This window comes from Cytobacillus gottheilii (assembly GCF_900166665.1).
Taxonomy (GTDB): Bacteria; Bacillota; Bacilli; order Bacillales; family Cytobacillaceae; genus Cytobacillus; species Cytobacillus gottheilii_A.
Map to the genome: position 1 here is coordinate 399,068 of NZ_LT800494.1, position 57,671 is coordinate 456,738.

The following is a 57,671-nucleotide window of genomic DNA, read 5'->3' on the forward strand; positions in this document are numbered from 1 at the left end:
ACATATACCGATTTGAACTGTGTATGACAGCAACTAGTATAAAAATTGTTATTAGATTATGGATTAGCTTAGTGCTTGACCCTTAGCAATAGCGAATGGGCAAGGCGCTTGCGCTTTTCTAAGTAGGAGGGAAAAAGATGAATAAAGGACGCGTTCTTCAAGTTATGGGTCCAGTTGTTGACGTTAAGTTCGAAAGCGGACAGCTGCCTGAGATCTATAATGCTTTGACTATTTCAAATCAAGCGCGTGAATCTGGAGTTGAAATCAACTTAACCCTAGAAGTTGCCCTTCATTTAGGTGATGATACTGTTCGTACGATTGCGATGTCATCAACTGATGGATTAACAAGAGGAAGTGAAGTTGTTGACTCAGGTGCACCAATTTCTGTTCCTGTTGGTGATATTACTCTAGGCCGCGTATTCAACGTGCTTGGCGAAACTATCGACCTAGACCCAGTGATTACTGGTGATATTCGCCGTGACTCAATCCACAGAGAAGCGCCAAAGTTTGAGCAGCTTTCAACTGAAGTTGAAATTTTAGAAACAGGAATTAAAGTAGTAGACCTTCTTGCTCCATATATTAAAGGTGGTAAGATCGGTCTATTCGGTGGTGCCGGTGTAGGTAAAACCGTTTTAATTCAGGAATTGATTAACAATATCGCACAGGAACACGGCGGGATCTCCGTATTCGCCGGTGTTGGTGAGCGTACACGTGAAGGGAACGACCTTTACCACGAAATGACAGATTCAGGCGTAATTAAGAAAACGGCAATGGTTTTCGGACAAATGAATGAGCCGCCAGGAGCACGTATGCGTGTTGCTTTAACTGGTTTGACAATGTCTGAATACTTCCGTGATGAGCAAGGACAAGACGTTCTATTCTTCATGGATAATATCTTCCGTTTCACGCAAGCAGGTTCTGAGGTTTCTGCCCTATTAGGACGTATGCCTTCAGCCGTTGGTTACCAGCCAACACTTGCAACTGAGATGGGTAAATTGCAAGAGCGTATTACATCTACAAATGTTGGGTCTGTAACATCCATTCAAGCGATTTATGTACCTGCCGATGACTATACGGATCCGGCTCCAGCGACTACATTCGCTCACTTGGATGCAACAACAAACCTTGAGCGTAAGCTTTCTGAGATGGGGATTTACCCAGCAGTAGATCCACTTGCTTCTACTTCCCGTGCATTATCACCGGAAATCGTAGGAGAAGAGCATTATTCTATTGCTCGTCAAGTACAGCAAACTTTACAGCGTTACAGAGAACTTCAAGATATCATTGCGATTCTTGGTATGGACGAGCTTTCTGATGATGATAAACTAGTCGTTGCACGCGCACGTCGCATCCAGTTCTTCTTATCACAAAACTTCCACGTTGCTGAGCAGTTTACTGGCCAGCCAGGTTCATATGTACCTGTAAAAGAAACTGTACAAGGCTTCAAGGCAATTCTTGAAGGCAAATACGATCACTTACCAGAGGATGCTTTCCGTCTTGTTGGAAGAATCGAAGAAGTGATCGAAAGTGCAAAGAAAATGGGCGTAGAGGTCTAAATCTGGACCAGGAGGGTAAAAAATGAAGACAATCAATGTCAATATTGTTACTCCCGACGGCCCGGTGTATGAATCAGACGTAGAAATGGTGAGTACAAAGGCCGCAAGCGGTGAGCTCGGGATCTTGCCTGGCCATATTCCAATGGTAGCGCCGCTGCAAATTGGAGCGGTCCGTTTGAAAAACGGTGGAAAAACCGATCTAGTCGCTGTAAATGGCGGATTCATTGAAGTCAAACCTGAAAAGGTAACGATCTTGGCGCAATCGGCTGAGCAATCTGAAGAAATCGATTTAGAAAGAGCGAAAAGTGCAAAGCTTCGAGCTGAAGAACGCCTTCATCAACAGAAGCGTGAAAATATCGATTTCCGCAGAGCAGAGCTTGCTCTTCAACGCGCGATGAATCGTATCAATGTATCTGAAAGACATTTTTAATCAATAGAGAAAACACCTCGCGGAATTGCTGTGAGGTGTTTTTTTATTACCCTTACAGAAAGCTTTATAACTGACTTTTAAAAAAAACGTGTCAGGCTGCAGAGCATAATCCTTAAGATCTTAATCTTGTTGGGTGAGCAGGCTCTTTTGCTTTTCTTGTACAAATATAAAATTTTTATTAAGAAAGTGTAACCTACTAGCTAGAATATACGTCGAATGATAGGATGGAAATGGAGTGTAAACAAATTGAGGAGGGAAAAATGATGATTACAGGAGACTTTGGTCAGCAGGCGCTTATTAGCATTATGTCACATCTTGTATTTATTGCCCTTGCCTGGTGGGCATTGCAGGCCATTCGCCTAGATCAATTACTTAAGCCTAATCGAGTTGTACAGGCAAGAGTTCTATATATCCTTTTATCAATCATAATTGGCTCAGCTGCAAGTAATTTTTTCCTTGACTATTTATTATGGTCTCAACAGCTTCCTCTTATTTTACAAACCATTTGCTTATCTAAAATATAGGTCTTAGTGCATGTTTTCTTTTGGATCGTTTTTGAGTATGATTCTCTTGTTGTCAAAAATTTGACCTGAGTTTTTGTTCTTCAATCTTTTGTGAAGCATTTTTCAAAGTAAGACAATAGGCATAGCAGATCCTCATTTTTTTTGAGTACATATTAATGATTGTCAAAAAGTGACGAGAGTTTTTAAGTATGCCGTGCTCCTCCTTGGTAACAATGATACTAAGGGGAGGAGATTTAAAAATGAGAGATAAAAAAATATTTTTATTAGCAATTATTACCGTAATTGGTTTTGCAGCTATGACGTTTGGGAATAAGACGATTGTAGCATACGATAAGCTTGACCTATCAAAATTTGCTGCTGTTATGGAAGATGAGAATATAATCATATCTGAGTGGTCTTTACATGCAAGAGAAAAAATGGAAAGTTTTGAAACACTTGAACAAGCTGAAGAATACACAAATGAACTAAAAAAGGCATATGCTGATTGGGAATGGACAGTTAAGTCAGAGGCTGGGCAGTGGGAAGCTACTGGTTACAAGACAGACGCAAACGGGCTGGATGAAACCGTTAAACTTCTGTCTGCTGAGTCTGGCGAGACAGTACAATCTTATTTGACATATGAGGTAAAAGGAAGCATATGGAACAGCGATACAGAGCTTTTGGCTGAAAATAAGCTAGAACGCCGACTTTCCGACTTATTTCGCGGAAATCCCACAATTTTCTCTTGTATGAAAGGCGAATTCAATGATAAGATTAATGGGTCTTTGTCAAATACTGCAAGTCAGCTACTAAGGGTATTTGATGCAGAAGAGATTGAAACGCTGGAAGAAGAACAATTTGTTTCGACAACTGCATTTTCACCGATGTTCCATGAATCGGTTGCAGCGGGCGGACAAAAAATGAACATGCAAATTGGATTAAGAACTGAAGGGATGGGCGCTAATACAACCATAGTTATTGGCACACCCATCATTACGATTGAATATTAATATAGAGATAATGGACGCGGAGGGGAATACACTTTGGAAAAAATCATCGTCCGCGGCGGAAATCGGCTAAGCGGAACTGTAAAAGTTGAAGGAGCAAAAAATGCTGTTTTGCCGGTTATCGCTGCTACACTGTTAGCTAGTGATGGAAAAAGCATAATTCGTGATGTCCCTACTCTCTCCGATGTATTTACAATTAATGAAGTATTACGCTATTTAAACGCCGAAGTGGAGTTTGATCATAATACAGTATACGTGAATGCATCAAGAGAGTTAAAAGAAGAGGCACCTTTTGAATATGTACGTAAAATGCGTGCATCTTCATTAGTAATGGGACCGCTTCTTGCTAGAAATGGCCGTGCACGTGTGGCATTGCCAGGGGGCTGTGCAATCGGCTCTCGCCCAATTGATCAGCATTTAAAGGGCTTTGAAGCAATGGGAGCAACAGTAAAGGTTGGAAATGGATTTGTTGAAGCAGAAGCTGCAGATGGCCGTCTGCGCGGAGCAAAAATATATTTAGATTTCCCAAGCGTAGGCGCAACAGAAAACATTATGATGGCTGCAACTCTAGCTGAAGGTACAACGGTTATTGAAAACGTTGCGAAAGAACCTGAAATTGTCGACCTTGCTAATTTCCTAAATAGCATGGGAGCAAAGGTTAGAGGCGCAGGTACTGGAACGATTCGCATTGAAGGAGTGGAAATGCTTTTCGGAGCAGACCACACGATTATTCCAGACCGTATTGAAGCTGGCACTTTTATGGTTGCTGCTGCGATTACTGGTGGAGATGTACTCATCAAAGGAGCTGTTCCTGAGCATTCGACATCTTTAATTGCTAAAATGGAAGAAATGGGTGTAATCTTTGTTGAGGAAGCAGAAGGTGTGCGTGTATTAGCACCTGAGAAGCTGAAAGCAGTGGATATTAAAACAATGCCACATCCAGGATTCCCAACTGATATGCAAGCACAAATGATGGCCTTATTGCTTCATGCAAATGGCACAAGTGTAATAACAGAAACGGTATTTGAAAATCGTTTTATGCACGTAGAGGAATTCCGCCGCATGAACGCTGAAATTAAAATTGAAGGCCGCTCAGTGATTATGAATGGACCTTCTAATCTGCAGGGAGCAGAAGTAGCTGCAAGTGATTTACGTGCTGCTGCAGCGTTAATTTTAACAGGTCTTGTTGCTGATGGAGTTACACGCGTTACTGAACTAAAGCATCTTGATCGCGGATATGTAAGCTTCCATGAAAAACTGGCTGCGCTTGGTGCAGATATTGAACGTATTACAGAAGTTGAAGAGCCGCAAACTGAAAAGTTTGTTACAGACCTTAACGCATAAATCTTTCTAATATACCGAAAAACCGCAATATCGACTTGTCTGCAAAGGCATATCGGTATGCGGTTTTTTATTTTTGCTTTTATGCTGCCCACTTAAACCATCTGTAAAAAAAGGAACCTTCCATCTAAATAAAATATCTTTTTAAAGACTTGTCATATTAGCTTGTCCTCTCCCATATGAATGGAATGAGACTGAAACTACGGAGGCTTACATATGACAAAAATTAAACCATTCATTCTACTAGCGTCGATTCTCTTTGCCGTCACGATCATCGTTCCGTCTCTTCTAGTCATTCCGTTTTCAAATAATGAAGAGACAGGAAAGCTGGATGAAAAGCTAGAGGAACCTGTTGAGACTGAACCTGCATCCAGTGAACCTGCCATTGAGGTGGCTGTATTTCGAACAGCAACCAAACAGGTTGAAAACCTAACAATGGAAGACTATTTAGTGGGAGTCGTATCGGCTGAAATGCCAGCAGATTTTGAAGAGGAAGCATTGAAGGCACAGGCACTGACCGCAAGAACCTATATTGTTCAGCATTTAATGAAGGATCAAGATCTGAATATACCTGGTGATGCACAAGTATATGATACGGTCGATCATCAAGTATATAAAAATAAAGAAGAGCTTAAGAAGCGCTGGAAAGAGGATTATGACTACAATATCAAAAAGGTAACAGACGCTGTTCGTGCTACAGCAGGTCAAATACTTACTTACGAAGGAAACCCTATACAGGCACAATTCTTTTCAACAAGTAATGGCTATACTGAGAACTCAGAGTCTGTTTGGACAAATGCCATACCATACCTAAAGAGTGTAGAGAGTCCATGGGACCAGGAATCACCAGAGTTTACGGATCAAATGGTCATGACGGTCGCAGATTTTGAAGCAAAGCTAGGTGTTCAGCTGCCAGAAGGTTCAGCTATCGGAAGTGTAACGGAGTTCACAGCCGGAAAAAGAGTCGCCAAGGTGAATATTAATGGCAAGGAAATAAAGGGCGTCGACATCCGTGAAAAATTAGGATTAAGATCAACCGATTTTAGATGGGAAAGAAAAGGAGACAATGTGGTTATACAAACGAAAGGCTATGGACATGGCGTTGGCATGAGTCAATATGGAGCCAATGGCATGGCGGCAGAGGGGAAAACATATAAGGATATCGTTAATCACTATTATAAAGGCGTTGAAATCTCTACATCCGACACGATGCTCGCTAAGGTGACCGCAAAAAAATAAACAGAATTAAGAAAGCCGCCGGAGGCATTCGGCGGCTTTTGTTGCGTCAAATTGGAGTTTGGCGGATATATTGGCATTATTGGCGAATAAATTACGGTAAAGGCGAAAATAATTATTAAACGGCGAATACCTTTATGCTAACAGCGATTATATTTTCAGGACGGCGAATATATTCATGCCGAAATCGAAATCCGCTATATCGTGTTCATTGCTCCAGTTTATAGGAGAGGACCACTAATTTGCTCTAGTACACTTTTTTTTCACACCAAAAACCACAATTACTTCTCTGCAGCCGTCACTCTCCGAATACCTTCTAAGAAACGGCCCACTCTCTTAAACCTCTTCCCAAAAACGGCTTGAGAAATCACCCAATAGGCGACTGCCACACCTGTCACATCCTTCACAACGTCAATAAACGTCGCAGAACGGTATGGAACAAAGGACTGGTGGATTTCATCTAAGACGCCATAGAAGCAGGCCAGGACAGCCAGGAGCAGGTTTATTTTAGATGTAAAGGGTTGTTTGAACGTAAAAGCAGCACCAATAAGAAAAAGGTAGAGTATGCCGAATTCAACCAAATGCATCGATTCTTTAAAGAATCGATCGAAAGAAGAGTCTGGCAATTCTACCACCGCATTGTGCGGGAGACTTGATAAAACCCAAATAAGAATCATATAAGAGATTGGAAGTAGGCGCAGCAGCCATTTTAACATGGTAAAAACTCCTTTGAAAAAAAGTTATAAGAAATATGAATAATTCAAACAGCTTTGTCGAAAAATAACATCTAAAAAAATATTTTTAAAAAGGTATATAATCCTCGCAATCTGTTCAGACTGATTGCTGAGGTGATGATAATGAGAGAGGAAGAAAAGAAACGATCTTCTCAAGATTCAAGTTTTAAGCGTTTTTTAAAGAAGCGTTGGGCATTCCCAGCAATCTACATTGCAAGTGCAGCTATTATTTTATCGGCGGTTCTATGGTATCAAAATAGCAGTGATAGCGCGATAGAGTCAGACGAATTTGACCATGAAGCTACCGATATTACTGGCAAATCAGAAGAACCGGCAATTGAAGTAACAAATCCACTAGAAGACTTCAAGATGCCTGTTGCTGATGAAGATGCTGCTGTCATTCAAACACAGTTCTATGATCATAATGCTGATACGGCAGATCAAGAGGCTGCGATCATTGTTTATAATAACATCTACCACCCTAGCACTGGTATCGATATCACTATGAAAGATGGAGAGGCATTTGATGTCCTTGCATCATTAAGCGGTACAGTGACAAAGGTCGAGGAAGATAGAACGCTTGGAAATGTCATTGAAATCGAGCATACTGAAGGTATTGTAACACAATATCAGTCTGTTACTGAGATGAATGTTGAGGTTGGCGATCAAGTTAAGCAAGGCGATGTATTAGCGAAAGCAGGACAAAGCTTATTTAATGAAGAAGCAGGTGTACATGTCCACTTTGAAATTCGCAAGGATGGACAGGCAGTAAATCCGCATGAGTATTTCAATAAATCTTTAAGTGCACTGCAGGAAGCTGATTTATCTGGAAGCTCAGAAGCAGCTGACAATGAAGATGGATCGGAAGAAAGTACGGCTCCTGAGGGTGATGAGGAAGCAAAACCTGAAGATGGTGAAGAAACAGCGCCTGAAGAAGGTACTGCACCAGAAGAAGGCAATGAAACAGCACCTGGTGAAGACAATACAACAAATCCAAGTGAACAAACTGAAGACGAAGGCGCTTCTGATGAAGAAACTGAAACAGAAGAAGGATCTGGAGAAGAAGGGGACCATACTGGTGACCATTCTGAAGAGGATTCAGCTAACGCATAAGATAAAAACGAAAACCCGCATTTATGCGGGTTTTTATTGTGCATTCAGGTAATAAAATGAGTGGTACAGGAGAGGGTTCGGCACAGCTGCTAAGAACAAAAGCAAAGCCTGCACTTAGGTTCGCCTCTGCAGGCTTGTCCAGTCGGAAGAATTCTCTATCAATTACTTTCTATTTCTGAATATTAACGACAGCCCCATTTTTATGTGTCACAATGACCGTTTTCCCGGCTAAGCGCTGATATTCCTGTGCCGTGCCATAAGGAACTTTCAATGCAAAATGGCGGCTGCCGGATTGAAACTCAATGGTAAAATTGTCAGCAGCTCCGACAATTTTCGCAGATTGAACAGCAATATCCTCCATAATGATCAAACGCTGATGAATGAGAACCATATTACTGGAAAGGTGATTAATTCTCTTTAATTCAGATACAGGCACGCTATAGCGGTCTGCGATGCTCCATAAGGTATCACCTGGGACAACTGTGTAAATGGCTGCGTGCTGCAGAAACGATTCGGTTGTGTGAAACTCTGTTGGAACATCAAGCTCTTGACCTGGGAAAATTTTATCCGATACTAGCTCGTTCATTTCCTTCAGCTGCTGGACGGTTAAATCATAATCTTTAGAAATCCTATAAAGCGTATCGCCTTTTTCCACTACATACTTACCCGCAGAAGCATTTGCTTCTTTCCCTCCTAGTCCGATTGAAGATGCAGTCACAGCGGCTGCTACCGTTACGGTTGCAAGCTGTGCATTTCTTTTCCTCCGTTTTTTCTCGCGTTTTTCTTCAATCCGTGCTTTTCTTGGTCTTAATACAGCTTTTCCCATCATCTATCTCCTTATCTGTTATTTCTATTTATATGGATTAAATTGGGTGTATACCCATATTTATCAACGATTAAGTCAGCATAAGTGTATGTGAATAGACCCAAAGCGACAATAGGCAAGAAATCATAACAATTTTCGTGACTAAGTACATGAAAAAATGAAGTGTGAAATTTTGGGTAGACGATTAGAACTGCAAAACTGGAAAGGAATTATTGAAATGATAGGCAAAAGGATAGAAGTAGGATCGTGATCATGTTTGTTTATAATGCGAATGGTAGAATGAGTGCTGGAATTTAAGAGATATTGTCCTAATTTTATATATGGTGGAGTTAAGGAATATGGTACTTATCACACGGCGATATGGACCTACTGCAGAAGATATAGCGATTTTTATATATAAACACCTTCTCAAAAGGTTGATATCTTCATAATGAGTCTTAAAAATGCACATTTGAATTATCATTGGCGATCACAACATGTAAGACGATACAAGTGGAACGAGTGAACGAATGGGGAGTGGGAACTCACCAGGAATTGCTGAGAAGAGGCACAGCATCAACCAACCCGCCGGAACTCCGAAGAAGAAATCTTTGTACATTAAGTAAAAGCAGCAAAGTTTGCGAGCCTAAAGAAAAGAAGGAAAAAAGCATCAGAATGAGTAAGTTTTCTGAAAAAAAACACCTATGACTTGTCCCGATTCATGAAATTGTGCATATATCTTCATCCAAGCTAATAAAATGTTACAAACCTTACAAAGAGAATGTTTGAGGTGGGTATCGTTTTAATGCTATCAGTGAATGAGCAGTGGGACATGATTATTTACAGCAGGTCAATAGAAGGGGTTCTGCCCTTCTGCCGCAGGATGTTTATGCGGACTATCGTATAGGACAAAGTTAAAAGCGAGTCTCATTTCACACTTCTCACATCCAATTTAGGGAGGGCGAGTGGTGTGCACGATTACATCAAAGAGAGAACTATCAAGATTGGAAAGTATATCGTGGAGACGAAAAAAACAGTTCGCGTAATTGCGAAGGAGTTTGGCGTATCCAAAAGTACAGTCCATAAAGATTTGACAGAAAGACTTCCTGAAATTAATCCCGATCTTGCAAATGAAGTAAAGGAAATTTTAGATTATCATAAATCCATCAGACATCTCCGTGGGGGAGAAGCCACTAAAATGAAGTACAAAAAGGAAGAGCTAGAGGGGGAGCCCATCAATTAATAAGGGAACCGCACAACATCACACATAACACAAACGGTATGCAAAGAATGTCTTCTGAATTCTGCGTATACCGTTTGTGTTTTTTATATTACTGGAGATGTAACCAGGTGCAAAACCATCTTGCGTCAAATGAATCATAAAAAACAAACAAAACCGAATTCAACGAATTCGACAAATTCTTTATTTTGTTCTATATAATTTGACAAAAAGTTACTTTATTATAGATAGATGTGCTAAAATATACAATTAGGATAATAACTTAGTTTAGCTAATAGAAGTAGTCAAAAAGACTGGTTTTCTGTCTTTTGAATTCTACAATTTTTCATAAAGGCATCGATCGCTGAGAATGATTTGCAGGGACTGTAAAGAGTTACTCGGACGGCAATAGAGATTTGAACGGTTTTTAAACGGATTAGGCCACTTTAGGTCAAATGTCTGCATCTTACTGCTTAAGCCGCTTGCGGACAGTGCGGGCCAAATTTTTCAAGGAGGAAAGAAAGAGAATGTTTGCTAGGGATATTGGAATTGATTTAGGGACGGCCAATGTACTCATACATGTAAAGGGTCGCGGTATAGTTTTGAATGAGCCTTCAGTTGTTGCAATTGATAAAAATACGAACAAGGTGCTTGCTGTCGGTGAGGAAGCCCGCCGAATGGTTGGCCGTACACCTGGAAATATTGTTGCGATTCGTCCGTTAAAAGATGGGGTAATCGCTGATTTTGATGTAACAGAAGCAATGTTGAAATATTTCATCAATAAACTTGATGTAAAAGGATTTTTATCGAAACCGCGCATTTTGATCTGCTGTCCGACTAATGTAACAAGCGTTGAGCAAAAAGCTATTAAGGAAGCAGCAGAAAAAAGCGGCGGCAAAAAGGTTTACCTTGAGGAAGAGCCTAAGGTAGCTGCAATTGGCGCAGGTATGGATATTTTCCTGCCGAGCGGAAACATGGTCGTTGATATCGGCGGCGGTACAACCGACGTGGCGGTTCTGTCAATGGGTGACATTGTTACATCATCATCCATTAAAATGGCGGGTGACAAATTTGATAATGAAATTCTTCAATATATCAAAAGAAAGTACAAGCTTTTAATCGGTGAAAGAACAGCGGAGGATATTAAAACAACCATCGCAACCGTATTCCCTGGCTCAAGAAGTGAGCAAATGGATATTCGCGGCCGTGATATGGTTTCAGGCCTTCCAAGAACAATTACTGTGTACTCAGAAGAGATTGAACAAGCGCTGAGAGAATCAGTAGCTGTCATTGTTCAGGCAGCGAAGAGCGTGCTGGAACGGACACCGCCAGAGCTTTCTGCAGACATTATTGACCGTGGTGTTATTTTAACAGGCGGCGGCGCTTTGCTTCATGGGATCGATATGCTTTTAGCTGAAGAGCTGAAGGTGCCTGTGCTTATAGCGGAGAATCCAATGGACTGTGTAGCGATTGGAACAGGCATTATGCTTGATAATATTGACAAGCTGCCAAAGAGGAAATTCAGTTAACTAAAATGCTGCCAGTGAGAATTTCTGGCAGCTTTTTTTCAATTATCCTGTGAGTATAACGAGAAAACACCGAAAATAGCACAATCTTTAAAATGGTAAACATGCATGCTTCGCCAATTTTTTTCAAAATATGACTTTTTCCTTTATTTTTTTAATGTATATTGTTGATTTTTTTTTTATAATAAAAGTAAGACGAAAAAGGCTATTTTGTTTTATTGCATTTTCGATCCGCTGCTTCTGTCTGAAAAAGACGTTCAGCATTTTAAGAGGTGAGAATTTTGTTTAAAGGATTTTATACAGTTGCATCCGGAATGCTTGCACAGCAGCGAAGAACAGAAATGCTTTCAAATAACATGGCGAATGCAAATACACCAGGATTTAAAGCAGATCAATCCGCGATGAGAAGCTTTCCGGAAATGCTGCTTCAGCGTATTGACCAGCAATCTCTTCCCACAGAGAAGGGTTTAAATATACCAGGGAACACAAGAATTGGCAGCATCAGCACAGGTGTGTATGTGCAGGAAGTGATCCCGAATTTTCTTCAAGGTGATATAAAAGAAACAGGTTTAAATACAGATATATCCTTAGTAAATGTGAATGTCCCTGATAACGGCGAGGAAGATGCAGTTGGATCAGTCTTTTTCACGGTGACAGGGCCATCCGGAGAAGAACGTTATACACGTAACGGGAACTTCACGTTAGATGGGGCAGGTTTTTTAACAACGGCGAGCGGTATGTATGTGCTTGACGATGCTGGACAACCCATTCAGCTGACAAGTGAAGATTTCTCTATCAATGAAGAAGGTATTCTGACAGGTGCCAATGGGGAAACGGCGAGGCTTGGAGTTGCTTATACAGACAATGCCAATAACCTGATAAAAGAAGGGGATGGCTTATACCGGACAGAAGATGGCAATGATTTGCCTAATGCTTATCTGGCCGGAGGTGTACAGTTTAACCTTCAGCAAGGGTTTCTTGAGCGCTCAAATGTAGATGTCAGCCGTACAATGACAGATATGATGACAGCTTATCGTGCGTTTGAAGCGAATCAGAAAATTTTGCAGGCGTATGACCGCAGCATGGAAAAGGCTGCAAATGAAATTGGACGCATCGGATAATCATGTCTACACTTTCTAAGGGAGAAGAACAATGAATAGAACGATGATTACGGCAACCAATACATTGGCACAGCTGCAGAAGCAAATGGACATCGTCAGCAACAATGTAGCCAATATTGATACAAATGGATTTAAAAGAAAAGAGGCTAATTTCACTGATTTGCTGTTTCAGCAGTTTAACAACGGTCCGGGTGCTCCAGGAGCAGGAGATGCTGATCGTCTGACACCGAATGGCATTCGGCAGGGAGCAGGGGCAAAGCTGGCTATTTCTAAAATAGTGATGGCACAAGGAAGTTTAAAGACAACGGATCGTCCGCTTGATATGGCGCTAACAGCAGAAGGACAAGTCTTCAGAGTGCTTGAGCAGACTGATAACGGTTCTGCCATTCGTTATACAAGAGACGGTGCCTTTTATTTAACGCCCATCTCTCAAAACGAAACGATGCTTGTCACGGGTAATGGCTATCCTGTGCTGGACGAAAATGATAATCCAATTACCATCAATGCTCAGGCATCTAACTTTGCTCTATCGGAAACAGGCAGACTAACTGTTGATGTGCCTGGCGGTGGAACGGCAAGCTATAATTTAGGCATTTCTTATGTAAATAAGCCACAGTTTTTAGAACAAAAAGGCGGGAACCTATTAGGACTGCCGGAAAATATGGCTGATCTGGGAGTAGAAGCAGAAGAGATTTTAACAGAGCTAAACGGACCTCTCCGTAATCAGATTGGAATCGCTCAAGGAAGATTAGAGCAATCCAATGTAGATTTATCAAAAGAGATGACCGAGCTGATTAATCTTCAGCGTTCCTACCAGTTTCAGTCCAGATCGATTTCGATGGCAGACCAAATGATGGGCCTTGTCAACGGAATTCGCTAAAGGAGCTTAGAACATGTCAGTAAACAGTCACAATCAAGAAGCGGCGAAAACGCGCGAGCAAATAAAAAATGAACGAAAAGTGGATGAAGAAAAACCGCGTTCAAAACGAATTCGGATTCGTCTCATCCCAATCTGGCTTCGAATTATTATTGTTGCTGTCTTGATTGTACTCAGTGCAATTGCTGGTGCTGCTGTCGGATACGGAGTCATGGGAGAAGGCGACGCAAAAGACATTTTTAAAAAATCAACCTGGACTCATATTATTGATCTTGTTGAAAAAGAATAGTAAAGGTAGACCGAGCAGACTCTTTTAAGAGCTGCTCTTTTTATGATTGGCGGAGAGTTGGATGGAGTTTGGCGGATAAATGGGTGTTTACGGCGGATAAATTAAAAATAACGGCGGATAACCACTCTAAATAACTCAAATTACTTTCTCATTTGTAGTTCTCATCACTTCAAAGAATCTATACTATCTATTTTGTACTATACAGCATCAAACATGCTGGCTTTTAAACAGGAATCAGCACTGTTACTGTTTTTTCCCATTTAATTTTGCGGTTCAACGGGTTTTTTAGTACAATAAAAGCAGTAATACCTAATAATAGGAGGAGGTACTAAAAATGCTCGATATTACACAAATTAAAGAAATTATTCCACATCGTTATCCATTTTTACTTATTGATAAAATGTTAGAGGTAGTTGAAGGACAAAAAGCGATTGGCCTTAAGAACGTGACAGCGAATGAAGAGTTTTTTAATGGCCATTTCCCTGATTATCCAGTAATGCCTGGTGTTCTAATCGTGGAGGCGCTCGCTCAAGTTGGTGCAGTTGCCATGCTAAAGAAGGAAGAAAACAGAGGTCGCCTTGCCTTCTTTACAGGCATTGATAACTGCCGTTTTAAACGCCAAGTGAGACCAGGAGATCAGCTTCGACTTGAAGTAGAAATTATTCGTATTAAAGGTCCAATCGGCAAAGGAAAAGGCACAGCGACAGTAGACGGTGAAATCGTATGCGAAGCAGAAATCATGTTTGCTTTAAAATAATAAGATATTTTTAGAAAAACCGCTTAAAACATGAGATAAACAGCAATAAAACCCGAAAAATTAGCAGATAGATATTTAGAATCTGCATAATTATTCGGGCTTTTTGTTGTCTTTTGAATTTTTTTATTTAAAAACGGTGGGAAGGGAAGGGAACGTACGTCAATTATGGCAAAAAATATTAGCCGTTTTTCCAGTGCGTTAAACTGGTGAATATTGGACAACTACCCAGTGTTTATAACGCGGACAAAAGGTGTATGTATGTAATATGCCATGGCAAGAGCAGAAATTGAATCATTTTGAAATATTTAATGCAAGTTGTCAGTTGTTTTGGGAAACATAAAAAAAGACCAATACAGGTCGACTATAAACAGCAAGAAAGGAGCTAACATTATGAATAACAAGCTTTTAAAGATCGTTGGAGGTTCTCTTCTTTCAGCAATGCTTCTTACAGGTTGCGGAAATGACGAGCAAGATCCACCGCCAGAGGATAACAACGTGGAGGATCCAGCTGGTGATGAAGACATGGACATGGATATGGACATGAACGAAGGAAACAACGGTGACACTGATATGGACATGAATGGAGATAACAACGGTGACACTAATGGCGGCGAGGGCACTATGAATGGTGAAGATAACCCTGGCGAAGACATGATTGAAGATGAAATGGAAAACAACGACGAAGAAAATAATCAGTAATGATAGTAAGGACAGGCTATGGAGCCTGTCCTTTTTAATGAGAAATTTAAAAGTCAGTGTTTTAAACAAGGTCCGTCCTTACCTAAATGGATAAGGATTTGTGATCAATAGATATACAGTGAAAATGAATAATATTTTCCATCCTGCACTATTTTGCAGCTAATTTAGGACGACTGCGCATTTTTAGTTTAAATTCGTTTATTAGCTCTTCGCCGCTTAATCCTTGTGTTAATAATTCCTGGAGAAGAATTTCAGCAAAATCATTTCTAGAGCGCTTTAATTGACCTTTAAATAAAATGCTAATATGATTTTCTAATTCGTTAATCGACAGAATGGTGGTGACAAAGGCAGCGGGATCGTTCTCCTTTTTCGAAATGACAACTTGAACCACGAGTTCCTGATCAGATTTCTGCTGAAAAAAGTCCCGATATTGACTGTTTATATAAGCTTCAAGCAGCCATGTGCTCTGCTCGTCTTCTTTATTAATGATTAAACCGTCATCAAGTTCAATGTCCGTAAGCTTATCCTCTTCGACCACCTGCATCGAAACTAACTTAAACGTCTTCATACGCGCTGCCTCCATTCGATTCCTATTTATTAGTAAAAGTATAACATATTGCAGAATGAAAACGAATTTTCCTATATGGATCTGCTTGTCGAATTTTTTTGTCTGATTTTGTAAAATGGATATTTTTGAAAAAAATTGGATGTTTTCTCTTAGAGGAAATATGAATTTTTAAAGAGTGTGGCTGTTTAAAAATTGAATTTTAGCGGTTTTACAAACGTTGCCTACTGCCTTTAAGCTAGAATCATCAAAAGAAAGGAGCTGTAAAGACATTGATTAATCAAGTCACGCTTGTTGGGCGTCTAACGAAAGATCCAGAGCTAAAAAGAACGCAGGATGGAAAGCCAGTCACAAATGTGATTCTAGCTGTTAATCGTCAATTCAAAAATCAGCAAGGAGAAATTGATGCTGATTTTGTCCAATGCACACTTTGGAAAAAAACCGCTGAAAACACAGCCTCATATTGCCAAAAAGGTTCGCTGATTGGCATTACAGGAAGAATTCAGACAAGGCACTATGAAAACAGCGAACAAAAAAGAATATACGTAACAGAAGTTGTCGCAGAATCTGTCCGTTTTCTAGATAAACGAAAAGACCCAATAGAAGTCCCAGCCGGAAGGGAGTTTTAACAAGCATGAATCGAAGTACTGTTCCAGATAATACGGTTGAATGCATGCTTGAAAGTTTGATTAGAATGCTAGGCAAATCAAACCAAAGAGTAGACGAACTGTCAAAAAGGATTGGCCAGCTTGAGCTCATTATCCTTTCACAAGCAAAAAATAAGAATGCTTAATAATTTGTGATCACTAAAATTTTATAAAGAATGTTATCCAAGCTTAAGGGAGTATTCTATACGCATAATACAATGTTCCAACTGCTAAAAGGAATTCCCCATATTCTTCCTCTTTAAAGAAAATCAAAAACCGCCCCTATATCCTCATATTCCGGTGCAGCTGCACTGGATTTTTTTATGTGGCTGGATCAAAATGAGAATTTCTAAAGCAGAAATATTCACTATTCATCTTTTGGTTATTTAAACAAGCCCGTTCCACCTGCCCTGCAGGCGCCAGACAGTTAGTTTATGCTATTTGCTGTTTTAATAAGCAGTCTTAAAAATATTTATTGAAGAAAAGGGGAGGGTTCATCTTCCATCCGCTGAACATCTAGGATCCTGCTGCGAAAATCGTAACACCTTGCTAAACGTAAAAAGTGTAAGAGCAATGAATTTACATTTTTATGCTTGAGAGTACGAGTAAAAACTTAGTCAATTCACAAATTCGACAAAATCTGAGCTGGAAAATGTAATTAATAGGAGGATTTTGGAAAGGGATAGGAGAAAAGTACTGAGGAGAAACACATGGTTTCCCGAAAGGAAACCTAAATAGAGGAGGTGAAATGATGCCAAAAAAATTTCTTTTCTACAAGGGGAAATGCAGTAATGAAATCGACACCATGCATCGCCCGAGTTTCGGTGATGCTGTGCTTCTAAGTAAACTTTCAGAAACTAATTCCTATCAAAAATTCCCATTAAAAGAAAATAAACCACTGACACTTCAATACAAAGAAAAGCGCACAAAGAATGAGGTTCAATATCAACTGCATAAAAATCAGCTAGTGATCTGTTTCCCTGAGCCGGAAGGAAAGGAATTTTTTAATAGTATTTTGATTAAAGAAGGGAAGCGGGTCAGCTATGTGATGAATCCAGCAACAAGAAAAAAACTGCAAACAAAAGGGCGATAAGGAAAATGAAAGCAGGCGAGATGTTTTCCCGCCTGCTTCAAGGGTGATGAGAGATCATCATGTTGTTTAAAAGAATCAGCTCAGATGAACAAGATCATGCAATTCATCATTTGAAAGCTCTGTAATCCAGCTTTCACTTTGGATAATCTGGTCGTTTAAGGACTGTTTCTTCTCAAGCATCACATCAATTTTTTCTTCAAGTGTCCCTGTGCTGATTAGTTTATGAACATGAACAAATCGTTTTTGGCCAATCCGGTAGGCACGGTCAGTTGCCTGGTTTTCAACAGCAGGATTCCACCAGCGGTCAAAGTGAATAACATGGCTGGCGGCAGTTAAGTTTAATCCGGTTCCTCCAGCTTTTAAAGAGAGGAGAAAGACTGGAAACTCCTCATTTTGGAAGCGGGTAATCATGTTATCTCGCTCCTGTTTTGGGACACTGCCGTTTAAAAACGGTACATCCAGCTGGAATTCATTTTTCAGCATCTGCTGAATGATTTTGCCCATTTCAATATACTGGGTAAAAATCAGGCAGCTTTCTCCTTGCTCCCGAACAGCGCTAATAAGTTCATGAAGCTTTTCAAGCTTAGAAGAACGAGTCAGAATGGATTTCGGCTTTTCTTCTTTTAGATACAGTCCTGGATGATTGCATAACTGTTTTAAACGGCCTAACAGCTGAAGGACCATGCCTCGCCGTTCCAATCCAGTCAGCTTTTCGATTTGTGCAAAGGTATCACGTACAAGCTGTTCATATAGGGAAGCTTGCTCGGCTGTCAGCGGACAGTACTCCTTCTGCTCAAGCTTATCCGGTAAATTTAACGCTACTTCTTCATCTCGTTTCGTTCTTCTCAATAGGAAGGGGCGGATATAGGCTTGAAGCTGACGAACCTTGTCTTTATCATCATCCTTTTCGATCGGGAGAACATATTTATTCTGAAACTGTCCAAGGCTTCCGAGATAGCCATGGTTGGTGAAATCAAAGATAGACCATAGCTCTGACAAGCGGTTTTCCATCGGTGTTCCTGTAAGAGCAATATGATGTTTGCCCTTTAATTGGCGGACAGCTCTTGATTGCTTTGTCCCAGCATTTTTAATATTTTGGGCTTCATCAATGGAAATAGAGCTCCATTCCATTGCTTCGAAATCCTCAAGATCTAAATGTGTGAGACCATAAGAGGTAAGGACCACATCAGCACCAGAGCATGTTTCAGCAAAAATTTCGCCTCTTGGCCGATTCGGACCATAATGCAAATAGACCTTCATATCTGGTGCGAAGCGTTCGATCTCCTTCTGCCAATTGCCAAGCACGGAGGTCGGACAAATAATCAGCGCCGGACCTTTTTCTTCTTCTCTTACTTTTAAAAGATAAGAAATAAGCTGGATCGTTTTTCCTAAACCCATATCATCGGCAAGAATGGCGCCAAATCCATAACGGCGCAGAAAGAGAAGCCAGCTCATTCCAAGCTGCTGATACGGGCGAAGCTCGCCATGAAAGTCTTCTGCACTTTCAGCGAGAGGAATTTCTTTCAAGTTTCTCAGCTGCTTCACCATTTGCTTCCATTGCCGATTTAATTCAATTTGGATGCGTGCAAAGCTTTGCGGATTTTCGAGCTCATCATCCCGTCCGCCTTCCTCTGCCAAAAGCTCCTGCTCAATTAAATCCCGTACATGCAAGCCTTCCTTTTCGGCTCTTTTCATCATATCCTGAATATGGCGGATAAATTGCGGATCGAGCTTAATCCAGCGGCCGCGGATATACACAAGCTTTCTCTTTTCCTCAACCATGCCGTGAAATTCTTCCTCAGTCAGATCAATGCCATTCATTGAAATACGCCAATCATAATCCAGCATCGATTGAAGACCAACAAAGGAAGGTCGATGACTTTGCGAGCTCTTTACTTTTGCTTTAACCTTCATGCTCGCATTTTTCATGGCCTGCCACCAGGAAGGAAGTAGAATATCTACACCAAGTGCGAGCAGCGTTTCACTGGCTTCTGTTAAAAATATCCATGCCTCATCTTCGGTCAGAAAGGAGGTAATTCCTCGTTTGCCATTATCAAGCCATGGAAAAAGCTTTAGCCATCTTTGCAGCTCATGCTCTACTTTGTCTTCATGATCATGCCAACTCTTCTGGTAATTGGAGTAATCCTTATAATCAGCAAAAAGTTCAGGGTCATCTTTTCCGCGCAGAAAAAGCGTTACATTCCAGTGAAGTTCATCTTCACTCGGCTCCTCAAGCTTAAGCCCAATGGTAAATGGCGTATCGTCCTCCTTGATCCCCATCCATCGCTGAAAGCTTTCTTCATCAAAATAGGCAGCAAGATGCGCTGCTGATAAATGTTCACTGTTCAACTTCTCCAGCTTTTCGCCAAAGCTCGCTTTCGCTTCACGGTTGCGATTTAAATATTCTCCGAGTGCGTAATGAAACATGTCGTCGAAAAAAGAGAGTACAGGAGTTTCTTCGACGTTCCTCTCCCAAAAAGAAGGATCAAATTCATGGAGGACATTTTTCGGCAGCTCCCAGCGAAACTCATCTTTTTCCCATGCGGAAAAATCAGGGATCCAATCCTTATGAATAATCGATTCATACAATGCAGGTGCGGCGGCCAGGCAAAGCTGTGTATACTCATCCCAATCCCATTCAATCAGCTTATTAAACTGTTCGGCGGAAAAAAGCGAAACAAGTTCCCAAGCATTCAATATGACACCGCTTATTCCATTCCGCTCTTCCTCTGTCAGCATCGTTCCATAAAAACTGCCGGCATGTCGGCCAAAAAGGAGCTGTTTCCAGTGCTGGGGATCATACGGATTACCGTGTTCGTCTACGGCAAATAAAAAATAACGCTCACCAGCGATTCTATTCAATTTAATGTGAAGATATCTTGTTTTAAGCATCAATCAGCTTACCCCTTTTGCACTCTTCCTGAAAGGCGCGAAGGCGCTTGGTTTTAAGTAGAATCTCATCCAGATAAAGCGACCATTCATCCAATCGCTTCAGTTTTTTATAAAGTGTGCGCAATTTCTTCATTTTGCGAACGGCTGCTTTATAATGGTCCCGGTTTTTCATGGCAATGTCACTTTGAATTCCATGATGGTAAAGAGGTAGAAGAACGGTCGGGTCAGCCTTTTCTAATGTTTTAATTCGATCGTTTTGCATCATCCCTAAATCAAAACCAATATATGCCTGCAAGTCGCCCCATTTTTCGAATTCCTGATTCTCAAAAAGAAGGAATTCATACTCGCTATAACTGTATGGAAGTGTTTCCTCAAGCGCACGCTCAAATAAATCCATACGGCCGGTCTCGGTGCAGAATGGTGAAATCACCTTAATCGCCAGTCGTGTAAAATCCCGGCATGAGTAGTAATCAGGCTTAAGCTGTAAGTAAGTCTGCAGCTTACCTATAAAGACATCAAGATAGGATCCTGCCCGCTTCCAATCTTTTTGTGAATTCAGCGCCTCAATCCAATAAAGCATATACGCTGTTAAATCTGGATCAGGCTCGCTAAGTCCTCGTAAGGCATCATCGTCCTGCCGCAGGAGGAAATCAATATGAATCGCAGCAACTTTTAGTGAGAATACTTGTAAATCGCTGCTTTTCTGTAATCTCTCCCGTTCATCCTGGCGCCAATTTTTCTTTGTGAAAAAAGTTGTCCAAAGGATACGGTATAGATGAATACGTTCATACTCTAATGGCGCCTCTCCTTTTAGAATCTCTATGGAATCATCTTTCATTTTCTCAATAAAGTCATCAAAGGCAAAAGGGAAGGACTGTCCTGATAAAGTCCTCATTCGTTCGAATACATCGTCCATGATCGATTGAAATACATGGCCATAATGGCGGTGAATCACAATCTCTTCATATTCCAAACGCTGCGATAAGTCTGCGAGCTTTCGGAATGTATAAATATAGCCAATCAGCTCGTAAAGAAGGCGCCATTCCCGTTCAGTTGGAGCGCCTGCCTTCAAGCGGCGAATATAAATAGAATAAATTTCAGGAATGATGTAGGGTTTAATTATGCCTTTGCTATAAAAAAGCTCCTCAAAGCTAACCTCAAACGTTTCAATCCATTTATCATAAGAAGGCTTCTTCATGCCCGCTGTTTTCAGCAAGTCACGTGCTTTCTTCAGGCCCCAGCCTTTGGCATCCTCTTTTTCCTTCAGGGGCCTGCGCCATTCTTCAGCCCAGTCAGAAACACTGTGTGCTCTCGAAAGCAGCTGAAAAAACACAGCCATCTGATGCCGGCAAAAACCTTCAGCAGGACAGGAGCATTCACTCATGGAAAAAAACTCAAGATTGAGCAATACATTCGCTGGAGTTACATCCTGGACGACAGCGGAAATTAAATCACCTTGCACGCTGAGACTGCCGACAAGCCCTTGCCGATACAGCATTAATCCTTTATGAACAAGCTTTACATCTTCCTCAGCATCTGCATGCAGCATGCCCTTCAATTCTTGAGATGCGAACTGTAACGGCTCCTCTAAATGCTCTGGAATTCCCTTCATCCTGCCAAGCCTCCTTTTTAAATCCACGATCAATATTGAAAATGGAAGTGACTGGCACCTCATTTTCTGCATTTGTTTATTATAACATTTTGAAAAGACTGGTTGAAGGGAAAGAAGAACAGAGGTTGATCAGTGGAAAAATAGTTTATGAACATTGCATAAATTCTGTTTAATAAGTACTTTCTTCATTTTCCAAAAAATACAGTTTGCGGTAGAATAGAGATGTACTAGTAAACTGACAGGAGATATGTTCATGAAAAATATGATTTTCTGCTTAATGAAGCCATATGAGTATGCTATTAGGCTCGAGCATGCTGAATCGCCAAATCCTATTCTAAAGAAAACACTTGTACTTACAGGGATAAGTGCGCTGCTTTTTGGTATTAGTGCGTTATTGGGTTTAAAGTCTGAAATACTGTCACCAGCTATTTTTGACTTATCGAACTCCGAGTATGAGACTCAAAAAATGCTTTTTGCAATTGGTCAAATACTTTGGGGGATTGTCATCACGTTAATTCTATTATTTTTACCTTCTTTATTCTTTTGGACAGTTACAGAAATAGAGTATAAAAAACTTGTACATATACAATTTGCGATCGTATGTATAATTTTAATAGAAAAAGTGCTTCTTATTTTACTAGGCTATCTATATGGTCTGGACTCAAACTCATCGCCATTCTCATTGGGAATAATAGGACAATATGTAACCAGTAATGAAATTCTCCTGAAAATCCTTTCAGTTATTTCCATATTTAAGTTGTGGATTATTTATATTCAATATACTGTTATAAAGGTTTTATCCGATAAAAGTGCAACATTTGTCTTATTGATTTGTTTAGCCTTCAATATTATGTGGTGGATATTTGCTGCTATTTTTAAATACTTAGATTTTGCCAAATTGTTGTAGGGGAGAAATAACATGAGAAAAAGAGGGATCAGTACAGCATTAATCATCATTACACTGCTTTTTCTAGGTGTAAATACTTTTTTAATCGTTAAATCCGACAGCAAAATACAGAGAATCTCTTATGTTGAAGAGTGGACAAGCCCTTTCGAAAGAGATTTACAAAAGAAATTAAGCAGCGAAGGCGTTATTGTTTCCTCCGTTGAAACTCCTGTTTATCATGATCAAAATAAAGGAGTAATCAATGAATTATTAGTTCAGGAGGGAGAGGAGGTTACGATTGGTTCACCTCTCTTTACGTATATAAACGATGATTTGAATTTTGAAAATTCTAAACTGGAAATCGAACTTGAAAAGCTTGAAGAAGAATTAGAGGCGGTAGAAACCAATATAGACCAGTTAGAAGACCTATTGGATGATGCTCAAACAGCAGCTGCTCCAAGCGATGAAAACGTTGAAAACAGGGATAATGAGTTTGAAATTCAAAGAGAGCTGCTTGAAAAAGAAAGACTATTCAGCATCCTGGAAAGTGATATATCTAAACTGGAGAAGCTGCTAGACCAAGAAGCTGACCGAGAAGATCTTTTAACGGCAGAAAGTCCTGCTGATGGGATCATTCAATCCATAAATGTAGACTTAGGGGACCCTTTTATTACAATTATATCTACAGAGCAAAAGGTAGAAACTACATTAACAGAGTCGGAACGCAAGGAAGTAGAGGTAGGCATGCCGGTTTATATAAGAGGACAGAATACCGAAATGTTAGAAGGTTCAGTTGGTGAAGTGTCGCTTATTCCGACAGATAAACCAGAAGTAGGGAAGGAAAGTAACTATCCAGTTGATATTTTTATTACAGATGAAATGGAAGAAACGCCATTCGGTACAAAAGTGAATTTGGAAATTGTTACGGATGAAGTCAATCAAACCCTTGCCATCCCAACGGTTGGGATCAAAAAAGCTGCTTTAAACGCTGTTTATACTTTAACAGCTACAGGCAAGGTTGAAAAAAGAATGATTGAAAGAGGCCTGCATGTAAACGGCTTGCAAGAAATTTCAGATGGACTCCAATCAAATGATTTCATTGTGAAAACAGGAGGAAGGAATATTCAGGACGGCCGGACTTTTATTACTCCGCTTCGTATTGAAAACGTATCGAAGACGCAAATGGAAAACATGGAAAGAAACCAGATCTTGAAAGCGATAGGGAAAGGGTTCCTATCACACTAGTCAACTCTAATATGGCTCCAATGTAAAAAGCTATTCCCAGATACTGGCAGGAATAGCTTTTTATGTACATTCAGAAGCATAATGAGCAGTACTGGAGAATACCAGACTTAGCAGCCAAATTTACAGCAGCAGTAAAAAGGAGCTGCTGCTCAATTAATGTGAATGATAAACGCTGAAATGCCTAGTCGTTCATATTGAAGACTTGCCAGCCCAATTGATTGGCAGATTAGTAGAATCGCTTAAAGCCATCAAAACGGCTTTTGTAGTAAGAGTTATCTAAACTTGTAATCCTTACACCAGAAGAATCAGCATGTATAAATTCATTATTGCCAATATAAATGCCCATATGTGAGATTCCAGCTCTATAGGTGTTTTCAAAAAATACAAGATCCCCTGGCTGTGGCTGGTCAATATAATACGATCTGCTATAATAGCCGTCCGTAGAATATCGTCCCATACTTGATCCTGTTTGTTTCAGTAAATAATATACATATCCGCTGCAATCAAATCCAGCTGGAGTAGTGCCGCCCCAAACATATTTAGTGCCAATATATTTTTTGGCTTCAGTAATCAAGTTCGTCTCTGCTGGGGGTTTAGGTGCCTGTTGAGAACCCTCTTTAGCAATCAAAAGTTTTTGCCCTGCAAAGATCAAATCAGATTTTAAATTGTTTAAGTTCTTTATCTGCTGAATGGTCGTCTGCAAATCACGGGCGATTGCACTTAATGTATCACCTTTTTTAACAATGTATGTTGATTGACCTGTATTCCCAGCAGGTGGCGCAGGTGGTGCAGGTGGTGCAGGTGGAGGTGCTGGCTGTTGTGTGTTCCCGTTTGCAGCTCCTGAATTCGCAGTTGATGACACTTTTAAAACCTGCCCTGGAAAAATAAGATGTGTAGTCAACTTATTCCAATTCATTAAATCCTGTAATCGGATATTATATTGCAGAGCGATTTTAGAAAGTGTATCTCCCGATTTAATTGTGTATGTATGATTAGCAGCTGGTGGTGCAGTTTCGGTCGGAGGCGCAGCCGGTCTGTTTGGTGTTTGGTCAACAGGATCCTTTGAAACTAATAATCTTTGATTAATCTGTAATAAATCTGAACTCAATCCATTTAAAGATTTTAATTCTGGAATGGAAACATTATACTTTTTCGATAACCCCCAGAGTGTATCTCCCTTTTCGACTGTATGAGTATCTGCTGACGCATGTGCTGCATAAGCGGAGGAAAGAATAGCAACTGTGGCTATTGTCACAATTTGTTTTTTCAATTATTCATTTCTCCTTTATATATAGTAGTTTTATATCAGTATTCTATCATTATATCGACAAAAAGATAACGGTTTTTACATCTTTATACAATAAAAAGCACAAAAGTTTCATGTTAATAATGAGTACAAAGAATCTTGAAATTTATCATAATATCGGCTTCACTCCTGCTGCTGCAAAATTAAAGCAATGTTTTTAAGCAGGAAGATATTTGAAGCTTATAGTGGATCTGATGATGAGTGATGAATAGACGCCAAAATACCTGTGTATGAACCCAAGAGAAGAAGTAAATAAATGAATGTAAAAGAAAGATGAGCAGGAAATGAAATGGTAATATTAACATTCAGCACGAAGTACTAAAGGTTTGTGCGGAAATTTGGTATACTATAAAACGTAAGAATTGTGTTTAAAACCTATTGAATACAAATATATCTTGCAAATATACAATTGATAGGTGGAAAAAAGAATGAGTGAAAAGAATTATCGTGTTTTACTGTACTACATGTATGTCCCAATTGAAGAGCCTGAAGAGTTTGCCCAAGAGCATCTTGCTTTTTGCCAAGAGCTTGGCTTAAAAGGAAGAATCCTTATTGCCAATGAAGGCATTAACGGAACGGTTTCAGGTACAATTGAGCAGACAGATCAATATATGGCAGCAATGAAAGCTGATCCTCGCTTTGCTGAAATGATTTTCAAAATAGATGAAGCAGAAGAACACGCCTTCAAAAAAATGAAGGTTCGCCATCGCGAGGAGCTTGTGACACTTCGCCTTGAAGATGATGTGAACCCGAATGAATTGACCGGGCAATATTTAAGCCCGCAAGAGTTCTATGAGCGTTTAAATGATGAAGATACGGTTGTACTTGATGCCCGCAATGATTATGAATATGACCTTGGTCATTTCCGCGGTGCAATTCGTCCAGATATCGTCAATTTCCGTGACCTGCCGCAGTGGGTTCGTGAAAATAAAGATTTACTTGGAGATAAGAAGATTGTTACGTATTGCACAGGAGGAATACGCTGTGAAAAATTCTCTGGCTGGCTGCTGAAAGAAGGCTTTAAAGATGTCGCCCAGCTTCACGGTGGTATTGTCACATACGGACAAGACCCAGAAGTGCAAGGTGAGCTTTGGGACGGGCAGCTGTATGTATTTGATGAGAGAATTGGCGTACCTGTTAATCAGAAAGAGCATGTAGTTGTTGGACGTGATTATTTTACCGGCGAACCTTGTGAGCGCTATGTGAACTGCGCCAACCCTGCCTGCAACAAAAAAATCTTATGCTCTGAAGAAAATGAGCATAAATACATGCGCAGCTGTTCAGATGAATGCCGCACAAACCCTCGCAACCGCTATATCATTCAGCACGAATTGAGCGAGGAAGAAGTACAGAATCGATTGGGTAAAATTGAAGCGTAAAACAGCATCAAAGAAGGGGCATCCAATGTATGGATGCCCCTATTGTTTTTTAAAAAATATAAATAAGCAGCGCAGTAGACGAACGGTTGCGTTTACCTGGCAGACTTGCCAACCTCGAGTTTTAGTTAGAACCTATTTCTATGCTTTTTGATTGGAAAGCTGATGAATAACATTTTCAAGCTTCTCGTCCACAACACTTGCGTCGTCAATATGCTGCTTCAGCAAGGCATTTACTTCATCAAAAATATGTTTTGTTTTATTGATTTCGTCAGCTGCTTCTTGTGATTGATGTGTTTGTTTGCCGATTTGCTGCATGACTTCACCAACTTCGTTTTGAACAGTACTAATGATGCTAGTAATTGAATCAATAGCTTTGGCTGAACCGCTGCTGATTTCCATTCCTTCTTGGATCAAATCCGTGCTTTGCAGTGTTGACTGCAGTGTTGCGCCGATATCCTGCTGAATATTTTTCGTCAAATTGCTAATATTAGCAGTACTTTCTGCTGTGTTTTCCGCCAGCTTTCTAACTTCCTCTGCCACAACAGCAAACCCTTTACCCTGCTCCCCGGCACGTGCAGCTTCAATAGAAGCATTTAAGGCAAGTAAATTGGTTTGGTCAGCGATTTCTTTAATTACCTTAACAATCATTTCAATTTCCTTGGAGCGTTCATTCAGCTGCTCCATTTTACGGGAGTTTTCCTCTAATTGTGCACCAAGCTGCTTCATCAGCTCTTCGGATTTTAAGATAGAAGATCTGCCATCATCTGAACGTGATACCATTTCCCTGGCAGAATGAATCAGAACCTCTCCTTTTTGTGAAAGATCTTTTGAATTCTGAACTGAAGCTTCACTTAAACCTTTTACATGATCAAAATGATCTTTAATATTGCCAACTAAAGAACCAAGTGTACCGTGCTGTCCGTTCACCATTTCATGTTGATGAAGGGTATGTTCCAAGTCATGAAGAAACTTGGAAATGGTGTTTTGCAGTGCAGCTTCTTTATGAGCCATTTCTGCCTCAAGCTCCATTCGAATGGTTTGTTCTAATTCTTCCCGTTCCAACTCTAATCTGTTCGCTTTTTTCTTTCCTATCAGCAGCATCTTATTACCTCAATCCTTATGATTTATGGTCTTCCTACCTATTATATCGGCAATATTTCCTATCTTTTGTGCTTCTTATCAATCTTTTTTGAATATTTCCGGGGAAATGAGTGAATAGTGTCGAAAGTTGTTGAAATAATGAGAATAAAGACTTAAGATAAAAGTAACAGATGTTTAAAGGCAAACTTATTGAAAAATAAGGACGCAAAGCCGCGAATCTAAGGTTTTTTGAAGGGTTTTTAACTTGGCATAATGATGGATGCACAGCCATGCTGCCGGGAATGAAGGCTTTTCTTATTAGAACTATGATGGTCGGGCTGCCAGCGAGAGCGGGGTTAAAAAAGTTGACAAGGAGAGAGGACGATGGAAGCTTTATTCGGAACAGTAGGCTACTTTGAACAAGAAATCCGGCGCCGTGTAATAAGCGAAGAAAAAATTAAAATTGCACAGATTGCTGAAAATTTAGAGGTGGATCTTAAGGTTAACTTTGTATGTCACGAAGACTTAAGAAAAGAATGCCTGAAGAATTTGTATGACGCTTCAGAGAGACTGCTTCAAGCGGCTGATCAGAAGTTAGAGAAGATTCCTTGCTAGGAACAGAGTGATTTTTTACTGCAATAATATTTTGCGATTTTTTATAATAAGACTATATTTTTCACATATATATAATAGCTGAACTTAAACAGACATCTTGATTGTTCTGTGCGGGTTCAGCTTTTTCTTTTTCAAAATATGTTCACTTTCAATGTATGCTGTTTGTGGAAATTTATTGAATGAGAATGATAAAATAGAATACAAGTAGGAGGGGGATTCATGAGAAAAAGATGGTTACTGGCTGCTTCGTTCCTGTTTTTTGTTGTTTTAGCAGGCTGTTCAAATGAACCTACGCCACAAGAACAGTTTTCGCAATATATTAAACATTGGAACAACCAAGAGTTTACCGATATGTATGGCTACTTATCAGCAAATGCAAAGGAGTCCATTTCAGAGGAAGACTTTGTTGAGAGATATAAAAAAGTGTATAAAGACTTAGAAATCTCGGATTTGGAGATTGTGTCGACTGCTGACGAAGAACAGGAGTTCAAAGAAGAAAATGCACAACTTCCTTTTTCAGCGTCTATGAATAGTGCAGCAGGAAAAATAGAATTCACACATGATGCAGCGCTCATTAAGGAAGAGCGTGAGAAAGAGGAAAATTGGTTTATAGAATGGGATACAACATATATTTTTCCTGAGCTCGGTGCAAATGACAAAATTAACTATACATCCATCCCGGCCCAGCGCGGTGATCTGGTCGACCGCACCGGCGATATGCTTGCCTTTAATGGCACCTTATATGAAGTTGGCATCGTTCCCGAGCAGATGGGGGATGATGAGGCAACTACGATTAATGGTTTAGCTAAGGCTTTAGGGGTTTCCGAAGAAAGCATTGAGAGTGCGTTAAATGCAGATTGGGTACAGCCTGGGCATTTTGTACCAATTAAAAGAGTTTCCCCTGATAATGAAGGGCTTCTAAATGAAGTATTCTCTCTGCCTGGTGTTTTAAAGCAGGACGTGAAGGGCAGAGTGTATCCTGCTGGAGAAACAGCAGCACATATGATTGGCTATGTTGGACCAATCACCGCTGAAGAGTTGGAGCAAAATGATGGAAAAGGCTACTCTAGTACAGATCTAATTGGAAAAAGGGGTCTTGAACAAGTTCTGGAAGAACGGCTAAAAGGAACAAATGGAGTTAAAATCAGTATCAGCAAAGAAGACGGTTCAGAAGTGGTTCTGGCTGAAAAACCAGTAGAAAATGGAGAGAAAATTCAGCTTACGATTGACTTGACGGTCCAAGAAGATCTGTATGAAGAGATGAAGGGAAGTGCCGGAACTGCATCTGCCATTGATCCGGTCACAGGTGCAACTCTTGCATTAGTGAGCAGTCCAAGCTTCGATCCAAACGCCGCCTCACTAGGATTGACAGCACAAGAATGGAAAACGCTCGAAGAGAATGAACTTCAGCCGCTTCTCAACCGCTTTAGCCATAACTATGTGCCAGGCTCTGTTATGAAGCCAATCACAGGTGCTATTGGTCTTGAGGCGGGCATCACTACCGCAGATGAAACAAAGGATATCAAAGGATTGCGCTGGCAAAAAGACACATCATGGGGCAGCTACCATGTCACACGTGTTAAGGATCCGGACTCACCAGTTAATTTTGATCAGGCAATGATGTACTCAGACAACATTTACTTTGCTCAAGAAGCACTGCAGCTTGGAAAGGATTCTTTTAGTGAAAAATTAAAAACGTTTGGCTTTGAAGAAGAAATTCCTTATGTATATCCGCTTCAATCATCTCATACGGGGAATATGGACACCGAAATAAAACTGGCGGATTCCGGCTATGGCCAAGGGGAAGTGGAAATGAACATTCTCCATCTTGCAGCCAGCTATACGCCATTCATCAATAACGGTTCACTCATCAAACCAGTGCTGTTAGAAAGTGAAGAGAAGAATCAAGTTTGGAAAGAAAATATCATTAGTGAAGAAACGGTTTCAATTATCAACTCGGCACTGCGAAAAGTTATTCATGAACCAGGCGGAACAGGCCGCGCTGCCCAAATGGACGATTACCCGCTTGCCGGAAAAACCGGAACAGCTGAACTTAAATTAAATGTAGGCATGAAAGGCCAGGAAAATGGAATGTTTGTCGCCTACAATCCCGATTCGCCCAAATTGCTCATCGCCATGATGATCGAAAGTGTTGAAGATGCAGGCGGGTCCGGCATCGTCGTTGAAAAAGTGAAGAATGTTTTTGAGAAGAATATGGGAAGATTCTAATAAGTGGGCCAAGAGGAAATTTCCTCTTGGCTTTTTTTTATGTTTTGAGATAGCGGGAGGATGGAATGTCAGCGTTTGGGCAGCGGGTTTTGAAATGGAAGTTTGCAGATACGAGCTGAGGATTTGAATGGGATAGTACAGATTAAATAGAAGTTTTAAGATTCAATCGGAAAAGTATCGATTTGATAGGAAAATGAAATAAATTGATAGGAAACGGCTTTGATTTGATAGGAAAACGGAATCTTTTGATAGGAAAACTCAAAATTTTGATAGGAAAACCGCAGAATTTGATAGGAACCAGCTTACATACCCCCTTAAAAAGAGTATTCAACTGCTTTTTTAAGAGAAGAATAAGAAAATAAAGCTCAGCACCTTTTGGATTAGCCAAAAATACGGGCAAATGGTTAAAATGAAATGAGAACTGCTGATAAATGATCGGAAATTTTAAATTGATCGAAAAACCTTAACAAAAGATCGAAAAATAAAATCAAATGATCGAAAAATAAAATCAAAAGATCGAAAACCAAATCGAATTGATCGAAACTCTGCTCCAAATGAACGAAAACCAATCCAAAAAATCCAAATCCAAATCCAAAAGATCAAAAAAGTGCCCAATTTAACCGAAAAAAACGCCATAGACGCTGTTTTCTCATTTGTAACCAGAGTCTCAAACAGCAAATTTCCTAAAATAAATCAAGGTGCAAAAGAAAAATGGCATTCATGCTGTATGATTAGTATAAATGGATGTAAGTTTTGACCAGGGGAGGTAGACTCATATATGTACAATCAATATTTCCAAAAAGCTATAGAACGAATCCAGCTGGTGCAGGAAAATGAAAAGGAAAACATCGTAAAGGCTGCTGAAAAGGTAGCGGCTGCTATTCAAAACGGCGGAATCATCCAGCTGTTTGGCTGCGGTCATTCACATATTCTAACAGAAGAGGTCTTTTATCGGGCGGGGGGACTTGTGCCGATTAATCCCCTGTTTATAGAGCCGCTCATGCTGCATGAAGGAGCATTAACATCCTCTTATTTAGAGCGCCAGAATGACTATATTGAACCGATTCTAAAGGAGTATGAAATTCAGCAAGATGACATTGTTTTTGTCATATCAACATCAGGCAGAAACCCAGTACCCGTCGACGTGGCAATGGAAGCCAAGAAGAGAGGAGCTTATGTCATCGCTCTTACATCTCTGGAATATTCTAAAAGCCAGGCTTCAAGACATAAAAGCGGAAAGCACCTATACAACTCTGTCGACTTAGCCATCGACAATTGCTCGGTGAAGGGAGACGCGATTCTTTCATATGATAAAGTAAAGGTGCCATTCTCTCCGACCTCAACCGTAGTGGGGGCAGTCATCCTGAATGCCATCTTTGCTGAAGCCATCAAACTTATGGCAGACAATGGATTCGAACCGCCAGTATTCCTAAGCGGCAACATGGACGGCGCCGACGAACATAACGAAAAACTCATCCAAAGATACCAGTCGAGAATCCCGTTATTGAAATAGGTGCAGAAGCAACGGGAGGAATGTCCGTAAGGTTCAATTAAGACGTGGATCAAGTTGTTCTTTCCACCACCCCATCGTCGCAAGCAAAACAAACAAAAGGCACAACTAGCTCCATGCCAGCTGTGCCTTGATCTGCTTCTTCTCCTCACACACTCCATGAAAACCAGATTACCCTTGCACGCTCACCCTATCCTCTATCTCATACAATTCTACTAATCTTTTGCTAATATGAGTTATATCTTTTTCCATTGCGAGTTTGTAGCCGTTGTTTGTCAGATCTGGTGCAGCTTGGTCCACGATCCGGATAATCTGTTCCTTAAACGATTGAAATTGACTGGCTTTATAGACATGAACATTATCATCAAGCCACTTTTCGTATATAGGAATATCGCGGACGAGAATCGGGATTTTTGCTGCTAATGCTTCCAGGAGGACGATGCCTTCTGTTTCTTCATGTGTTAGAAATAAAAATAAATCGCTGCCGCAATAGGCATCGCGGAGGTCCTCGCGGCTAATAAATCCCGGGAAGTGCAAGTTGGGAACTTCCTGTTTTATGGCTTTTTTAATTTTTGCCGGAATCAGGTTCATGCTTGTGTGGCCAAACCAATAAAACGTATAATCTGGCAGCTGTTTGGCTAATTCAATAAAATCATCAATTCCCTTTCGTTCCATAAAATGGCCGACAGAAATGACGACTTTCTCTTCATCATGAAGGTGATATTTTTGGCGAAATCGGTTTCTTGCTTCAGCGGTTCTTTGAAAGAAGCTTGTATCGATTCCATTCGACAAACTAAAAATAGGACGCTGTAGTCCATAGGTATCTAATATGGATTTCGAATAATCTGTTGGAGTAATAATAATATCTCCTTTGCTATAGCAATACGAAATCCATTTTTTGAATAACGGTGCAATCAGATTTGAGCCAATAAAGGAGTTACGGAAATCCTCCATGGTTGAGTGGGCATAATACACAATCTTCTTGCCTTGTCGTTTTGCTCGCCAGCACATCCATAAGGAATTAGGGAATATGGTGTTTAAATGGACGATGTCAAAATCCTCTTTCACATCATTGGTATGTATGATATTTAAATGTTCTAATGCTTGTTTCTGATGGCGGATCGCCTGCCCAATCCCGCTTTTGTTTACGAGATTCAATGACCCGGCGTACAATAAAACCTTCACGATTAAAACCCCCTTGGATTATCTGTTAAAAAGAGTCACGATATAATGAAAAATCAGCTCTAAACCAAAGCTGTAGATGGCAATAGGCAGGGGTTTTCCGATTAGAATAATCGTCGTAAACTTGGCTAGCGACATTTTCGTTGTTCCTGCTAAATAGCATAAAAAATCGTCCGGGGCGATCGGAAAGAAGATCATAACAGTAAAAAACACTCCGAATCGCCGATCATCTGCCCAGCGGTGATATTTTTCGCGTAATTTTGGTTTGAATAAGTATTGAATAACGGTATTCCCAAACTTTTTCGAAATTAAAAAAGCGGCGATTGATCCTAAACAGATCCCGATGTAATTATAGATAAGCCCCATCACCGGGCCGAAAACTAAAATTCCGCCCAGGCAGCTGATTCCGCCCGGAACAATTGGAATGATTACTTGGACAAATTGAAGGACAACAAACATGACCGGTGCCCAAATACCAAATGGTTTAAGGAAGTTCTCTAACGCTTCCTGTGAATAAAAAAGCCCACTTTTCATTCCGTATATTAGAAAGAGAATACAGCCTATTAAACTTATGGTTGTAACGGTATTCCACAGGAACTTAAATTTCCTCTGTTTCTTTTTCTGTATGTCATTCATTGGTTCCATTCACTATGATTCAAATAAACAAGATCCCTTCTCGGAGGATGATATAAAGAAATGGCGTGATGATATACACTCTCAACATGGTTGGCAAAGGCAGCAGAAGAATAATGATCAAAAGCTTTCTTCTCAGCATTCGCGGAAAGCTTTTTGTATGCACAATCATCACTGAAGATAGCAGTCATATAACGCTCAAACTCACTAAATGTCTCGAATAGCCACCCGTTTACACCGTTTTCCACGACATTCTCTAAACATGGATCCTTCTTGCATAGTGCGGGCAGGCCGCTTGCCAATGCTTCAATATATGTCAATCCCTGTGTTTCACTATTGGATGCGCTAACAAACAGATCAGCCGCCTGATAGTAGGACGGAATATCCTGTGGTGCTACCATTCCGGTAAAGGTGACTTCATTCTCAATATCTAGCTTTCTGGCATATTTCTCAAGCTGCTGCCTATGCGGACCGTCCCCAACTATGAGTAATTTCATATTCTTGCGTTCTATTTGTGAAAAATAGGACAAGACTTCTTCCAGGTTCTTCTCTTTTGCCAGGCGTCCCACAAAAATCAATACATGATCCTGCTCGGAAATCTGAAGTGCTTGACGGATTTCATTTCTGGTTTGTTTGGATTTATTGTGCATATAGGCTGATAAATCGATGCCTGTTGGAATGACATTAATTGGCTGCTTCACTCCATAGCCTTTTAATAAGCTGCTGACCTTTTCAGTCGGTGCGATTACATAGGAAGCATTTTTCAAGACTTTTCTGGAAAAAAGGGCAACCATCGCCTTGCCCCATTTTTGGTTTGGCGAAAAATAATGCGTGTAATCCTCATATACGGTATGGTACGTGTGCACAACGGGTATTCGAAGATATTTTGAGATGTATTTTGCCAGGCGGAAGGTGCTGAACTCACATTGTGTGTGAATGACATCTGGACGCCAGTCAATTATTTGCTGAAGATATTTGTAATTTTTAAAAAAGGTAACCCGTGCGCCAGGATAAATTTTGTCAATTCCTAAAGAGCTAATATAAGTTACATCGTCTTTTATGTGGGATTTAGCTTCATTTGATAAGGTGAGAACTCTGACTTCATGTCCTGATTTTTCTAATTCCTTCTTCAAGTTAACAATCGAAGTCACCACTCCATTAATGACAGGTGAATAACATTCCGTCGTAATTAAAATTTTCATATGTAGGCCTCCAGTTTGAATGCTTCTAAAAACCCATGATTAATCCATAAATAGTATAATCCACTATTTTTAACGTTGTATTAAATAAATATAAAGTTTTCTTAATATTTCGAAACGAATAATAGGTTCTAATGACTACATGTTATGCATATAGGGAGCACGACGCAAAGATGCTGCTGGTTAACTGAATCTATAATAGTCACCAAAGAATGAACAGCCTTTTAAAAACTAAGTGCGCGGCATTAGCAATTTGAAATATTTTTTCAAAGCAATTAAGCTGATAATGAAATAAATATTTAAACCCATGCATACATCATTAATAAGTGGACAGAGCAGGGTGGAAGGTGGAGAGGAAATGAAATATCGTGTTTTAGCAATTGATATGGACGGAACCCTTTTAGACGAGAGCAGAGAGATTAGCAGAGAAAATATAAATGCGATTCAGGAGTACCGGAACTTAGGCGGGCATGTCATTGTGTGCAGCGGGCGTTCACCTCTATCAACACGCTGGCTGGCAGAATATATCGGTTTATCAGAACCCATCATTGCCTACAATGGTGCTGTAATCCAAAATTACGATGGCGAAATCCGCAGCACCCTCCATTTCAAACAAAATGACCTGAAGAGATTAGCAGCCTATTGTGAGGAAAACGGCTTATATTTACAGCTTTACGAAGGTGATCAGCTGATTGTTTCGGAAAGAAATAACCGGAATGAACATTGGATTGAACACAACATCTTAGCATTAGAGCAATCTGGCGCAAGTAAAGAAAGATGTGACTACTACCGGAGCCAATGCGCAGTGCAGCATACGGAAAGTCTTAGTACATACTTAGATAAGAACAAACCAAACATCAGTAAAGCCGCCATTTTTGCTGAAAGAGAGAAAACCATGAAGTGTGCCGGAGATCTGCATGAGGAAAGGCTTGGTATCCACATTAGCAGCAGCTTAAATTATGCTAATCTTGAAATTTCACCCGAAAATGGCACAAAAGAATATGCACTGCGAAAAGTTGTTGAAGAACTTGGATTCACCTTAAGTGAAGCGGCCGCCATTGGGGATAATTACAATGATCTTGGCATGCTGAAGGCTGCGGGGCTGGGCATCGCTATGGGAAATGCTCCAGAAGAGGTAAAGGAAGCGGCAAACCTATCCACTCAGACGAATGATGAGGCGGGAGTTGCGTTTGCCATTCAAAACTATATTTTGAAATAAAATTTTAAAATATAATAAAATATATTGAATTAATATTTTACACACGTTAAAATAACATCAAGAACAGAAACAGCTAGAAAGAACAATTGGAGGCGTTTACATTGGATCGTGAACTTGTTTCTCTTACAACAGAATCGCGTAATGAGTTATCAATGGAAATAGATACAGCCAGCGCTGGCGAGATATTAAGAATTTTTAATGAAGAAGATCAAAAGGTTGCGCTTGCGGTAAAGGAAGTTACAGCAGATATTGAAAAAGCTGTTGAGCGGGTTGTTCAATCCTTTAAACAAGAAGGCAGACTTCTATATATCGGTGCGGGCACAAGCGGCAGATTAGGTGTTCTCGATGCAGTGGAATGTCCGCCCACATTCAGCACCGCACCTGAGCTTGTTCAAGGAATCATTGCAGGCGGAGAAAGAGCCTTTACGAAAGCGGTTGAAGGAGCAGAGGATAAGCCCGAGCTAGGCGAAGCAGATCTAAAAGAAATCGGTCTTACTGCAAACGATACAGTCATTGGAATTGCAGCAAGCGGCAGAACGCCTTACGTGATTGGGGCGTTAAAATATGCGCGTACGCTCGGAGCGGGCACCGTCGCATTATCCTGCAACAAAGGCTCCTTAATTGGCAAGGAAGCAGAAATTAATATTGAAGTGATTGTGGGTCCTGAGGTGCTGACTGGTTCGACCCGCTTAAAATCAGCGACGGCACACAAGATGATTTTAAATATGATTTCAACATCGTCCATGATTCTTATGGGCAAAGCATATGAAAATTTGATGGTGGATGTGCATGTAAGCAACCACAAACTGAAAGAACGCGCTATTGGCATTATCCAGAAGATCACAAAGGCAGATCGGGAAAAAGCTAAGCAGGCACTGACCGAATCGGATCTGCAGGTGAAAATTGCGATCATCATGATTACAGCAGACGTAAGCAAAGCTGAAGCACAAAGCTTGCTGGATCAAGCTGGCGGCTACGTGCGCAAAGCGATCGCGTTATCCGCAAAATAAACCTATTAAACAGGAAAAAGGAGTTACCCAATGGCAAGCGGAGGATTAAAGATTATTCGAAACACGCTGGAGCAGCTGCCCGCTTCGGAGAGAAAAATTGCAGAATACATTTTAGCGCATCCGCAGGCTGTGATTGACCGTACGGTAAGCGAGCTTGGCCAAGAGGCGAATACAAGCGGAGCGGCCGTCATTCGTTTATGCAAGTCACTTGGTTTAAAAGGCTATCAGGAATTGAAAATGCGCATAGCCGGTGATCTTATTAAACCGGAAGAGCATGGCTACCGTGATATCGAGCCTGGCGAATCGTATTATTCGATCGTTCAAAAGACGATGAGCAACAGCATTCAAAGCTTGAAGGATACAACCGAAATGCTTCATCATGACGAGTTAGAAACAGCGCTGCAAGCACTACTGAAGGCAAAAAATGTTCATTTTTTTGGCATTGGTGCTTCCCATATTATCGCCGTGGATGCTCAGCAAAAGCTGCTGCGAGTGAATAGACGGGCGACAGCCTTTACAGATGCCCACTTAGTAGCGACTCTTATCGCCAATGCTGAGAAAGATGATGTTTTGTTTGCAATCTCCTACTCTGGTGAAACACCAGAAGCGATTAATGTTCTTTCTCTTGCAAAGAAGCATGGTGTAAAGACGATCAGCTTAACGAAATATGGGCAAAACACGGTCAGTTCTTTGGCAGACATTCATTTATATACATCTGATTCAACAGAAGCGCCATTCCGCAGTGCAGCAACAACATCAAGACTCTCGCAGCTTCTGATCATTGATTTTATTTTCTTATGCATGGCAACCGCTGAATACGGCGAAACCATTGAGCACATTGATAAAACAAGAGAAGCAATCCAATTCCTGAAAAACCAGCATTAAGGGAGGTGGTGTAAGCATTAGCAGTTTAAATCAAAAGCACCTGGCAAAGGTATGCAGACAAAATCGCCATGATTTCTGGCATCATCTGCAAATCGCACACCATGAGGCTGAAAGTAGAGTTGCAAACGGTATAGCATTTATTTAACAGGTACCGTATACCTCGGTGGAGTCAGGTGCAGGCGCAAAAAATTGGATGAATCAATAAAGGGGGAAAAGAAAAATGGCAGGAGAAATCCAAACATTAGCCAAAGAAATACTAGCACAGCTTGGCGGAGCAGCAAACATCTCCAGTTATACACACTGTATGACGAGGCTGCGTGTTCAGCCGTCAGATGAAAGTCTTGTCAATAAAGAAGCACTGAAAAAAATTGACGGAGTATTAGGCCTTGTTGAAGAGGAAACACTGCAAATTATTTTAGGCCCGGGAAAAGTCAATCGTGTAACAGAAGAGTTTGGTAAATTACTAGAATCAGAAGGTGAACTTGATCTTAAAGATCGTGCTTCCAGCGTGAAATCTGAGATTAATAAAAAGAACGCAACACCATTCAAGCTTTTCTTAAGAAAAATTGCCAGCATTTTCATTCCACTTATTCCAGCGCTTGTGGCTTCGGGATTGATTACCGGGATTTCAAAAGCACTTATTCAGGCAGAGTGGCTGGCGGCAGATTCGCAGATTGCCATCATTTTAACCGTTATTGGCGGCGGACTATTTACGTATTTAGGTATTCTAGTAGGGATTAACGCGGCGAAGGAATTTGGCGGATCGCCGGCATTGGGCGGTTTGGCTGGGATTCTCATTATTAACCCGGCTGCAGCAACCATCACACTCTTTGGTGAAGAGCTTTTACCAGGCCGCGGCGGATTAATTGGAGTCCTTATGGCAGCCATTTTCATTGCGATTGTGGAAAAAAATGTCCGCAAATTCGTTCCTCAATCTGTTGATATTATTGTAACGCCAACTATTGCTTTATTGATTACTGGTATTGTAACTTATATTGTATTTATGCCAATTGGCGGATTTATTTCTGATAGCATTACAAACGGTCTTTTAGCTGTATTGGATATCGGCGGAGCTGTTGCTGGGTTCGTGCTTGGCGCAACCTTCCTTCCGCTCGTTGTAACAGGCTTGCACCAAGGTTTAACTCCAGTGCATCTGGAGCTAATTAACTCAATCGGCGACGATCCGCTGCTTCCGATCCTTGCGATGGGTGGAGCAGGTCAAGTTGGTGCTGCGTTCGCAATCTATTTCAAAACAAAGAAAAAGCGTTTAAAACGTGCGATTGGCGGGGCACTACCATCCGGAATGCTTGGAATCGGGGAGCCTCTCATTTTCGGGGTAACACTTCCTCTTGGCCGCCCATTCTTAACTGCATGTCTTGGTGCCGGTGTCGGCGGAGCCTTCCAGGCAATTTATGACGTAGCAACCGTTGCTGTGGGAGTATCAGGCTTGCCACTTGCGTTTATTGTAAATACGGGTGAAGTCCTATACTATCTAATCGGATTAGTCATCGCCTATGTAGCAGGCTTCATTTTCACTTATCTATTCGGCTTTAAAGATGAAATGGCTGGTGAATTTGATTGATCGGCATTTCCTTCTATTTGAACGATGGGAAGGCAGAGGAACGCATCATTGAAGCTGGAAAGCTCGGCGTCAGGAAGGCGTTTACCTCGCTTCACATCCCAGAAGAATCAGGAAACCTGGCAGATCGGGCAAAAAAGCTGCTGGAAACAGCCAAACAGGCTGGCATCGAGGTGTATGCGGATGTTTCCAAACATACACTGAAGCATTTGGGGATTTCGGATTTTAGTGATCTTAAAAAGCTGGGTGTAGCAGGATTACGGCTTGATGAATTTTTCGACACAGATTTTGTGCTCCGTCTTGCACAGGAATATAAGCTGGCACTCAATGCGAGCACAGTTAATGAAAGAGAACTAAGCGATCTCCTTGAAAGCGGACTAAAAGCAGAACAGCTCATCGCCTGGCATAACTTTTATCCGAAGAAAGAAACAGGCCTGGATGAGAATTTTTTCTTAAAGCAAAATCAGCTGTTTCAAGCTTATGGTATTAAAATCAGTGCCTTCATTCCAAGTATCGGGGAAAAACGCGGTCCACTTTTTGACGGCCTGCCAACACTGGAAAAGCATCGCGAAAGCAACAGCCTGGCAGCAGCACTGGAATTGAACGATCTGGGTGTTGATGATGTCTATATCGGTGACCCTGATATTGGCGAAGGCTTGCTTGAAAATCTGATTTCATTAGAAGTCGAAAACATAGTTCCGCTGCAAATGGAGGATTCGTCCTTCCCGGCAGGCGTTTATACACCTAGACCGGATTTTGCCCGTGACGTGCTTCGTCTCATGAACACTCGAACATCTGAGCCGATTGAGCCTGCTAACACAGTGGCACGCTATGCAGGCTCAATTACCGCTGATAATACCAGCTACGGACGCTATAACGGAGAAGTTTCAATTACGCTGCATGACCTTCCGGCGGATAACCGAATGAACGTCATTGGAAGAATCAGCGAAAAGGACTTAGATGTACTGAAAAGGATAAAACCGGAACATAAGATAAGATTGATTTGAAGCTGATAAATAAGTATGTAATACAACTATACAACCCGAGTGATTAGAACAGTTTATTTTTCTAATCATTCGGTTTTTTGTTGTACATAAATTTAAAAACATGAGTGAAATGAAGCGGATGCCCTCAACTCCTGTGGGCATAGAGGAAAGAATGAGACCCCGCAGGCACTTTGCTGCGTGAAGGCTCAGGTTTAGGATCCCACGAAAAAATATGGTCCTCAGCCCAGGTGGAACGGACTCGTTTTAACAGCATAACATTATTGACACTTCATATATGTCAAGCCTTAAATAGATTAAATGCAGGTGTATTTATAGTTAAAAAGTTCTATTAAAAAAGAAAATACAGGAAAATACCCAGCTGTTCATGTATAATAAAGGAAAATGAAAATGAATATCAGCTGGGAGGGATGGAAATGAAAGCATGCATCATAGACGATGAAATTTATGCCGTTAAGATGCTGGAAAAAATGCTGAAATCCTTAAAGGGTGTTGAAATTACGGACAGTTTTACCGACCCTTTTGCTGCATTGCCTAAACTGCGGATTCACCCGCCAGATGTTATATTTCTCGATATGGAACTAGGCGGAATGCATGGCCTTCAATTTGCTGAAATAGTGCTTGAAGAGCAATTGCCAATAGAAATTATCTTCGTTTCTGCACATCCCCATTATGCCCTGGATGCTTTTGAGGTAAGTGCAGCTGATTATTTATTAAAACCCGTTACAAAGATGAGACTTGAAAAAGCAATCGCGAAAGTAAGAGAGAAAATTCAATTTTACCAAGAGCTGAAGAAAGTTAAGCGGGATAAGCAAAACTTGCATATTTGCTCATTTGGATCGCTGCGGTTAGTAAGCCAAAATGGAAATGAAATGAAATGGCGGACCAAAAAAGTGAAGGAACTATTTGCTTATCTATGGGAACATAAGGGGAGTTCCGTTCATAAAGCTAAAATAATCGATGAATTTTGGCCGGATATCGATGCCGATAAAGCAATGACCTTGCTTCATACAACGGTTTATCAGCTTCGGAAAACACTAAAAGAAGCTGGACTGGAAAACCCTATTCTCTTAAAAAACGATACATATTCTTTGGTTGCTGATTTTCAAAGTGACAGGCAAGAGCTGCAGGAGCTGCTTGATCAACCTGAGCCTGCAGAAAAGAATATGATGAAGATTCTTAAACTCTATAAAGCGGATTATCTTGAAGAAGAAGCTTATTTTTGGGCCAGCCAAACAAGAGAGGACATAAAGCAAGCCGTACAAGAGTTCCTCGTGAACTATCTCCATAAGAACTGGGAAAAACCAACATGTGAAGACAGTGTTGAAAAGTGCCTGGAAAAACTGCAGCAGCTCGATCCATACAACGAACAATATCTAATCCTCAACATGAACTACTTCTCACAAACAAACCAGCTTTCGAAAATGCTACAGCTATACCAGCAGATTGAGAGAACTTACTGCTCTGAACTAGGTATAGACATACCATGCAAAATCGTTGATACATATAATAGCAGATTCCAGGCAGCAAAGGTTGCAGCGAGTGAAAGCTGATGGTCAGGAGGCTGGGACATAATTATTATTCAGCGTAGCCATATATCCGAATGATTAGAAAAAAAACTTCTAATCTTCGGTTTTTTTATTTGTTATTTTAAAAATTATACTTAAACATGAGTGAAATGGAGCGGAGGACACTCGATTCCTGTGGACAATAGAGAAAAGGTGAGACCCCGAAGGAGCCGCAGCGACGAGGAGCGAAAAATAAAGAAAAACAGAGTAATTTTAAGAAACTTGCCAATTTCATGAGGGAGGATCAGCTTTCTCCCTGCGAAAAGCGAGAGTCCGCAGCACAGATGGAACGGAATGGTTTAAATAACCCAACCAAAACAATGAATATTTGTGTTATAGACATAGTCTTTTAGTTTTATCCCAGCAGTCATGCAGTCGTTATTTATCTTATAAATGTTCAAAATTTGTTCAGAATGAAACGTTATGATATGGAAGGCATTCCTGTTAATGGAAATGTCTTTTTATTATGCAAAAGCGAGGAGGGATTCCTGGAGAAACAATGAGGAACGTAAGAAAGGTACGTTACATTGTCGGATTGGTGTTTCTTTTGGCCGGAGCGGTCCTTTTACTGCTGCCTCAATATGAGAAAATGGCGTTTCAAGCAAAGCAAGAAAAGTTAATTACAGCATTTGAGCAGCTGGGGGATTGGGAAACGGCCGTCTTAGCTGATGGCGAGCTGGAACAGGAAGAAGAGGGCGAGTATGTGATCGCCCAGGATGCAAAGGGTGTCTTATCTATCCCGGCGATTGAGCTTGAAATGCTGCTTTTCGACGGGGTAAATGTTGATGCGCTCAATAACGGTGCAGGCATCATTGAACCGGAAAAAAAGATGGGTGTTCAAAATGTAGCGATTGCCGGACATCGCGGAGCCACATATGGAAAACAATTTAATAGGTTAAATGAATTGAAGGTTCAAGATGAACTCCATGTGAAAATGGGTCAGGAAGACTACACATTTATTGTAGACGAAATATTCGTCGTTGACCAAAAGCAGGTGGATGTCCTTTCAGATAAAGAGAGCCCTTATCTTACCTTGGTTACATGTACACCAATCGGGGAGGAAAATCCAACTGACCGCTTAATCGTACAAGGAAAACTGGTAAATGGGGAGGAAATATGAAGAAGATTAGCTTAGTTTCAATTATGTTTATATTCATTTTGCAAAGCTTTTTAAGTCCAATTAGTGCATGGGCAAATGATCAGGCTGAAGGATTTGTACTGACAGATAGCCTTGTTGCAGAAGATACAGAAAGTGAAGGGGAATTCCTGGTAACAGCTGACTGGGCTTACACTGTTACAGGAAATGAGGAAGATCAAACATACCTGTTTCCTTTACCAGATGGAGTAGCTGTTGCTGAAGAGCAAACAGGTGAACTGAAGATTGATCAGCAGCCAATAGGAAATTATACGGTTAAAAGCGACGGTATTGAAGTTTTCATTTTTGCTGACACAGAGGTTAGTGGTTCCGGACAGTTTCAATACATTGGTGAGCAGGTCATAACAGATCCAGCCGATACACCGGGTGAACCGGCAAAAGAACCAGCAGAGGGAACTTCTGAAGGAACAACGGAAGAAAAAGCCGAAGAAGCTGAACAAGCCAAGAGTGAAGAGGCCAAGTCAGATGGTGTTTCCGAGGAATTAACAACGGTTGAGGACGAAGGAAGCCCTGCAGCAGACATCACGGCTGAAAGTGAAAGTGAACAGGCTGAAACGGAAAAAGGATCAGAAGACATTATCCAGCCATTCCAAGCCAACACTGATATTACAGAAAACATTTTAACAAGCGCAAAGCTCACCTTTCAAAATGAAGTGGGTGAATCTGTAGATAGAGTCACAACGAAGTCTGTTATTATTGCAGACTACGAATGGGCTCTTGAAAATGGTCACACATACACAGATGGAGCGACCTTTCATTTCCAGGTTCCATCTGAATTAAAAGTGTACTCAGAAGTGAAGGATGAGCCGCTTTGGTTTGGGGATCAATCGGTCGGAACATTTTCTGTTGCGCTGGATGGGAATGCCACTGTTGTATTCAATGATTTTATCGAAAGACACTCTAACATTAAAGGTACATTGCAGGTGTTAACCTCCATAAAGGGAACGAACGTTATAACGTCCGAGCGTATCGTAACGGTAACGCCGATACAAGGTGAGGCTAGCATTGATATTCCTGTTAAATTTGAACCGGCGGGCAGCACCATAGACAAAAGAGGTGTTCCAAACCGCACTTATAATACCGATCACATTGTATGGACGGTTGATCTCAATAAACATTTACAGAAAATTGATCATGCCGTTTTTAAGGACCCGATTCCGTCTGGGCAAGAGCTGGATAGAACGACTGTAGAAGTGTATAAACTGAAAACGAAGCTCGATGGCAGTGTTGAAGTGGATGGTAAAGTCGAAGGACTGACTGTTGGCAAAATAGACAATAAAGACTTCCAGATTGAGCTGGGGAATATAGATCAAGCCTATCGAATCGTCTTTACAACACTTGTTCAAGATCAAGAAAGCTCCGTGATCGAAAATAAAGCATATCTGTCGGGAACCGATTTACCAGATCAGACTGCCAGTGCCTCGGTTAGTGTCACAAGGGGAAAACCGCTTGAAAAGAGATCAATTGGATATGACCCTGTTACACAAACGATTACATGGGAGATTAAATTCAACTACAATGAAAAGCCCGTTTCTGCCAAGGACACACTTTTAGAAGACCGCTTCAATGACTCCCAGGTACTAACTGATTTTAATGAAAATCAGAAATTTTTAGTAGAAGAAGTGACCATTGATGAAAACGGAAAAGAAGCAAAGGTTGTAGAGGTCGACAGCAGTAAATATACTATAGCTGACCTTCCTGTGGAAAATGGAAAGAATGGTTTCAAGTTCCAATTTAAAGAAGGCATAGAAAAAGCATACAAAATTACGTATAAAACAAAGGCTGCCAGCCGGGTGTTTGATGATGTGGCAAAGATTAAAAATACAGTTACCTTTGGTGAAAAATCAGCAGCGGGCGAGCGAAATATTGGGCAGCAAATTCTTATAAAAGAAAACGAGGGTGTTAATTACAAAGAAAAAACAGCGTCTTGGAAAATTGTCTTTAATAAAGATAAGTATCCAATGGAAAATGTGTTTTTAACAGATACCTTCCCGAAAAAAGGGTTAATGCTGAAGGAAGGCACACTCGTCATTAAAGGAAGTAAACAATACGTAGAAGATGAAGATTATAAAGTATTAGAAGTGAATGAAGATGGATTTAAAATAGACTTTTTAAAGACGGTGATAGATGAAGAGATCACCATAACGTACCAAACTGATTTTAATTATGAAAATCTTGATAAAACAAATGATGAAGACCCTTCTAAAAAGGATAATAACCGATTTATCAACCATGCCCTTTTATCATGGAAGGCAGGAAATGAATCCTTCACAAAGGATGCAAAAGACCATTTTACTGCGGACACATATACTCAGAATAACGGCTTTAAAAATGGTTCTTACAATGCAACGACAAAAAAGATCACTTGGAATGTTGGATTAAACTATGACCTGAAGAAAATGGAATCAGCTCAGGTAGTCGATTTTATTAAAGGAGACCAGGATTTAGATAGAGATTCCTTAAAAGTGTATAAACTCTCTTTAACAGGTGCCGCTAACGGCACAACAAAGGGAGAATTATATACGGATTATGATGTGGTATGGGATCCAGAGGGCAAGCAAGGCTTTAAACTAACATTCAACGGTCCAATTGATTCAGGCTACCACATTACGTATGACACAAGCCTTGAAAATAAGTTGATTACGAACAAGTATGAAAACACTGCGATTGTCTCTGATGGAAGCAAAGATGTAAAAGAGCATAATGCAAGTGTATCTGTTTCGAATGGCGGAAAATACACGAATAAGGAAGGCAAGCAAAATGGCAAGATCATTGATTGGTCTATAGATATTAACTTTGGCCAATCGGCTGTAGCTGATGCGAAGGTGATTGATACGCCAAAAGATGATCACCAAAGATTTCTGAAAGATTCTTTTGTATTATATGAAACCAGCGTTGAAAAAAATGGTACGGTCGTAAAGGGAGATGAACTGGGCAAGGACAAATATGAACTGACCTTTCCAGTTTCAAAGGACGGAATTGAAACCTTTGAAGTTGTCTTTAAAGAGAAAATTGATAGACCGTATATTCTGGAATACAAATCTCTAATTTTAACTAAAGTTGGAGATACGATTTCAAATAGTGCTGTATTTTCCGGCAATGGAATAAGCGTGGATGAAACGATATCTAATTCTTTCATTCAGGTAGCACATTCAGCAGGAATGGGAACAGGAAGCGGTGAGGTAGGCAGTCTTACAGTGAAAAAAATAGATTCTGCCAATCGTGAAAAGCTCCTGCCTGGTGCTACGTTCACACTTAAAGATGCTGAAACAGGTACTGAAATTGAAACTTTAACCACGGGTGATAAAGGGGAAGTTACATTTAAGAATCTTCTTTTTGGAAGATATACACTGTTTGAATCAGAGGCGCCTTCAGGATATCTGGTGAAGGATATTGAAACAACAGTTCTATTGGAAGCATCTACACAAGTAATCGAAATTGAAAATAAGAAAATTATCCGTGATGTACAGCTGGTTAAAAGAGATCAAGAAACGAAAGAAGTGCTGAAAGGGGCAGAATTTGAGCTCCAGATTAAAGAAGGCGATCGTTTTGAAACGCTGACCACCTATACGACAGATGAAAATGGCCGTATTCTCGTAAAAGACTTAGAGGCAGGCGACTATCAATTTGTAGAAAAAACGGCACCAGAATTTTACCTGCTAGATTCTGACCCTATTACATTTAAAATTGAAGCTGACCAAACAGAGGTTTTAGAGGTCATTAAAGAAAATAAGCGCGGAAAAGGAAAGCTATCCATCCAGAAAGTGGATGCCGCTGATGGAAAACCGCTAGAAGGTGCCAAGTTCAACATCTACAATAGTGACGGCAAGCTAAGTGGATCAAAGCTAACCGGTGAAGACGGAGTAGCTGAGTTTACAGAACTGCCATACGACCACTATACGATTAAAGAAGCAGTAGCCCCAGAAGGCTATGTACTAGGTAAAATTGAAATAGACAATGTCACGGTGGATGCAAAAAACCCTTCTCCAGTCATGAAGGTAGAAAACAAGAAGATCATCCGTGATGTACAGCTGATTAAAAAAGATCAAGAGACCAAAGAAGTGCTAAAGGGAGCAGAATTTGAGCTCCAAAGAAAAAACGGCAATGACTTAGAAACGCTGGATACGTATACAACAGATGAAAATGGCAGCATTGTTATAAAAGATTTAGAGCCAGGCGACTATCAATTTGTTGAAGTAAAAGCGCCACAATTTTACTTGTTAAAAGCTGACCCTATTGCATTTAAAATTGAAGCTGATCAAACAGCACCAATAAAGCTAGAGCAGCAAAATGAACGAGGCAAAGGAAAGCTATCCATTCAGAAAGTAGATGCAGCAGATGGATCTCCGCTGAAAGGTGCAGAATTCCACATCTACAATAGTAATAACGAGCTAAGCGGAATTAAGCTAACGGATGAAAACGGAGTAGCAGAATTTGCAGACCTGCCATATGATCATTACACCATTAAAGAAGCAGTTGCACCGGAAGGCTATTTGATTAGCAAAATCGAAACAGACCGTGTTACGGTGGATGCAGAAACGCCTTCACCAGTTATTGAGGTCGAAAACAAGAAGATCATCCGGGATGTACAGCTGATTAAAAAAGATCAAGAGACAAAAGAAGTGCTGAAGGGAGCAGAATTCGAGCTCCAAAAGAAAGACGGCAATGACTTTAAAACGCTAGATACGTATACAACCGATGAAAATGGCAGCATCGTCGTAAAAGACCTTGAGCCAGGCGACTATCAATTTGTAGAAGTAAAGGCACCAGAATTCTATCTATTAAACTCTAATCCTATTTCATTTAAGATTGACGCAGACCAAACAGCGCCAATCGAGATTGAGCAGGAGAACGAGCGCGGAAAAGGAAAACTGATTCTTCACAAAGTGGACACTGAGACAGGTGCTTCTCTAGCGGGAGCAGAATTTGAGTTATTTAATAGTGAGAATATATCTGTTGGAAAGGCGACGACTGATCAAGACGGAAGAATAGTGCTATCACATCTTCTATATGGACACTATACGTTAAAAGAGATCAAAGCACCTGATGGCTATATCCTTGCAGCTGACACAAAGCTTGAGATCACAATCAATGAAATTGAAAATGAAATCGTGATTCAAAACGATAAAATTAAGCAGGCATTTAAGCTGAAAAAGGTATCTGCTGAAGACCCATCGACTGGTTTAAGTGATGCAATCTTCAAACTGATGTACAAAAAAGAGAAAACAGATGAGTATACAGAGGTTGAAGGGAAAACTGCAATGGTGACAGACCAAAACGGGGAAATTTATGCAGAAAACCTTGAAGCGGGCTTCTATCAGCTAATTGAGGTGAAAGCACCTAAAGGCTATCAGCTCGACAATACGCCAATTGAATTTACAATTGAAGAAAATCAGCTTGCTGTAAAAGAATTGGTGATGACAAATAAACCGATCCCAGTGAAGCCAGACCCTGTGAAACCGGAAGACCCAGCAAAGCCTAACAATCCAAACAGCACGGATGGAAAAGGCAAACCTGTGAAAAACCTTCCGCAAACAGGTGAAGCAAGCCAATCCATGTCTATTTACATGGGCGGCATACTGCTTATGCTGATTGGCGGAGCATTGCTCATGTTCAATCGCAGAACGGAAACAGATAAATAAGAGATTAAAAAAGGGTTTTTAACCCAACTATACGTCCGAATGATTAGAAAATAACACTCTAATCATTCGGTTTTTTATTGCTTCTAAATCAGCAAGCTATCTTTAAACGGGATTTAAAATAGTCTCTAAATACACAACCCCCATAAAGACTAGCCAGACAGCAATTGGAATGGCCAAACTCTTAATGGATTGTATGGGTTTATATTCCTTATTCCGCTTTTGAAGGATTCGATCGGTCATAAAAAAGATGATGGATGCCAGTAAACTATGGAATAGTAATATAAGCCCAAAGGCAATATGCAATACCGCAGAGAACATGATTTCAGACTTATCATGTTGAATTTTTGCTGCAATAAACTCGCTGATACTATCACTAATAAAAGAGGTTAGAACCCCATATAGTAAAATGACCGGAAAACTGTACATCAAAATAGCAGGCGTAACGAGTATGGCTTGTAACAAGTAGTCTGCCAATGAAGTGATTCGTTCGCCAGCTCCAGTTATTCCTGGTGAAACAAACGCTAATAAAATGGCAAAAACGGAGCCAGAAATCGAAGCGGAAATTATTTTTCTTGAAAGCATGATACTCACCTCCATAACTAATAGGGGCCAGGCCCCAAAACTATTGTATAAAAAAGGAAGCAGGCTGGCTAGAAGCTTTTATCATGGCCAGCCTGTTTGGTGTCCAAAGCAGATGCTTGCTAATTTAGAAAATCCCTAATTCCTCTTCTGCGCTCCATCTCTTGCGCAATTCCTTTTTAGCACCCGTACGCCATTGTTTAACTGCAGACACAGATACGCTTTCCTGATCTGCGATTTGTTGTACGGAAAGCCCTTGAATAAACGTATAGATTACCCATTTTCTCTGTTTAACGGTAAGGCATTCGCAATAAGGCAGTATGTTTAAAAGCTCAAGAGAATGCGGAATGGTGGAATCTTTAATAGACTCCATATATTCTGCATCTGGATACGTATGCTGCTGTTGTTTTTGAATCACCTTTTTTAGCTCCTGCAGAAATCTGCCCCTTATATAAGGGTAAGCATAACTAATAAACTTGCCTTTACTGCTGTCAAAATTTGACCAAGCTTCCCATAAGCTAATGAGCCCCAGCTGGTAGAACTCATCTCTGTCCTGATAGATGTTTAAGGTATTCATCAATTTATACAGCAGCGGTTCATATTGTTTTATTACCATTTCAAACGAATCCATTCTTTGTCCTTCTGGAAAGCGCGCCACCCATTGTATTCCCGGGTGCTTTTACCATAGAGGAACGAGCTGAAAGTTACGAATTGTTAAATTGAGTAAAATACTTTTAAAATCACTATTTTCCTTTGTTAATTGAAAAGTAAGAATACTGAAATGGATGATTTCATAAGGGGAATAGGGGATTTACGTGTTTGTTATCGTTGTACATATGAGGGAAGCCATTTTAAGAATGAAAGATTAGTAGATTGTACTTTTAGTGGAAGTTAGGCATATTTATTTAGCTGCTTATTTTGGCTGTTCTAATAGTTTGGAAAAACATGAAGAATAGGCAATTTAGTCATAAAAAAGGCTTGCTTGGAGTGTTGTATCCCCAAGCAAGCCTTTTTTAATTATTTTGCATTGATTCCGCATGAAAAGCGAAAATATAAACGGAGGAATTCCGCTTATTCTGGGAAATGACGTCATTTCCCGGAATATAAGGGGAGTTTTTCCGGTTATTTGTATAAAATCGTTAAATTTAGTTATATATTTAGCTATTAGTCGGAATATCTCCGCTTATTTTTGCCGTTTTAGCCCAATTATTCACATTAACCGGAATTTCTCCGCCTATTCCCCTAATAAACTATACCTTTTCCGGCTAATAGAGTTATCAACGCCGAAACAGTGAAGCACCTCTACCAAAAAAACTAAAATCAAATAAGTTTCCCGCTGCGATCAAACGTATAGTTTGTTCCACCTATGTTAATCGTTCCTGTTGCCATTTTTCCGCTGCCTGCTAGGTAGTACCAATCGCCCTTCGATTGAATCCATCCGGTCTGCATGCTGCCGGAAGAAGAGAGGAGATACCAATCGCCCTCCGATTGAATCCATCCGGTTTGCATACTGCCGGAAGAAGAAAGGAAATACCATTGTCCGCCGGATTGAATCCATCCGGTTTGCATACTGCCAGAAGAAGAAAGGAGATACCACTTACCGTCAGCTTGAATCCATCCGGTTTGCATACTGCCGGAAGAAGAAAGGAAATACCATTGTCCGCCGGATTGAATCCACCCGGTTTGCATGCTGCCAGAAGAAGAAAGGAAATACCACTTGCCGTCAGCTTGAATCCACCCAGTCTGCATACTGCCGGAAGGAGAAAGGAAATACCACTTGCCGCCGGATTGAATCCACCCGGTCTGCATGCTGCCGGAAGGAGAAAGGAAATACCACTGGCCATCAGTTTGAATCCAGCCTGTTTGCATGACGCCCTCGCCATTCATGAAATACCAGCTTTGCTGATTTTTTACCCAACCGGAAGCCCTGCTTCCATTTGGGTGTAAATAATACCAGGTGCTATTCGATAAGAGCCATCCGGTTTGCATTTTCCCGCTATGATCTAAGTAATAATACTCTCCGTTATCTTTTACCCAAGTATGCTGAAGCATGCCTTGTTCGCCAATATAGTAATAGCTGCCTTGATCATAAACCCAGCCATGTACTAACGATCCGGAATGATCCATGTAATACCATTTACCATTTTCCTGTAACCAGCCGGTCACCATGACACCTTGCGAATCAAAATAATGTAATTGACCGTCTATGTTTAACCATCCAACTGTCATTTCACCTGTTAGGGAATTTAAATAGTACCAGTTGTTAGTCAGCTGAAGCCAGCCTTTTTTTGCATTTCCTGAACTGTCTAAATAATACCAGTGATCGTTTTTAAAGACCCACCCTATTGAAGAGGGGGACTTAAACTCAATTTGCAGTTGCGTTTCTGATGAATGATTCCAAGCATCGTACGCGACAACAGAGTATTGATAGTTTTGATCAGCTATTAGGTTGGAAATCGTAATCGTTTCTTTTGTTTCACGTTCGTTTTCCCAATATTTAGGGTAGTGCGTATAAATCGCTTGGTCATCCTGGTACACAACATACCGGTCTACTAGGGTATCATCAATTGCTGGATCAAAGGTGAACGTCACACTCTCATCTGTAATCTGTAAATAATCGACCTTTGTATCAGGCGAAAAAGAAGGAGGAGAAGTGTCTTTTTCCGGGTCTTCTTCAAAAGGAATTGGAACGGTAAACTCATTCACCCATTCATCCTTATTAAAATCTCTTCCTTTAATCACTACTTGATCTTCGTAAACATTGACTAGTAAGCCTTGTGAACGAAAAGGGACTCCTCCAATTGGATAATAGGGTGATTGAATAGAACCTGTATTGACCATCGTGAAGCCATCTTGATAAACAGAACGAGGATGCTCAAGCAGGTAATGAGAGTGACCAGTAAATAAAATAACCTGAGGATGTTTTTGTAATATAGTAAGCAGTCGCTCGTCTTCGAAACCTGCTCCCCAATGTTCACTTCCATAAACAGTAAAATCAATGGGCTGATGCAAAAATAGAAAAATAGGCTTGTTAGGATCTGTCAGGGTATTTAATGTATCCTCAAGCCAGGTATATTGGGTATCTGAGATGACAACTCGATCGCCAAGGCCAGGGTTTGAAATCTGTGACTGTTCACTGCCGAGAACAATGAATGGATACCCTTTTATTTCTTTCATGTAATAAAGAGAGGGCATGCCTGTTTCCTGGATGAATCGATCTATGTACATTTCTTCAGTTGCGTCTGGAATGTTTGTGTATCGTGGTTCAAAAAATTCATGATTGCCCATAGCGATCACTTTCTCGGCCTGCGGATTGCTGAAGGAAGCCAGTAAATCTCTAAATTGTCCATATTGAGCCAGACTTCCCGTGTCAGTAAAATCCCCGACAATTGCCATGGCATCATAATTGGGAGCAAGCACAGAATAGTCCTGCAGGGCTTTCGTAAGCCGTGTAATGTCATTTGGCATCCCGATATGAGTATCACTAAGGATGGGGATTTGCAATAAAGGCTGTTCTTCGTTTGCGAAGGTTTGTTTCCCATATGAAATAAGCACTAGAAGCAATACAAAGCTGATTCCAATCCATCTAACAATTTTTTTCATTTTGTCCTTCCCCTCTTTTTCTTTATCTCTATAATTATTATAAAATAGGATTCCAAAAAGGAAAACAGTGGAAATTCCACTATATTCGTCTAGTATTGTAGAACTTTGTAACATTTCTGTAATATTAGTGTAATACAACTAATAAAAACTTGTAAATTAAATTACTGAAAATATATGCCATACTAGAAAAGTAATAGACTTCTTGAGAGATTATGGAGGAATATATACATATGAAAAAAGTCATAACGGCAACACTATTAAGCTGCTCGTTGTTATTTTCGATAAATGGTACTAAAAGTGAAGCATCTGCATCTTCATTATCAGTTGCTGATATTGCTTCTGATTATATTGGAACTCCATATGCATGGGGAGGAACGACTCCAAGCGGATTTGATTGTTCAGGATTTATTCGATATACATATGATAAAGTTGGAGTAACTTTACCAAGAACAGCACAAGAAATGTATAATCAAGGTGCTTCTGTTTCTAAAACGGATCTGCAGGAAGGAGACTTAGTTTTCTTTTCTACTTATAAAGCAGGTGCTTCTCATGTGGGAATCTATACTGGAGACAATAAGTTTGTTCACGCAAGCTCTAGCGGAGTAAGAGAGGACTCATTATCCAATACATATTGGAATAATACATATCTGGGTGCGAAAAAGGTTGTAGATAACAGTGTATCTGGGTGGAAAAAGCAAAATAGCATTTGGTCCTACTATAAATCTGGCAGTATGGTAAAAGGCTGGCTGCTCGATCAGATGAACTGGTATTACATGGATCAGAATGGGTCTATGAAAGTAGGATGGGTTAAAGACGGAGGAAAGTGGTACTACCTTGCTGGAAGCGGAATAATGAAAACAGGCTGGCTGAAAGACAGCGGGAAATGGTACTTCTTAAACCAGGCAGGAGATATGAAAACGGGCTGGGCACTAGTTAATAATGAATGGTATTATATGGAGAGCGGCGGATCGATGAGAACAGGCTGGCTCTTAAGCGGAGGTAAATGGTATTACCTTCAGCCAAGTGGTGCGATGGCTGTGAATACGACTGTCGGTGGCTATGTAATTGATGCAAATGGAGTATGGGTTCAATAGATTATTGGAAAAAGAGGACGCTGGATCGTTCTCTTTTTCTATTGCAAAATTTGTGAAATAGAAGCCAGATCACACAGCGGAATGAATGACTTCAGTAAGTGTAAAATAAGCAAGGAAACACTCTTTACCTGACTTTTTGCCGCAAGCATTGATTATTTAAACCAACCATAACAGCTTACGACCATTTTTCCTCATCATTTGTCCACTGGTTGTTTCTTAAATCAAAAGATCGATCATCATGAAAGGTGAAATAAGCTGGAAGATTAAATAAATCTCCATTCGCTTTTTTCCAGTTATCACTGAACCATTCTGCAATGATTCTTTGTTCTCCCGGTACTAACACATCTTCGTTATGCTCGTAAAATTGAAAGAACTCGTCTAACTGCTTGTCTGCTATTTGATAATACTGAATATCAGATAAGATTTCTTCACTTCCAGCAAAGGTGGAAGTGTCATTTCCATCATTGAAGACTTCATTTGCATCATTATCCATTGAAAATAAGGTGATTGATAATTCAAACCTAGTAGGCTCGATGAAGGCAGAAAAATCAACTAAATCAACCTCAGTTGAAAATGGTCGTGCCAGGATCTTTTTAAGACTTCCTGCTAATACATCCGATTGGCTCTCGAGATTAACCTTAATGGAATGAAGATAGTGATCGACTGAAAACATATTTGAAAAACCTCCACAAGATATATAAATTTGCTGTTTCACCTTTGGATCTTAGTAGAAAGATCAACTTGGCTCTGCAAATCTATAATTCCCTGTTACATCTCTATATCCCTCTTTTAATAGGTAAACCCTAGAGGTGGATTTTAATTTTTAGAGAGTATGCGGATTTTTTTCTGAACAAAGTTCTTCTTTTTAGGTGTTTCCCTATTTACGGCGTTTAAAACCCAGTTTATCTTATTTTTTAATGATCCTCTATTTACTGAGCGATTGTTGTTTTAATACATGTGATTGAAACGAAAAAGTGCGAGATTCCTGCGCGATGAGGAGACTCAGCACCCGCCAAGCCGGCTGAAGTTATACATAAATGTAAAAGCAACAAAGTTTGCGAAAACAGCCTTTTATACTATTTAATGAAAATACAAAAGTTGTCACAGTTTAAGAGGGAAGTATCAGCGGTTCTGCGGCTGAAGGGGAATGTGCTTGTATACTTGATGAAAATCTAAAATAAGGCAGAGTGAAAATGGACGAAAAAGAACGATTACTTGCAGAAAATAAAAAGGGAAAGCATGGATGCCTAATTTGGGCAGTTGTACTAATCATAAGTCCGGTTATGATTTTTGGTGGAATCTTTTATTATGATATGAATCTGAAAGAACGTTCATTAAAAGTCAGTACCTCTTCAAGTGGAAATCATACTATTGAAATTGTGGAAAAAGGTTCTGCGTTTTTCTTCGGTCCCTCCAAAGTAAGGATTAAGTTTAATAATGAAAAAATGGATAGAACGATCCATAATGATGGAGCAGCACTTACAACATCGAATGCTTTCATTTCTTGGGTTCATGAAAATCAAGCGGTCGTTACTTTGTTTGGAGACGAACAAGAGCCTGAACATATAGAAATCAATTTTTCCAAGAAGAAGGGTGAATTTGAAATAATAGATGATGGTCAGCCTGCTTTTAAGCCGATAACAGTCGAAATGAGTGAGTCGCCAAAAGGGGAGAACAAGATTGAAATTAGGGAGATGGTTGCACTTCCGGATGAGGGGCATGGCTTCCATTCCATTAGGGTCTATTACGGGGATGGAAATGAAGAAAGTGAATTAAAGAAGTATGAAGAATATGTCCCGGTTGAAAACCAAATAACCTATGTGGATGAATATAAAGTTACCTGGCTGAACGAAGAGCAAGCCTCAATCGACATCATGCTGAAAAACCAAGACTTTGAATTCTTTATCTATGATACGATTAGCGTGGACCTGAACCAGTAATGAGAGCACCCATACCACAACAAGTTCTAGATATAGAACAAACCTCGCGAATTGGCGAGGTTTGCTTCTTCTTTATAGTGAAAACATCCGTATGTCATCAAAATTCATAATTAACTCGCTCTAAAGGTGTAGAATTTTGATCAAAATAAATCATGCTAATCGTGTTAACCGTATCATTTTCATAGGTTACTAGAATTAAAATATCTAAATCATAGTTGACTAATCCTTCATGGCCAACGCTGATCATCGTATTAAGTTCTTTAAACACAGCACTGTTTTTACTTTGAACAGAAATGTGATATTCTATAGCATTGTGCTCTGGATCTTTGGAATATTTATGGCCTAGAATACTCTTAAGTGTATTCATACTTGTCACATCTTTTATTTTGTCCCAAGTTTGATCAACATAAGCATCAATCTCTTCGTTTCCTTTTTTAATCCATTTTCCGCTAACACTAAAGTAGTATATTTTATCTCCTGCAATTTGGCCGCCTGTAAACATAGAGCCAAGTGGTGCCCCACTTAGAATTTCATCTTCAGTCTTTAAAAAATACCAAGATCCATCTAGATATTTCCAGCCTTTATGCATATCACCGCTGTTGTTTAAATAATACCAATGACCATTATATGCCAACCAGCCTCTTTGCATTTCACCAGATGCATCTAAGTAATACCAATTATTTTGATCGTAAATCCAGCCGGTTCCCATCTTGCCGTTTTCATGAAGATAATACCAATTTCCCTCTACAAGTTTCCAGCCGGTAGCCATGTCTCCGTTTGGATTTAAGTAATACCAGTAACTATTTTCTTTTATCCAGCCTGTCTGCATGGCGCCATAAACATTTAAATAGTACCATTTGCCATTTACCTGCTTCCAGCCAGTAGCCATGTCACCGTCGGGATTTAGATAATACCACGTACCATTGTCTTTAACCCAGCCTGTTTGCATTTTGCCTAAAGTATTAAAATAATACCAATTATTATTGATTTTTTCCCAGCCTGTACTAGGATGTTCATCTGCTGTGTAATACCAATACCAAGAACCATTTTTCATTTCCCATTTCCCGGCTTCGTGCTGTTCTGCTTCTGCACTACTTGCATGAATG

At 40.3% G+C, this 57,671-nt stretch carries 48 protein-coding genes and 1 riboswitch (1 of these 49 cut by a window edge); of the genes, 33 read left to right on the plus strand and 15 right to left on the minus strand.

Going from position 1 to position 57,671, the window contains the following annotated elements; translation table 11 throughout:
• Window positions 1-137 precede the first annotated feature (137 nt).
• The 6 genes from atpD to spoIID all read left to right on the plus strand — a co-directional run bounded on the left by atpD (window position 138) and on the right by spoIID (window position 6,076).
• Window positions 138-1,556: a F0F1 ATP synthase subunit beta gene (gene atpD / locus B7E07_RS02150; RefSeq protein WP_080843846.1), complete on the plus strand. Its 1,419-nt coding sequence runs from the start codon at window positions 138-140 to the stop codon at window positions 1,554-1,556.
• Window positions 1,557-1,578: 22 nt separating this feature from the next.
• Window positions 1,579-1,986, plus strand: a complete 408-nt coding sequence (locus tag B7E07_RS02155; RefSeq protein WP_080843847.1) for a F0F1 ATP synthase subunit epsilon — start codon at window positions 1,579-1,581, stop codon at window positions 1,984-1,986.
• A 263-nt stretch (window positions 1,987-2,249) separates the two neighbouring features.
• Window positions 2,250-2,510 carry a DUF1146 family protein gene (locus B7E07_RS02160; protein ID WP_080843848.1) on the plus strand — a complete coding sequence of 87 codons (261 nt, stop codon included), beginning with the start codon at window positions 2,250-2,252 and terminating at the stop codon, window positions 2,508-2,510.
• Between the two features lie 239 nt (window positions 2,511-2,749).
• Window positions 2,750-3,499, plus strand: a complete 750-nt coding sequence (locus B7E07_RS02165) for a YwmB family TATA-box binding protein (protein WP_080843849.1) — start codon at window positions 2,750-2,752, stop codon at window positions 3,497-3,499.
• Between the two features lie 33 nt (window positions 3,500-3,532).
• Window positions 3,533-4,840 carry a UDP-N-acetylglucosamine 1-carboxyvinyltransferase gene (gene murA, locus B7E07_RS02170; protein WP_080843850.1) on the plus strand — a complete coding sequence of 436 codons (1,308 nt, stop codon included), beginning with the start codon at window positions 3,533-3,535 and terminating at the stop codon, window positions 4,838-4,840.
• Between the two features lie 213 nt (window positions 4,841-5,053).
• On the plus strand, window positions 5,054-6,076 hold the full coding sequence (gene spoIID, locus B7E07_RS02175) for a stage II sporulation protein D (protein ID WP_080843851.1): 1,023 nt from the start codon (window positions 5,054-5,056) through the stop codon (window positions 6,074-6,076).
• Window positions 6,077-6,354: 278 nt separating this feature from the next.
• Here spoIID and B7E07_RS02180 read toward each other — a convergent pair whose 3' ends face one another.
• A complete protein-coding gene (locus B7E07_RS02180; protein ID WP_080843852.1) occupies window positions 6,355-6,789 on the minus strand; it encodes a VanZ family protein in 435 nt (144 codons plus the stop codon).
• Window positions 6,790-6,930: 141 nt separating this feature from the next.
• On the opposite strand from B7E07_RS02180, the gene B7E07_RS02185 reads away from it, so the two are divergent.
• On the plus strand, window positions 6,931-7,920 hold the full coding sequence (locus tag B7E07_RS02185) for a M23 family metallopeptidase (RefSeq protein WP_080843853.1): 990 nt from the start codon (window positions 6,931-6,933) through the stop codon (window positions 7,918-7,920).
• A 169-nt stretch (window positions 7,921-8,089) separates the two neighbouring features.
• Here the strand turns inward: B7E07_RS02185 and B7E07_RS02190 are convergent, their stop codons facing one another.
• A complete protein-coding gene (locus B7E07_RS02190) occupies window positions 8,090-8,749 on the minus strand; it encodes a LysM peptidoglycan-binding domain-containing protein (RefSeq protein WP_139785554.1) in 660 nt (219 codons plus the stop codon).
• A 946-nt stretch (window positions 8,750-9,695) separates the two neighbouring features.
• Here B7E07_RS02190 and spoIIID point away from each other — a divergent pair.
• The 7 genes from spoIIID (at window position 9,696) to B7E07_RS02225 (ending at window position 15,213) form a co-directional block, all read left to right on the plus strand.
• Entirely contained in the window at window positions 9,696-9,968 is a 273-nt protein-coding gene (spoIIID, locus tag B7E07_RS02195; RefSeq protein ID WP_066442368.1) for a sporulation transcriptional regulator SpoIIID, read from the plus strand.
• Window positions 9,969-10,471: 503 nt separating this feature from the next.
• Window positions 10,472-11,473 carry a rod shape-determining protein gene (locus tag B7E07_RS02200; RefSeq protein ID WP_080843855.1) on the plus strand — a complete coding sequence of 334 codons (1,002 nt, stop codon included), beginning with the start codon at window positions 10,472-10,474 and terminating at the stop codon, window positions 11,471-11,473.
• Between the two features lie 278 nt (window positions 11,474-11,751).
• Window positions 11,752-12,591 carry a flagellar hook-basal body protein gene (locus tag B7E07_RS02205; protein WP_080843856.1) on the plus strand — a complete coding sequence of 280 codons (840 nt, stop codon included), beginning with the start codon at window positions 11,752-11,754 and terminating at the stop codon, window positions 12,589-12,591.
• A gap of 31 nt (window positions 12,592-12,622) precedes the next feature.
• Window positions 12,623-13,471: a flagellar hook-basal body protein gene (locus B7E07_RS02210; protein ID WP_080843857.1), complete on the plus strand. Its 849-nt coding sequence runs from the start codon at window positions 12,623-12,625 to the stop codon at window positions 13,469-13,471.
• A gap of 13 nt (window positions 13,472-13,484) precedes the next feature.
• Window positions 13,485-13,757 carry a DNA-directed RNA polymerase subunit beta gene (locus tag B7E07_RS02215; RefSeq protein WP_080843858.1) on the plus strand — a complete coding sequence of 91 codons (273 nt, stop codon included), beginning with the start codon at window positions 13,485-13,487 and terminating at the stop codon, window positions 13,755-13,757.
• Between the two features lie 334 nt (window positions 13,758-14,091).
• On the plus strand, window positions 14,092-14,514 hold the full coding sequence (gene fabZ, locus B7E07_RS02220; RefSeq protein ID WP_080843859.1) for a 3-hydroxyacyl-ACP dehydratase FabZ: 423 nt from the start codon (window positions 14,092-14,094) through the stop codon (window positions 14,512-14,514).
• A gap of 390 nt (window positions 14,515-14,904) precedes the next feature.
• Complete coding sequence (locus tag B7E07_RS02225) at window positions 14,905-15,213, plus strand: hypothetical protein (RefSeq protein WP_080843860.1); 309 nt, start codon at window positions 14,905-14,907, stop codon at window positions 15,211-15,213.
• 148 nt (window positions 15,214-15,361) lie between these two features.
• Here B7E07_RS02225 and B7E07_RS02230 read toward each other — a convergent pair whose 3' ends face one another.
• Window positions 15,362-15,781, minus strand: a complete 420-nt coding sequence (locus B7E07_RS02230; protein WP_080843861.1) for a YwpF-like family protein — start codon at window positions 15,779-15,781, stop codon at window positions 15,362-15,364.
• A 269-nt stretch (window positions 15,782-16,050) separates the two neighbouring features.
• On the opposite strand from B7E07_RS02230, the gene ssb reads away from it, so the two are divergent.
• The 3 genes from ssb to B7E07_RS02240 all read left to right on the plus strand — a co-directional run bounded on the left by ssb (window position 16,051) and on the right by B7E07_RS02240 (window position 17,518).
• Window positions 16,051-16,407: a single-stranded DNA-binding protein gene (gene ssb / locus B7E07_RS02235; RefSeq protein WP_080843862.1), complete on the plus strand. Its 357-nt coding sequence runs from the start codon at window positions 16,051-16,053 to the stop codon at window positions 16,405-16,407.
• A 5-nt stretch (window positions 16,408-16,412) separates the two neighbouring features.
• A complete protein-coding gene (locus B7E07_RS23440; RefSeq protein ID WP_176215090.1) occupies window positions 16,413-16,571 on the plus strand; it encodes a hypothetical protein in 159 nt (52 codons plus the stop codon).
• Between the two features lie 602 nt (window positions 16,572-17,173).
• Window positions 17,174-17,518: a hypothetical protein gene (locus tag B7E07_RS02240; protein WP_218970389.1), complete on the plus strand. Its 345-nt coding sequence runs from the start codon at window positions 17,174-17,176 to the stop codon at window positions 17,516-17,518.
• 75 nt (window positions 17,519-17,593) lie between these two features.
• On the opposite strand, the gene B7E07_RS02245 is transcribed toward B7E07_RS02240, so the two are convergent.
• Both B7E07_RS02245 and B7E07_RS02250 read right to left on the minus strand, forming a co-directional pair.
• The gene (locus B7E07_RS02245; RefSeq protein ID WP_080849078.1) at window positions 17,594-20,410 is read right to left on the minus strand and encodes a DEAD/DEAH box helicase; all 2,817 of its coding nucleotides are present in this window, start codon (window positions 20,408-20,410) and stop codon (window positions 17,594-17,596) included.
• Window positions 20,403-22,022 carry an SWIM zinc finger family protein gene (locus B7E07_RS02250; protein ID WP_080843864.1) on the minus strand — a complete coding sequence of 540 codons (1,620 nt, stop codon included), beginning with the start codon at window positions 22,020-22,022 and terminating at the stop codon, window positions 20,403-20,405. Before B7E07_RS02250 ends, B7E07_RS02245 begins: the two co-directional genes overlap by 8 nt.
• A 253-nt stretch (window positions 22,023-22,275) precedes the next feature.
• On the opposite strand from B7E07_RS02250, the gene B7E07_RS02255 reads away from it, so the two are divergent.
• Both B7E07_RS02255 and B7E07_RS02260 read left to right on the plus strand, forming a co-directional pair.
• Complete coding sequence (locus B7E07_RS02255) at window positions 22,276-22,929, plus strand: hypothetical protein (protein ID WP_080843865.1); 654 nt, start codon at window positions 22,276-22,278, stop codon at window positions 22,927-22,929.
• Between the two features lie 12 nt (window positions 22,930-22,941).
• The gene (locus B7E07_RS02260; protein WP_080843866.1) at window positions 22,942-24,153 is read left to right on the plus strand and encodes an efflux RND transporter periplasmic adaptor subunit; all 1,212 of its coding nucleotides are present in this window, start codon (window positions 22,942-22,944) and stop codon (window positions 24,151-24,153) included.
• A 226-nt stretch (window positions 24,154-24,379) separates the two neighbouring features.
• On the opposite strand, the gene B7E07_RS02265 is transcribed toward B7E07_RS02260, so the two are convergent.
• Complete coding sequence (locus B7E07_RS02265; protein ID WP_080843867.1) at window positions 24,380-25,423, minus strand: C40 family peptidase; 1,044 nt, start codon at window positions 25,421-25,423, stop codon at window positions 24,380-24,382.
• Window positions 25,424-25,887: 464 nt separating this feature from the next.
• Here B7E07_RS02265 and trhO point away from each other — a divergent pair, with 464 nt between their 5' ends.
• Window positions 25,888-26,838: an oxygen-dependent tRNA uridine(34) hydroxylase TrhO gene (gene trhO / locus B7E07_RS02270; RefSeq protein WP_080843868.1), complete on the plus strand. Its 951-nt coding sequence runs from the start codon at window positions 25,888-25,890 to the stop codon at window positions 26,836-26,838.
• Between the two features lie 138 nt (window positions 26,839-26,976).
• Here trhO and B7E07_RS02275 read toward each other — a convergent pair whose 3' ends face one another.
• Window positions 26,977-27,939 (minus strand): methyl-accepting chemotaxis protein, encoded by a 963-nt coding sequence (locus tag B7E07_RS02275; RefSeq protein WP_257391375.1) that lies wholly within the window; start codon window positions 27,937-27,939, stop codon window positions 26,977-26,979.
• Between the two features lie 169 nt (window positions 27,940-28,108).
• A riboswitch (cyclic di-GMP riboswitch) is annotated at window positions 28,109-28,206 on the plus strand.
• A 96-nt stretch (window positions 28,207-28,302) separates the two neighbouring features.
• On the opposite strand from B7E07_RS02275, the gene B7E07_RS02280 reads away from it, so the two are divergent.
• From B7E07_RS02280 to B7E07_RS02290, 3 genes are all read left to right on the plus strand, one after another.
• A complete protein-coding gene (locus B7E07_RS02280) occupies window positions 28,303-28,533 on the plus strand; it encodes a hypothetical protein (RefSeq protein WP_080843869.1) in 231 nt (76 codons plus the stop codon).
• A 219-nt stretch (window positions 28,534-28,752) separates the two neighbouring features.
• Window positions 28,753-30,762: a penicillin-binding transpeptidase domain-containing protein gene (locus B7E07_RS02285; RefSeq protein ID WP_080843870.1), complete on the plus strand. Its 2,010-nt coding sequence runs from the start codon at window positions 28,753-28,755 to the stop codon at window positions 30,760-30,762.
• A 778-nt stretch (window positions 30,763-31,540) separates the two neighbouring features.
• Entirely contained in the window at window positions 31,541-32,275 is a 735-nt protein-coding gene (locus B7E07_RS02290; RefSeq protein WP_080843871.1) for an SIS domain-containing protein, read from the plus strand.
• Between the two features lie 168 nt (window positions 32,276-32,443).
• On the opposite strand, the gene B7E07_RS02295 is transcribed toward B7E07_RS02290, so the two are convergent.
• The 3 genes from B7E07_RS02295 to B7E07_RS02305 all read right to left on the minus strand — a co-directional run bounded on the left by B7E07_RS02295 (window position 32,444) and on the right by B7E07_RS02305 (window position 35,289).
• A complete protein-coding gene (locus B7E07_RS02295; RefSeq protein ID WP_080843872.1) occupies window positions 32,444-33,457 on the minus strand; it encodes an LTA glycolipid anchor biosynthesis glycosyltransferase, IagA/BgsA family in 1,014 nt (337 codons plus the stop codon).
• Between the two features lie 18 nt (window positions 33,458-33,475).
• On the minus strand, window positions 33,476-33,988 hold the full coding sequence (locus B7E07_RS02300) for a TVP38/TMEM64 family protein (RefSeq protein WP_257391376.1): 513 nt from the start codon (window positions 33,986-33,988) through the stop codon (window positions 33,476-33,478).
• Between the two features lie 98 nt (window positions 33,989-34,086).
• Window positions 34,087-35,289, minus strand: a complete 1,203-nt coding sequence (locus tag B7E07_RS02305; RefSeq protein WP_080843873.1) for a glycosyltransferase family 4 protein — start codon at window positions 35,287-35,289, stop codon at window positions 34,087-34,089.
• A gap of 355 nt (window positions 35,290-35,644) precedes the next feature.
• On the opposite strand from B7E07_RS02305, the gene B7E07_RS02310 reads away from it, so the two are divergent.
• The 8 genes from B7E07_RS02310 to B7E07_RS02345 all read left to right on the plus strand — a co-directional run bounded on the left by B7E07_RS02310 (window position 35,645) and on the right by B7E07_RS02345 (window position 49,349).
• On the plus strand, window positions 35,645-36,505 hold the full coding sequence (locus tag B7E07_RS02310) for an HAD family hydrolase (RefSeq protein WP_176215091.1): 861 nt from the start codon (window positions 35,645-35,647) through the stop codon (window positions 36,503-36,505).
• Between the two features lie 101 nt (window positions 36,506-36,606).
• The gene (murQ, locus tag B7E07_RS02315; protein ID WP_080843875.1) at window positions 36,607-37,515 is read left to right on the plus strand and encodes an N-acetylmuramic acid 6-phosphate etherase; all 909 of its coding nucleotides are present in this window, start codon (window positions 36,607-36,609) and stop codon (window positions 37,513-37,515) included.
• 30 nt (window positions 37,516-37,545) lie between these two features.
• Window positions 37,546-38,400, plus strand: coding sequence for a MurR/RpiR family transcriptional regulator (locus B7E07_RS02320; protein ID WP_080843876.1), 855 nt, complete (start codon window positions 37,546-37,548; stop codon window positions 38,398-38,400).
• A gap of 220 nt (window positions 38,401-38,620) precedes the next feature.
• Window positions 38,621-39,982 carry a PTS transporter subunit EIIC gene (locus tag B7E07_RS02325; protein WP_080843877.1) on the plus strand — a complete coding sequence of 454 codons (1,362 nt, stop codon included), beginning with the start codon at window positions 38,621-38,623 and terminating at the stop codon, window positions 39,980-39,982.
• The gene (locus B7E07_RS02330; RefSeq protein ID WP_080843878.1) at window positions 39,979-40,986 is read left to right on the plus strand and encodes a MupG family TIM beta-alpha barrel fold protein; all 1,008 of its coding nucleotides are present in this window, start codon (window positions 39,979-39,981) and stop codon (window positions 40,984-40,986) included. Before B7E07_RS02325 ends, B7E07_RS02330 begins: the two co-directional genes overlap by 4 nt.
• 413 nt (window positions 40,987-41,399) lie before the next feature.
• Entirely contained in the window at window positions 41,400-42,536 is a 1,137-nt protein-coding gene (locus B7E07_RS02335; protein WP_176215092.1) for a response regulator, read from the plus strand.
• 481 nt (window positions 42,537-43,017) lie between these two features.
• On the plus strand, window positions 43,018-43,671 hold the full coding sequence (locus tag B7E07_RS02340; protein WP_257391377.1) for a class D sortase: 654 nt from the start codon (window positions 43,018-43,020) through the stop codon (window positions 43,669-43,671).
• Window positions 43,668-49,349, plus strand: coding sequence for a SpaA isopeptide-forming pilin-related protein (locus B7E07_RS02345; protein ID WP_080843880.1), 5,682 nt, complete (start codon window positions 43,668-43,670; stop codon window positions 49,347-49,349). The genes B7E07_RS02340 and B7E07_RS02345 overlap by 4 nt, the downstream gene beginning before the upstream one ends.
• Before the next feature lie 102 nt (window positions 49,350-49,451).
• On the opposite strand, the gene B7E07_RS02350 is transcribed toward B7E07_RS02345, so the two are convergent.
• From B7E07_RS02350 to B7E07_RS02360, 3 genes are all read right to left on the minus strand, one after another.
• On the minus strand, window positions 49,452-49,931 hold the full coding sequence (locus B7E07_RS02350; protein WP_257391378.1) for a hypothetical protein: 480 nt from the start codon (window positions 49,929-49,931) through the stop codon (window positions 49,452-49,454).
• A 124-nt stretch (window positions 49,932-50,055) separates the two neighbouring features.
• A complete protein-coding gene (locus tag B7E07_RS02355) occupies window positions 50,056-50,559 on the minus strand; it encodes a sigma-70 family RNA polymerase sigma factor (RefSeq protein WP_080843882.1) in 504 nt (167 codons plus the stop codon).
• Between the two features lie 689 nt (window positions 50,560-51,248).
• Complete coding sequence (locus tag B7E07_RS02360) at window positions 51,249-53,531, minus strand: metallophosphoesterase (protein WP_176215093.1); 2,283 nt, start codon at window positions 53,529-53,531, stop codon at window positions 51,249-51,251.
• A gap of 230 nt (window positions 53,532-53,761) precedes the next feature.
• Here B7E07_RS02360 and B7E07_RS24890 point away from each other — a divergent pair, with 230 nt between their 5' ends.
• A complete protein-coding gene (locus B7E07_RS24890) occupies window positions 53,762-54,625 on the plus strand; it encodes an NlpC/P60 family protein (protein WP_080843884.1) in 864 nt (287 codons plus the stop codon).
• A 175-nt stretch (window positions 54,626-54,800) separates the two neighbouring features.
• Here the strand turns inward: B7E07_RS24890 and B7E07_RS24325 are convergent, their stop codons facing one another.
• A complete protein-coding gene (locus tag B7E07_RS24325; RefSeq protein WP_257391379.1) occupies window positions 54,801-55,298 on the minus strand; it encodes a hypothetical protein in 498 nt (165 codons plus the stop codon).
• 520 nt (window positions 55,299-55,818) lie between these two features.
• On the opposite strand from B7E07_RS24325, the gene B7E07_RS02375 reads away from it, so the two are divergent.
• The gene (locus tag B7E07_RS02375; RefSeq protein WP_080843885.1) at window positions 55,819-56,565 is read left to right on the plus strand and encodes a hypothetical protein; all 747 of its coding nucleotides are present in this window, start codon (window positions 55,819-55,821) and stop codon (window positions 56,563-56,565) included.
• Between the two features lie 97 nt (window positions 56,566-56,662).
• Here B7E07_RS02375 and B7E07_RS02380 read toward each other — a convergent pair whose 3' ends face one another.
• Window positions 56,663-57,671 carry the 3' portion of an N-acetylmuramoyl-L-alanine amidase family protein gene (locus B7E07_RS02380; RefSeq protein WP_176215094.1) on the minus strand. Its footprint extends 71 nt past the window's final position, so only the last 1,009 of its 1,080 coding nucleotides appear in the window; its start codon lies off the right edge, out of view — the gene reads right to left on this strand; its stop codon occupies window positions 56,663-56,665.

Coding starts and splice junctions, on each gene's coding strand:
- B7E07_RS02160 (WP_080843848.1), top strand. CDS start 2,250: ATGATTACAGGAGACTTTGGTCAGCAGGCGCTTATTAGCATTATGTCA.
- B7E07_RS02275 (WP_257391375.1), bottom strand. CDS start 27,939: ATGCTGCTGATAGGAAAGAAAAAAGCGAACAGATTAGAGTTGGAACGG.
- spoIID (WP_080843851.1), top strand. CDS start 5,054: ATGACAAAAATTAAACCATTCATTCTACTAGCGTCGATTCTCTTTGCC.
- B7E07_RS02185 (WP_080843853.1), top strand. CDS start 6,931: ATGAGAGAGGAAGAAAAGAAACGATCTTCTCAAGATTCAAGTTTTAAG.
- B7E07_RS02300 (WP_257391376.1), bottom strand. CDS start 33,988: ATGAAAAGTGGGCTTTTTTATTCACAGGAAGCGTTAGAGAACTTCCTT.
- B7E07_RS02280 (WP_080843869.1), top strand. CDS start 28,303: ATGGAAGCTTTATTCGGAACAGTAGGCTACTTTGAACAAGAAATCCGG.
- B7E07_RS23440 (WP_176215090.1), top strand. CDS start 16,413: ATGAATCGAAGTACTGTTCCAGATAATACGGTTGAATGCATGCTTGAA.
- B7E07_RS02355 (WP_080843882.1), bottom strand. CDS start 50,559: ATGGATTCGTTTGAAATGGTAATAAAACAATATGAACCGCTGCTGTAT.
- B7E07_RS02320 (WP_080843876.1), top strand. CDS start 37,546: ATGGCAAGCGGAGGATTAAAGATTATTCGAAACACGCTGGAGCAGCTG.
- trhO (WP_080843868.1), top strand. CDS start 25,888: ATGAGTGAAAAGAATTATCGTGTTTTACTGTACTACATGTATGTCCCA.
- B7E07_RS02155 (WP_080843847.1), top strand. CDS start 1,579: ATGAAGACAATCAATGTCAATATTGTTACTCCCGACGGCCCGGTGTAT.
- B7E07_RS24890 (WP_080843884.1), top strand. CDS start 53,762: ATGAAAAAAGTCATAACGGCAACACTATTAAGCTGCTCGTTGTTATTT.
- B7E07_RS02260 (WP_080843866.1), top strand. CDS start 22,942: ATGAGAAAAAGAGGGATCAGTACAGCATTAATCATCATTACACTGCTT.
- B7E07_RS02250 (WP_080843864.1), bottom strand. CDS start 22,022: ATGAAGGGAATTCCAGAGCATTTAGAGGAGCCGTTACAGTTCGCATCT.
- B7E07_RS02360 (WP_176215093.1), bottom strand. CDS start 53,531: ATGAAAAAAATTGTTAGATGGATTGGAATCAGCTTTGTATTGCTTCTA.
- B7E07_RS02350 (WP_257391378.1), bottom strand. CDS start 49,931: ATGCTTTCAAGAAAAATAATTTCCGCTTCGATTTCTGGCTCCGTTTTT.
- fabZ (WP_080843859.1), top strand. CDS start 14,092: ATGCTCGATATTACACAAATTAAAGAAATTATTCCACATCGTTATCCA.
- B7E07_RS02310 (WP_176215091.1), top strand. CDS start 35,645: ATGAAATATCGTGTTTTAGCAATTGATATGGACGGAACCCTTTTAGAC.
- B7E07_RS02190 (WP_139785554.1), bottom strand. CDS start 8,749: ATGATGGGAAAAGCTGTATTAAGACCAAGAAAAGCACGGATTGAAGAA.
- B7E07_RS02240 (WP_218970389.1), top strand. CDS start 17,174: ATGATGCCAAAAAAATTTCTTTTCTACAAGGGGAAATGCAGTAATGAA.
- B7E07_RS02340 (WP_257391377.1), top strand. CDS start 43,018: ATGCAAAAGCGAGGAGGGATTCCTGGAGAAACAATGAGGAACGTAAGA.
- atpD (WP_080843846.1), top strand. CDS start 138: ATGAATAAAGGACGCGTTCTTCAAGTTATGGGTCCAGTTGTTGACGTT.
- B7E07_RS02335 (WP_176215092.1), top strand. CDS start 41,400: ATGAAAGCATGCATCATAGACGATGAAATTTATGCCGTTAAGATGCTG.
- B7E07_RS02285 (WP_080843870.1), top strand. CDS start 28,753: ATGAGAAAAAGATGGTTACTGGCTGCTTCGTTCCTGTTTTTTGTTGTT.
- B7E07_RS02375 (WP_080843885.1), top strand. CDS start 55,819: ATGGACGAAAAAGAACGATTACTTGCAGAAAATAAAAAGGGAAAGCAT.
- B7E07_RS02225 (WP_080843860.1), top strand. CDS start 14,905: ATGAATAACAAGCTTTTAAAGATCGTTGGAGGTTCTCTTCTTTCAGCA.
- B7E07_RS02180 (WP_080843852.1), bottom strand. CDS start 6,789: ATGTTAAAATGGCTGCTGCGCCTACTTCCAATCTCTTATATGATTCTT.
- B7E07_RS02245 (WP_080849078.1), bottom strand. CDS start 20,410: ATGCTTAAAACAAGATATCTTCACATTAAATTGAATAGAATCGCTGGT.
- B7E07_RS02210 (WP_080843857.1), top strand. CDS start 12,623: ATGAATAGAACGATGATTACGGCAACCAATACATTGGCACAGCTGCAG.
- B7E07_RS02255 (WP_080843865.1), top strand. CDS start 22,276: ATGAAAAATATGATTTTCTGCTTAATGAAGCCATATGAGTATGCTATT.
- B7E07_RS02230 (WP_080843861.1), bottom strand. CDS start 15,781: ATGAAGACGTTTAAGTTAGTTTCGATGCAGGTGGTCGAAGAGGATAAG.
- B7E07_RS02305 (WP_080843873.1), bottom strand. CDS start 35,289: ATGAAAATTTTAATTACGACGGAATGTTATTCACCTGTCATTAATGGA.
- B7E07_RS02345 (WP_080843880.1), top strand. CDS start 43,668: ATGAAGAAGATTAGCTTAGTTTCAATTATGTTTATATTCATTTTGCAA.
- B7E07_RS24325 (WP_257391379.1), bottom strand. CDS start 55,298: ATGTTTTCAGTCGATCACTATCTTCATTCCATTAAGGTTAATCTCGAG.
- B7E07_RS02215 (WP_080843858.1), top strand. CDS start 13,485: ATGTCAGTAAACAGTCACAATCAAGAAGCGGCGAAAACGCGCGAGCAA.
- B7E07_RS02165 (WP_080843849.1), top strand. CDS start 2,750: ATGAGAGATAAAAAAATATTTTTATTAGCAATTATTACCGTAATTGGT.
- B7E07_RS02325 (WP_080843877.1), top strand. CDS start 38,621: ATGGCAGGAGAAATCCAAACATTAGCCAAAGAAATACTAGCACAGCTT.
- B7E07_RS02200 (WP_080843855.1), top strand. CDS start 10,472: ATGTTTGCTAGGGATATTGGAATTGATTTAGGGACGGCCAATGTACTC.
- B7E07_RS02290 (WP_080843871.1), top strand. CDS start 31,541: ATGTACAATCAATATTTCCAAAAAGCTATAGAACGAATCCAGCTGGTG.